Source organism: Sphingomonas panaciterrae (assembly GCF_036890205.1).
In the GTDB taxonomy this organism is placed as follows: domain Bacteria; phylum Pseudomonadota; class Alphaproteobacteria; order Sphingomonadales; family Sphingomonadaceae; genus Sphingomonas; species Sphingomonas panaciterrae.
In genome coordinates, this window is sequence record NZ_JAKNQR010000002.1 from 1 (window position 1) to 57031 (window position 57031).

The following is a 57031-nucleotide window of genomic DNA, read 5'->3' on the forward strand; positions in this document are numbered from 1 at the left end:
CTGTCATAGTCGATGGACCACTCAGAAGGGGGCAGCTCACTACGCATCAGCGGGTATCGGACGTTCCGAAGCCCGCAGATTTGCGTCGCCGTGGCGGAGGTTTGCTCCGCCGCGTCATCAATCTTGAAGCGGACCCGAATTACGCCGCTTACCACGGATGTTTGAAACGCGCCCTGGTCACCGCGGCTAGCGCGACGAGAAATCCAAAACCGGCAGCACCTCCAAGCAGGAACGCAGCCGCACTTTCTAACACGCGAAGCGACTCGAACATCACTTAGATGTAGTGATGCTGGCGCATCCCCGAAAGAGCGTATTGCTCTAGATCACTTGGTCGCTCCCGGCGATCGGTCAGCCGATCTCCAAGCAATCATGCAGGATCGTGAGGGGGCCGGCACCCCAAGCGGTGTCGACGTTCACGGGGATATGCGTCACGCCGCCGACAGTGAAGATCCGGTTCCCGTGTTCGGTGCCCGGTGCAGGCGTCCAGACGTCCTCTCCCGCGCGCGGGAGGTGTTCGTACTCGAACTCGCCGATCTTCGTGTCGGACCCATCGGTCTCCGCAATCACCACGACTCTGATCACTCGCTAACTCCCCATATTTCATGAGGTTCTATGCTGACGAACGCCGCGGTGAAAGCCGCACGGCCGCGCGCGGCCGCCTATAAGCTCGGCGACGGCGCCGGGGTGCACCTCTACGTCGCCCCAACCGGCCTGAAGAGCTTCCGCTGGCGTTTCCGCTATGGCGGAAAGGAGCAGCTGCTGACGCTCGGCAGCTATCCCGAGGTTGACCTGGTCGCCGCCCGGGCCCGGGCGGACGCTGCCCGCGCGCAGCTGGCACGCGGCGAGGATCCTCGCGCGCAATCGTCGCGGGTCGAGACGTTCGAAGCTGCCGCGCGTGCATGGCACGCTGTCCAAGCGGAAGGCTGGACGGCTGTTCACGCTGCCGACGTCCTGGTCAGCCTCGAGCGCGACGTCTTCCCGGCGATCGGCGCCGAGCCGCTAGACGCGATCGCGCCGGCCGACGTGCTCGAGCTGCTGCGCGCGGTCGAGCGCCGCGGCGCGCGGGAAACCGCACGCCGCCTGCGGCAGCGGATCTCCGCCGTGTTCGAACTGGCGATCGGCGAAGGCTGGTGCTCGGCCGACCCGGCCGAGAAGGTGGGCCGCGGGCTGAAGAAGCCTGCCGCCGTGCGCCACCACGCGGCGTTGATGACGATCGCCGATGCGCGCCAGCTGCTCGCCGAGGTTGCCCGGTTGGATGCCTCACGCGGCGCGAAGCTGGCGTCGACGTTCCTGGCGCTCACTGCGATGCGGTGGGCAGCCGTGCGCGGCGCGCAGTGGGTCGAGATCGAAGATCTCGACGGCGCCGCCCCGATCTGGCGCGTGCCGGCCGCGCGGATGAAGTTGGCAGCGGCCAAGAAGGCGGATGCCGCGCATGATCACGTCGTGCCGCTGTCGCCCGCGGGAGTGGCGGTGTTGCGTCAGGCCCGGGCGCTGCAGCGCTTCGATGCAGCGCCGGGTGGACTAGTCTTCCGCGGCACCGGCCAAGCTGGTCCACTCGGGGAGGCGGCGATCGGCGCCCTCTACGCCCGCACGTCGTTCGCCGGCCGCCATGTGCCGCACGGCTGGCGCGCAACCTTCTCCACGATCATGAACGAGACGATGCCGCATGAGCGCGGCGCGATCGACCAGGCGCTCGGCCACACGCTGAAGAGCGAGGACGGATCCGCGGCCAAGGTTGAGGGCGCGTACAACCGGTCGCAGCAGCTCGATCGCCGCCGGCGGATCTTCGACGCTTGGGGCGTGATCCTCAACCCGCGGGGCTAGTGCGGCTTGAGCTTGTTGGGCCCGGTTGGTTCAAGGATCAAGGAAACGACGGAAAACAGCAACAGTCCGCGCTCATCTGTGACTTCCACACGTAAATCATGATCATCGAGCAGTGATGGCTCACTCCGGATCGTATCCGCCAGGTAGGTGATCGCGTGTCTTCGGGCGCTGGGGGGCCCGGAGAGTTCAATGCCCTCTACGTCTTGGTCACGGGATCTATGAACGATGTGGAAGAAGTAGCGCATGCTGGCTGAACCTAGTGGCTTGCGATCGGTGCCGTAAGCTTACCTGTGTTATGACAGTTTTAATCGAGACAGATGGCCGGCCCCTGATCAGCGATTGGGGCAAAAGTGGGCGCAGAGGGCGGTCGGACACCGCGCCGTGGGACCGTGCGCGATGCGACCAGTTCCAGACTAAAAAGTTCGGGGTGGATCCGCCTCCTTATCGGACGCGCTGAAATCGGAAGTTGCTACCGGCGCCGGCGCGCTGCTGGGATAGCCCGACGCGGGAGGCACGCCAATCGGAGCGCGCGAGCGGATGCGTTCAATCAGGCCGTCGATAAACTGGAGCGTCGCGCGGCCGGCAACGAGAGCGTCAGGATCCGATTCCAACGCCTCGGCGGTGGGGTACCTGCTCTCATATTCGCGCAGCAGGTCGTAGCGCTCTCTCCAGATCGTCGATTCGGCGAGATCCCACGCGAGCACCACTGCGAGGTGGCACGCGATCAACAGCTCGGGATCGGTAGGCGGTGTCTGCCAAGGCAAGTCGGAGGCGGCCAGCTCGGGAGGCAGTGACATATGCTCTGCCACGGCTCGAGCAATGCGGTCGGTAAAGTTTCGGCCGCTTCGCGGAGGGTCGTTCCGGACCTGCGAGCGCAACACCTCCAATCGCTGGAGAAAGGTGAGCGCCGGATCCATTGTGTTCTCCCCATGCAGCCCGTCCGCGAACGCGGCATCGCCGCATCATGGCACGGTTCGTGCTCCTCCCCCTCGCATACCCCGGGGCGGCGCAAGCCGCCACGCTCCGACAGCCGGTTCTTGGCTATCGGAAGGAGAGGGCGGTTCATTTCAGCCTGGGGGAGTATCAAATTAGCGCGACGCGAAGCGTCTCCTTTTCATCTTAAACCTTTCCTGCATCAGACTGACCCACCAAGGGACTCACACGTGCGACTGAAGCGCCGAGGCTGGCGACGGCCTCTCGGAGTTCGGCAACGCCCGGCATCAAGGGCGCCTCGTCGTGGCTGATGTGGGTCTGCAGGCGGGCTTTGGTCATCCGCTTAAGCCGCCGCTCCCTGCGCTGCAGGAAGGCATGCTTCAACCGCCCGAAGAGGCTGCCGATCGTCAACTTGAAGGCGTTGGCGATCTGTTTCCGCTGAGCGCTGAAAGCGCCATCACCGTCCGGCTGCACCCGGCTGCGGCGGATCCGCGCAAGGAAGCCGAGAGGTTCCCACTTGTCCAGAGCCCGACCGACCGCTTTGCGTTCGCACCCAGCTTCAGCAGCGATCTCATCCCAGCTGGCGATCCACTCGCCCGTGCGCTTCAGCATGCGCAGCAGCGCTTCGAGCACGTCGACGTCGGTGCGTGTTGGGGCCGCTTCATACTCCGCCAGCGCCGTTTCGACACGCTCCAACTCGATTAGGGCTGTCGCCGGTGCACCGACGGGCACAGTTCCGGGTGGTCGAGACGCGTAATCGGCTAGCTCTGCGCGTAACGCAGCCTGCTTGTCCCGGAGATCGCGCACGACGGGGCGTGGGTACTTGACGCGCGCTTCGCGCTGCAGGTCCCTTCCAACCTCTACGAGCGAGTCTGTCGTGGCGTACCTCAGTGTCGGGGTGCTGAAGCGGTTATGTTCCCAAGGCTGCGCGGCCGCGTCGTTCTCGTCCAAGGAGTTGCGGCGGACGCGGCTGTCGGCTCCACGGCGGTCAGGGTTAGCCCGCTCAGCAAGGCTGGCGGCGAGGCGTCCGATTGGGACGCCGCTCATGCTGCCAGCCTCCCGGCTGTGCCTAGCGCGGTCCGGTGAGCAGCGCCTGTGGGGGCACCAGATCGGCGGTCAGAATGTCCGCCCACTCCTGCGCGAGCTCGCGGCGGCGCGGCATGTAGGCTGCGCGGTTGTACACCGCTTCCACTCCCTTCGGAATGTGAGCCAGCATGAGATCGATGATCTCTCGATCGCCCACTCGGCTTTCGACCGCAGCCAGTTCGTTCATCACGGTCGAGAAAGTCGATCGCCAGCCATGGGGCACGTGAACGCCCGCAAAACCTGCGTCCCGATACGCCTTGCTCAAGGTGCTGTCGCTGATCGGCTGTTTGAAGCTGCGGACCCCGCGGAAGATCAGCGGCCCACCGGAGAAGGCCATCGCCGCCTGCACCACCTCCACTGATTGGCGGGCGAGGGGCACCACAAACTCGTAGGCGGTGTCCTCTTTCCGCTCGAGCACGAGCTTCATCTTGTGGGCGGGGATGCGCCACATGGGGGCATCGCCATCCAGATCCTCGAATTCCTCCGGCTCCGCCAGGCGCAGCACGCCCGCCCGAACAGCCGTCAGCGCCAGCAAACGAGAGGCAAGCTTCGTCAGCGGTTGGCCTGGTTGACCCTCGACCTTGCGCAGCACCTTTCGGGCAGCCTCCACGGTGCGCACGGCCGGGAACTTCCCCTTCTTCACTCGCGCCAAAGCGCGACTGGCTGCTGCTGCCGGGTCGCTGGTTGCTATGCCGCTGCCGATCGCCCGGCCGAACACCTCGGAGACACGCTGTCTCACCCGGTGCGCCGTTTCCACCGCCCCCCGCTTCTCGATGGGTCTGAGCATCTGGATTATCAGCGGTGTCGTGATGGCGTCGATCGGCAAGCCGCCGAGCTTTGGATAGACATCCTGTTCCATGCTGCGCTTGATCAGCGCGAGATACCGCGGCGTCCAGCTGGACGCCTGGCTTTCGATCCAATCCTCCGCGACAGTCTTGAAGGTCGCACCCACCCGCGCGACTTCCGCCGCCGAACGTTTCCGCTTTTCCATCGAGGGGTCGCGGCCAGAGCGCAGCTCCCGGGCGGCATCGTCCCGTAGCTCCCGAGCTTCGGCTAGGGTCACGTCGGGGTAGGGGCCAAAGGTCAGCCGCTTCTCCTTGCCGGCGAAGCGGTACTTCCAACGCCAGCTCCGGAACCCGGTCGACGTAACGTAGAGGTAGAGCCCCCTTGCATCGCTGAGCTTGTAGGGCTTCTCTGCGCCCTTCGCCTGACGGCACGCTTTGTCCGTCAGCATCCGGTGCCCCCACCGGTGAAAACCAAGCCCCCCACGATGCCCCCAAACAAGTTTCGCTGATGAGCGACACTGTGGGACGGTCGGAGACGCCAAACAACTCTGGAAGCAGGGCTTTTTGCCCCGTCCCGAGACGTTCAAAGACAACCTGAATTTGGAGGTTGGTGGAAGGGACTGGATTCGAACCAGTGTACACTTGCGTGGGCAGATTTACAGTCTGCTGCCTTTAACCACTCGGCCACCCTTCCACAGGGCTGCTTCGTCGAAGCGAGGGCGCCCAATGCCGAAGCCCGGCCGTCCTGTCAACGCACTGTCATCATGGTTGCGCGCTTTCTTTTCGACGCATAGCTACGGCACGCCATCCGGGCAGGAGATTTACCACCTATGCGCCATCTGCTTCTGGCCGCGATCGCGGTTGCAGCACCCGCCCACGCGCAGGACCGCAACGACACTGCGCGAATCATGGACGAGGGGCTGGCCCATTCGCAGGTGATGACGACGGCGCAGCACCTCACCGACGTCATCGGCCCGCGGCTCACCAATTCGCCGCAGATGCGCCAGGCGGAGGCATGGACCCAGGCGAAGTTCGCCGAATGGGGGCTGAAGAACGTCCGCAAGGAAGGGGTCGATTTCGGCCGTGGCTGGTCGATCGATCGCTCCAGCGTGCGCATGGTCACGCCGCGCCCGATCCAGCTTACGGCTATCCCGATCGCCTGGACGCCGCCCACGCAGGGCACGCTCAGCGCCCCGATCATCGTCGCGCCGATGAATAGCGCGCGCGATTTCGCGCGTTATCGCGGCCAGCTGGCGGGCAAGATCGTACTCGTGTCGTCGCCGGGCACGGGCTCGGAAAGCACGCGCGCGCCGTTCCGGCGCTACACTGACGAGGAACTGGGCAAGCTTGGCGAGTATAGATTTCCGCGCCACGATCCTGCGGCCGACGCAAAGGAGCTGCGCGAGGCTGATTTCGAGAAGCAGCGCGACGCCTTCCTGAAGGCGGAGGGCGCGCTCGCCTATGCCACCATCTCCTATCGGGACGGAAAGCTGGTGCACGGCGAAGGCTATATGTTCGAGGCGGGCAAATCTCCGTCGCTGCCCGGCGTCGAGATTGCGGCGGAGGATTACCGCCGCCTTGCACGCCTGGCGAAGACCGGCGCGGCGCCGACGCTCGAGATCACCAGCGACGTGCGCTACGACGACAGCGATCCGCAGGCGTACAACATCTTCGCCGAAATCCCCGGCACCGATCCGAAGGCCGGCTATGTGATGGCCGGCGCGCATTTCGACAGCTGGGTCGCGGGCGATGGCGCCAGCGACAATGCGGCCGGCACCGCGGTCATCATGGAGGCGGCGCGCATCCTCTCGCGGCTTGGCGTGCGGCCGAAGCGCACGATCCGCTTTGCGCTGTGGAACGGCGAGGAACAGGCATTGCTCGGCAGCCTCGCCTGGGTGGAAAAGAACCTCGCGACGCGCGGCGGCCCCAATGATCCGCCGCTGGTCGGGGAGCGGCGCTATTATGAATGGAGCAAGCGCTGGCCGATCAACCCGCGCCCCGGCTTCAACGACCTCGCGGCCTATTTCAACGTCGACAATGGCTCGGGCCGGTTCCGCGGCATCTATGCCGAGAACAATCCCGCCGCGGCGGAGATCTTCCGTGGCTGGATGGCGCCGTTCAACGGGCTGGGCATGACCACCGTCGCGATCGGTCGTACCGGCGGCACCGACCATGTCTTCATGCAATCCGTCGGCGCGCCGGGCTTCCAGTTCATCCAGGATCCGCTCGACTATAACAGCCGCGCGCACCATTCCTCCGCCGACACCTTCGATCACCTGAAGGAGGAGGATCTGCGCCAGGGTTCGACGATCCTTGCCGCCTTCCTGCTCAATGCCGCCAATGCCGACAAGGCATTGCCGCGCCCGCCGATGCCGACGCGTCCGGCGGTTACCGATCCCTTCGCTTATCCTGACCCCGAGGAGCATAATTGATGGCACGCCGCGGACATCGTCCCAGCCAGGCACCGGCCGGCCGGCCCCGTTTCTGGGGCCGCCACGCCGTGACGGCTGCGCTCGCCAATCCCAATCGTACCGTGCGCAAATTGTGGGGCACGCGAGAGGCGCTTGCGCCGCTCGATCTGCCGTCCGACCTGCCGGTCGTCTATGCCGATGTCGCCGATCTCGGCCGCATGGTCCCGTCCGATGCGCCGCATCAGGGGCTGGTGGCGGAGGTCGATCCGCTGGACGAGATCTGGCTCGGTGATCTGCTGATGGAGGGACGCGACGATCGCCGCCCGCTGGTCGTGCTCGATCAGGTCACCGACCCGCACAATGTCGGCGCGGTGCTCCGCTCCGCTGCGGCGTTCGACGCGCTCGGCATCGTCACGCAGGATCGTCACGCCCCGCCCGAATCGGGTGCGCTGGCCCGTGCGGCCTCCGGTGCACTGGAAACGGTGCCCTGGGTGCGCGTGGTCAACCTTGCCCGTGCGCTGGACGAGATTGCCGAGGCCGGCTTCTGGCGCATCGGCCTCACCGGCCACGCCGATCAGACGCTGGCCCAGGTGATGGGCGAGGCGAAGGTCGCCATCGTGCTCGGCGCCGAAGGGGAGGGGATGCGCCAGAATACCGAGGCGCATTGCGACCAGCTGGCAAAGCTGCCGATCAGCCCCAAGGTCGAAAGCCTCAACGTCTCCAACGCCGCCGCGATCGCGCTCTACGCCGCCGCCGCGCGCTGAACCGAACGGTAAAAGGGGGCGGGTGCCGATGGCGCCCGCCCCCTTTTCCTGTTCACCGGATCACCGCGCCCCTTATGGGGCAGGCGGTCAGTCTTCCTCGGCGATGCGAACCTTCAGCCCGTCGAGATCGGGGCCGAACGGCAGCTGGCACGACAGCCGCGAATATTCGTCGCGCGTGCTGGAGGAATCGAGCAGGTCGTTCTCGTCCTCGCTGATCGGCGGCAGTTTCGCGGCAAATTCCGGGTCGACATGGATGTGGCAGGTCGCGCAGCTGCAGCACCCGCCGCACAGCGCCAGGATCTCGTCAATGCCGCCGTCACGAATGACTTCCATCACCGACAGGCCGGCGGAACCGTCGATCTCACGTTCTTCCCCGTCACGCAGAGTGACGATAAGCTTGGGCATGCTGCTCTCCCCGAAAGTTTATCGCTCCCTTGCCGATCTTGCGGGCCGCCCGCAATGGGGCTGAGCGAGCGCGCGCTGCGCGACGGCGTCGATGCGCTCGCCGCGATCGAGCCGCGCTTCGCCACCGCGCTCGCCCGCGTCGGCTATCCGCTCACCCGCATCCGTGATCGCGGCCATGTCACGCTGATGCGCACGATCGTCGGCCAGCAGGTCAGCGTGAAGGCCGCCGACGCGATGTGGCGCAAGCTGACCGAGGTGATCGGCGATCCCGTCGATCTCTCCCGCCTCGCGGCCGCTAGCGACGAGGAATTGCGCGCCGCCGGCATGTCGCGGCAGAAATCGGGCTATCTGCGCAGCCTCGCCGAGGAAGTGACCAGCGGGCGGCTCGATTTCGATCGCCTGCCGCCCGATGACGAGGAAGCGATCGCGCAGCTCACTCGCGTGAAGGGGATCGGCCGCTGGTCAGCCGAAATCTACCTGCTGTTCGCCGAGGGCCGCCCCGACATCTGGCCCGCCGGCGATCTCGCGGTACAGATCGAGGTCGGTCGCATTCTGGGACATGAGACGCGGCCCAGCGAGAAATTGACCCGCGAACTGGCGGAGGCATGGCGCCCGTATCGCGGCGCGGCGGCGATCTTCGCCTGGCATCATTATGGCGCCGGCGCCGATGCCGACGCAGCGCCGGTCTGACCGATCGCTCAGTTCCGGATCAGGATGCCGGCTTCCACGTCTGCGTCTGGCAGATGAAGGAAATGCACCCCTTCACCTTCAGCGACCCGTCCTTGGCGCGGGTGACGATCGACTTGTAGCTCTTGCCGTTGCGCGGGTCATAGATCCGGCCGCGCCACTCGTCGCCGGCATCGCTGAATTCGCTCAGGATCGGCATCCCGACGATCGGGCGACTGCGCAGCGCGGCATCGGGATTGTTCACATCGGTGGCAGGCGCGCCGGCCTTCGCCTTGATCACCTTGGCGATTCGCCCACATGTTGATCCGCCGCACTGGCCGATCTGGACGATCGCGCTGCCATCCTGGGTCAGCCATTTGCCCGCAATCGGTTGTGCGGCCTGCGCCGGCCCGGCAAGGGTAAGCGCAGCGAGCGAGAGCGCGCCAGGCGCGGCGAGACGGGCGATCCTCATGATCGCCTTATCAGGGGACGGCGATGAACACGCAATGGACGATCGGCATCATCGGCGGCTCCGGCCTCTACGCGATCGAGGCGCTTGAGGACGCTGAGTGGCGCCCCGTCTCCTCCCCCTGGGGCGCGACCTCGGACGACATATTGTTCGGCCGCATCGGCCCCGTCGGCCTGCGCTTCCTGCCCCGCCACGGCCGCGGCCATCGCATCGCGCCCGGCGACATCCCGGTCCGCGCCAACATCGATGCACTGAAGCGCGCCGGCTGCACCGACCTGATCGGCGTCTCGTCGGTGGGCTCCTTGCGCGAGGAGCTGGCGCCCGGCCGCTTCGTCGTCGTCGACCAGTTCATCGACCGCACTGTCGGCCGTCCCGCGAGCTTCTTCGGCACCGGCATGGTGGCGCACGTTTCGCTCGCCGATCCGGTGTGCGAGCGGCTGTCCGCCTTCGCCGGCGCCGCGGTCCAGGCGGCGGGCGGCAAGGTGACCGAGGGCGCGACCTATCTCGCGATGGAGGGCCCGCAATTCTCCACCCGCGCCGAAAGCGAGATGTATCGCCAATGGGGCTGCGACGTCATCGGCATGACCGCCATGCCCGAGGCGCGGCTCGCACGCGAGGCGGAGCTGCCCTACGCGCTGGTCGGCATGGTCACCGATTACGATTGCTGGCGCGAGAATGAGCAGCCAGTGGAGGTGAGCGAGATCGTCGCGCAGATGGCGGCGAACGGCGTCATCGCCCGGTCGATGATCCGCGCCCTCGTCGCCGCGCTGCCGGCGCAGCGTACCCCGTCGCCAATCGACACGGCGCTGAACGGCGCGATCCTCACCGCGCCGGACCGCTGCGATCCCGCACTCGCCGCACAGAATTCCGCCATACTCGCCCGACTAAACGGTTGAATCGCTCCTCCACGTCCCGCATGGCAGCTTCGATGAAGCCAGCCGCCACTGAACCGTTGCGATCGCTTCCGGAGGTTTATGCCTCCATCCGTGTTCCCGAAGGCGCCGGCTTCTGGCGCCGCCTGTTCGCGTTCGTCGGCCCCGGCTGGCTGGTCGCCGTCGGCTATATGGATCCGGGCAATTGGGCGACCGACATCGCAGGCGGCTCGGCCTTCGGCTACACCTTGCTCAGCGTCATCCTCTTGTCGAACCTCATGGCGATCGTGCTTCAGGCATTGTCGGCCCGGCTCGGCATCGGGGCGGGGATGGATCTCGCCCAGGCATGTCGCCGGCAATATTCGCGGCCCGTCAGCTTCGTCCTGTGGGTGCTGTGCGAAATAGCCATCATCGCCTGCGATCTGGCGGAGGTGCTCGGCACCGCCATCGCGCTGAAGCTGTTGTTCGGGCTACCCCTGGTGGCCGGCGTCTGCGTCACCGCGGTCGACGTGTTCCTGATCCTCGCGCTGCAACGCTACGGCTTCCGCCGGCTGGAGGCGTTCGTCGCCGCCTTGCTGATCGTCATCGCCGGTTGCTTCGCCTTCGAGCTGGCCTGGGCCGGGCCGGACTGGGCGGCCGCTGCCGCCGGCCTCATTCCGACGACCGAGATCATCAGCAACCCGCTGATGCTCTACATCGCGATCGGCATCCTCGGCGCCACGGTGATGCCGCACAACCTCTACCTCCATTCTGCGATCGTGCAGACCCGCGCGGTGGGGAAGGGGGTCGCTGAAAAGCGCGACGCGCTGAAGATGGCGACGATCGATTCCACCGTCAGCCTCGGCCTCGCCTTCTTCATCAACGCCGCAATCCTGGTGCTCGCCGCCGCCACCTTCCACGTCGCCGGCCGTACCGAAGTGGCCGAGATCGAGGAGGCGCATCAATTGCTCGCCCCGATGCTCGGCGTCGGCGCGGCGAGCGCGGTGTTCGCCATCGCCTTGCTCGCCAGCGGGCAGAATTCCACCGTCACCGGCACGCTCGCCGGGCAGATCGTGATGGAGGGGTTCCTCGAACTGCGCCTGCCGATGTGGCTGCGGCGGCTGATCACCCGCGGCCTCGCCATCATCCCGGCGGTGGCGGGCGTGCTGATCGCCGGCGATTCCGGCGCAACGCAATTGCTGGTGCTCAGTCAGGTCGTGCTCAGCCTGCAATTGCCCTTCGCGGTCCTGCCGCTCGTTGCCTTCACCGGCAGCCGGCGCCTGATGGGGTCGATGGCCGCCCCGCGCTGGCTGATCGCGCTTGCCTGGGGGATCGCCGCCGTGATCGTGCTGCTCAACGGCTGGATGCTCTGGGGCATGATGACCGGCCAGGGCTAGGGTGCCTGCCGGGCGCCTGCGCCATCGCGCGGCGCCCGGCAATGTGCAATCAGGCGAACACGGCCACCGACTGCATCTGCTCGGCGACCATCTCGCCCCGGCTGTTCCAGATGCCCATCTGCTGCGACGAACTGCCCGCGCGCGCATAATCCGCGTTGGAGCGGAGCAGCCACCAGCCGTCCTCGGTCGTGGGCTGCGGCCCCAGCACGTTCAGGATCCACGTCAGTGAGCTCATCGGCACGTTGCGCCCGATCAGTCGCAGCGCCGCCGGCGGCAGGCAGTCACCCACCGCCAGCAATTCCACCATCGGGTCCAGCCCCTCGCGCTCGTTGAGCCGCGTCCAGCGCAGCCATTCGGCGGGCAGCAGGTTCGGCCCATCGCGGCGGTCGAGGAACTCGAAATTCTGCGTGAAGGCGACCGCCGGGTGCCCCTTGAAGGTCGTTTCCTCCGGCCCTGGCTTCGCGAAATCGGGCACCGTCGTCACCGCATAATCCAGCTCGCTTTCGATCGCGCGCATGAAGACGAAGGTGCAACGCAGGCCAAGCCCCGCCTCGCTCTCGATATCGGCCTGGATGAACGCCGCATTCTTGCCACGCCGCAGCCGGTGTGCCGTCACCAGGATCGGCCCGGCCAGCGGCCCGATGAAGCTCACCTGCGCCGACCGCAGCGGGGGCAGGTCGGTGTCGGACTGCATCGCGCAGTGAAGCGCGATCGCCGCCGACAGCCCGCCATAGCCGGTCCGCCCCTGCAGCCACCCGTCGGGGATCTCGCCGCGCCAGCCGGGGCCATCGCCCAGCGGGGTCAGGCCGTCCAGGATCTGCTTCAGGCTCGTCATGCATTCACCCCTTCGAATTCACCCTGGGCGAGCCGATCGCGCAGCTCGCGCTTCAATACCTTGCCGATCGCGCTGCGCGGCAGCTCGTCGGTGACATACAGTTTCGACAGTCGCTGGGTCTTGCCCAGCTTCTCGTTGACCGCCGCACGGACCTCCTCCGCGCTCGCCGCAGCGCCGGGGCGGGGGACGTAGAAGCCGACCGGCGTCTCGCCCCATTCCTCGCTCGGCACGCCGACGACGGTGCAATCGGCCACCGCCGGATGCTGCGCCAGCACCGCCTCCAGATCGGACGGATAGATGTTGAACCCGCCCGAAATGATCATGTCCTTCTTGCGGTCCATCAGGATCAGGAAGCCGTCCTCGTCGATCCGCCCGACGTCGCCGTGGCGGATCCAGCGCCTACCCTCGGCGTCATGATATTCCGCGTCGCGCGTCGCGCCCTCGCGCTTGTGATAACCGTTCATCATCGCGGGCGAGCGCCCGACGATCTCGCCCATCTCGCCGGGCGCCACTTCCTTGCCGTCCTCGTCCAGCAGCAACGCCTCGTGCCCGGGCGACAGCTTTCCGACGGTGTGCAGCTTGTCGGGGTTCTCGTCCGCCACCAGGATGAACGACGCGCCGCCCTCGGTCATGCCGTAATACTCAACCAGCTTGCCCGGCCAGCGGTTCAGGATGTCGCGCTTCAGCTCGGCCTTGAACGGCGCGGAGGTGCAGGTCTTGAAGCGGAAGGCGCTGAGGTCGAAGCTGTCGAAATCGGGCAGGGCCATGATGCGCTGATATTGCACCGGCACCAGCATGGTGTGCGTCGCGCGATATTGCTGCGCCAGCTCCAGATAGCGGCGCGCATCGAACTTCTTCATCAGCACCACCGTGCCGCCCCAGGCGAGCGTCGGCAGGAAACTGACCAATGTCGTGTTCGAATATAGCGGCGTCGCCAGCAGCGTGACGGCGGTGTCGAACCCGGCCGTGCTGTTGCGCGACAGATGCTGCCAGCGCATCGTGTGGCTCTGTACGATCCCCTTGGGAATGCCGGTCGTCCCCGACGAATAGATGATGTTGAACCCGTCGAGCGGCGCGATCTCGACCGGCGTCGGCGTGCTTCCCTCCGGCGCCAGCCACTGGTCCAGTTCCTCCAGCATGACGATCCGGGCCGACATCGTCTGCCCGGCCAGCGCATCGGCATTGGCGCGATCGAGGAAGACGAGGTTGGCGCCGCTGTCCTCCACCATGCCGGCGATCTGCTCGGGCGTGGCGGATGGCTGGATCGGCGCTGCGATCGAACCGGCGCGCACCGCGGCCAGGAACACGATCGACTGCGCGACGCTCGGATAGCTGACGATCGCCACCGCCTGTCCCTGCGCCGTGCCGTCGCGCTGAAGCGCCGCCGCGGCGCGGTCCATCGCCCGGTCCAGCTCGGCATAGGTGATGCGCGCGTCGCCATCGGCGATCGCCAGCTTGTCGGGCTGGTTGGCGGCGTGGCGGCGGATCAGGTCCGGCAAGGTGCCGAAATCCCGTGCGAGCAGGTCTTCAACTCTCTCCATGATTTCTGCGCTAGCGGGCGCCGCTGCCGAATGCCATACGCGACATTCGAATTTAAAGGAGAGTCAAATGGACGGCGGAGTGGCAATCGTCACCGGCGGGGGTACCGGGATCGGGGCAGCGGTGGTTCGCCGGCTCGCGGCACGCGGCGTGCGCAGCGTCATCAACTATGCGCACAGCCGTGCCGAGGCGGAGGCGCTTGCGGCAGAGGTCGGCAACGGCTCGATCGCGGTACAGGCCGACATCGCCGACGACGCCGAATGTCGGAAGCTCGTAGCCGCCGCCACTGACACCTTCGGCCGGCTCGATTTCCTCGTCAACAATGCCGGCCGTACCAAACATGTCATGCATGAGGATCTCGACGGCCTCGACGCCGACGATTTCATCGACATTTACCGGCTGAACACCATCGCCGCCTTCCAGATGGTCCGCGCCGCTGCGCCCGCGATGCGCGAAGGGCCGATGAGCGCCGTAGTCAATATCGCCTCGATCGCCGGCATCCACGGCGTCGGCTCCTCGATCGCCTATGCCGCTTCCAAGGGCGCGCTGATCACCATGACGCAAAGCCTCGCCCGAGTCCTGGCGCCGGCGATCCGCGTCAACGCCGTCGCGCCCGGCTATGTCGGCACCGGCTGGTTCGAAAAGTCGCTCGGCGTGGAGGGCAAAGCAAAGCTCGACGCCAATGTCGCGCGCCGTACCCCGATGGCGATGGCTCCGCAGGCGGAGGATATCGCCGGCCCGATCGAGATGCTGCTCGACCCCGCCGGCCGCGCGATTACCGGCGAAACCTGGCGGGTCGATGCCGGCTTCCACCTCGATACCGGCGGCAGCCGCCGTCCCGGCCGGGAGAATTGAAGGTGCTGGCCGCGATGTCTCGGTTCGCGGCCAATAATCTCCGGTAACAGGCCATGATACCCCGCCAGCAGGCCAGCGGGGTATGATGGCGGGCCGGCTCAGCGCCCCGTATTCGCGGTCTGGCCGAACAACACCTTCTTCGCCTCGTCGGACATCGGCGCCGGCGCGGGCTGGATCTCCTTCCCCTTGGCATAGGCCCGCTCGGTCGCCGGCCTCGCCTTGATCGCCGCGTGCCAACGCGCGATGTTGGGAAATTCGCTCAGGTCCTGCCCCTGCGCCTCGGGCAGGATCCAGGGATAGCTCGCCATATCGGCGATCGTGTAATCGTCGCCCGCCACGAACGGTCGATCTGCCAGGCGACGATCAAGAACGCCGTACAAGCGATTGGTTTCATTCAGATATCGGTTGATTGCGTAGGGCACCTTCTCGGGCGCGTAATTGCGGAAATGGTGGTTCTGCCCCAGCATCGGTCCCAGACCGCCCATCTGCCACATCAGCCACTGGTTCACCTCGGCCCGCGCACGCATGGTGTCCCCTCCGAAGCGCCCGGTCTTTTCGGCCAGATACAACAGGATAGCGCCCGATTCGAAGACGGAGATCGGCGCACCGCCATCGGCAGGCTCATGATCGACGATCGCCGGCATCCGGTTATTGGGCGCGATCTTCAGGAAGTCGGGCTTGAACTGCTCGCCAGTGCCGATGTTCACTGGAATGATCCGGTAGGGAAGGCCGGTTTCCTCCAGGAAAAGCGTGATCTTGTGCCCATTTGGTGTCGGCCAATAATGAAGATCGATCATGCAATTCTCCCTTGTGGTTCGTGGGCCAGATGGGGGCTGGGGCCGATCAGGCAAGCACCGCGCGACGCCGCACCACGCCCAACAGGAACACGGCAAAGGTGACGGCACATAGCAAGGAGGCGAGCAGGAACGCACCGCCCGCATGGCCGCGCTCGGCACCAAAGGCCAGTGCTTGGGTCATCGCCAGCGGGCCCACGATGGCCGCGACGCTGGAGAGGCTTGCCAGCCCGCCTTGCAACGCACCCTGGTTCGCGGCGTCGACGCGGGTCGACAGGATCGCATTGATCGACGGTCCGACCAGCCCGGTCACCGCCCCGGCCGCGATCAGCGCGTAGAGCTGCCACCCCTGCTGCGCAAAGGCGTAGAGCGCAAAGACTATCACCCCCGCCGTCAGCCCGATCAGCACCGTACGATCCTCCCCGAACCGCTTGATCGTCGGCCCGATCAGAAACACCTGCGCCAGCATCATCGACAGGCCTGACGCGGCCAGCGACCATCCGATCGCCTTGCTGTCCCACTCCAGCGCGATGCTGACGTAAAAGGTCCAGGTCGAGGGATAGACCATATGCGCGATCTGCCACAGCAACGCGCCGATCAGCAGCGCCGCAGCACCGCCGGTGTGAAAGAGCGGGACAAACGCGCCGACCGGATTGGCACGGCGCCAGTCGAAGGGGCGGCGGTTCTCCGGCACCAGCGTCTCCGGCATCACCGCCAGGATCAGCGCCGCATTGGCGAAGGCCAGCGCCGCCGCGGCGACAAAGGGCGCGCGCGGTCCCAGGTCACCCAACAAGCCGCCGATCGCCGGCCCCAGGATGAACCCGCCACCGAACGCCGCGCCCAGCAGGCCGAACATCCGCCCGCGCTGCTCGGGCGGCGTGACGTCCGCGATGACGGCATTGGCCGGGCCATAGGTCGCACCCGCGATTCCGGCGATGGCGCGGCCTGCAAACAGCCAGCCGAGCGACGGCGCAAAGGCCATGAAGGCATAGTCGATCCCGAAGCAGCACAGGCTGATCAGCAATACGCGCCGTCGGCCGTATCTGTCTGAAAGGCTGCCGATTACCGGACCGGCAAAGAAATGGGTGACGGCGTAGATCGCCAGCAGATAGCCGCCGATCCGCGTCGCATCGGCAAGATCGACGCGTCCGAGCTCTACGATCAGCGCCGGCAGAACGGGAAGCACGATCCCGAAACCGATGGAATCGATCAGCATCGCTGCGATCGCGACGGGCACGGCTGGATGATCGAATCGCATCAGCTCACCTTCCGGCGAAACCGCATAGACGAACAGGTAACAGTTGTCGCTTTGCTTGTCATCGTAAACGTGGCATGAATGCGCCATACCCGATATTCAGAATCGGCTTCGGAGAAATGATTGATGGCAAGCGCCGCCGAACTGGACCGTTCCGCAGACACGATTGATGCTTTCCGCGCTGAGGCGCGCGCCTGGCTCGAAGCGAACTTCCCGCAAAGCCTGCGTGGCAAGGATAACGCCATGTCGGCCGTTGATGGTCCGACGGAGGAAACCGCCGAGCAGAAGGCGTGGCGCGAGGCGATGGGCGCCAAGGGTTGGGGCACGCCCACTTGGCCGAAGGAATATGGCGGCGGCGGGCTGACCCGCGAACAGGCGCGCGTGCTGGGTGAGGAAATGGCGCGCATCGGCGCCTGGAACCCGATCGGCGGCATGGGCGTGATGATGTTCGGGCCGACGCTGCTGGAATATGGCAGCGAGGAGCAGAAGCAGAAGCACATCCCCGGCATCGTCCGCGGTGAAGTGCGCTGGTGCCAGGGCTATTCGGAGCCGGGCGCCGGTTCGGACCTCGCGTCCTTGCAGACCTTCGCCGAGGACAAGGGCGATCATTACATCGTCAACGGCCAGAAGACCTGGACGAGCGGCGGCCAGTGGGCGGACAAGTGCTTCGCGCTGGTGCGCACCGACAAGACGCAGAAGCATGCCGGCATCAGCTTCCTGCTGATCGACATGGATGCCGAGGGCGTCGAAACCCGCCCGATCAAGCTGATCTCTGGCGCCTCGCCCTTCTGCGAGACCTTCTTCACCAACGTGAAGGTGCCCAAGGAGAATTTGGTCGGCCAGGAAGGGCAGGGCTGGACCATCGGCACCCGCCTGCTGCAGCACGAGCGTAATTCGCTTTCCGGCGGCGGCGGCTCGCAGGGCCGCATGAACCAGGGCGAGCAGATCCCGTCGATCGCGAAGAAGTATCGCGGGGTCGATGCCGAAGGGAAGCTCGCTGACAGCGACCTGCGCACCCGCATCATCAAGCATGAGATGGACCAGCGCGCCTTCGCGCTCACGCTGCGCCGTGCGGCACTCGAGGCCAAGGGCAATGCCGGTCCGTCCGCCGCCACCAGCGTGATGAAGAACGTCGGCGCCCGCATCACTCAGGATCGCGCCGAGCTGGCGATCGAGATCATGGGCATGCAGGGCCTTGGCTGGGAAGGCGAGGGCTTCAGCAACGAGGAACTGGCGGCAACCCGCACTTGGCTGTGGGGGAAGGCGGTGTCGATCTACGGCGGTTCGACCGAGATCCAGAACAACGTCATCGCGAAGCGCATCCTGGGGATGCTCGACCACCAGTAATCGCTGGTTTGTTATTCGGTTAGGCGCGGGCGAACGCGTCGGAGAGGGCCGGGTCGAGGAGCGGGCGCACAGACGTCCGCCCTCCCCGGCAGGTCCTTCGTTAAAGGGTTTGAGAAATGGCGTTGCTGAACGACGAACAGGTGATGTTGCGCGACATGGCGCGCGAGTGGGCCGACAATGAGTCGCCGACCACCGCGTTCCGCAAGCTGCGCGACGCAGCACCGGCCAAGGGGTTTGATCCCGAGGCATGGAATACGATTGGCCAGATGGGGTGGGCGGGCATTCTCATCCCCGAGGAATTCGGTGGCTCTGCCTTCGGTTATCTATCGCTCGGACTGGTGGTCGAGCAGCTCGGCCGCAATCTGGCTGTGAGCCCGCTGTCTTCGACCGCAGTCGCGGCAAGCGCGATCGCGACGGGTACGTCCGACGCGGCAAAGTCCGACTGGCTGGGCAAGCTCGCCAGCGGCGAGGCGGTTGCCACGCTCGCGATCGATGAATGCCCGCTGCACACCGGTGTCGATAATCTCGAAACCACCGTGTCGGGCGGTTTGCTGAGCGGCACCAAGAAGTTCGTCGCCGAGGGTGACGGCGCTGACGTGTTCGTCGTCGCCGCTGCTGATGGCCTCTATGCCGTGGCGAAGGGTGAGGGGGTCACCGTCCACACGCGGCGCATGGCCGACAGCCGCAGCCATGCCGACGTCACCTTCACCAATGCGCCGGCTGAGAAGCTCGGCGGGCCGGAGCTCAGCCGCGCCATTGTCGATCGCGCCACTGCCGTCACCACAGCGGAAATGCTCGGCATGGCGGAGAACGCGTTCAGCCAGACGCTCGACTACCTCAAGCAGCGCGTGCAGTTCGGCCAGGTCCTGTCGACCTTCCAGGCGCTGCAGCACCGCATGGCAAAGATGAAGACCGAGATCGAGCTGATGCGGTCCGCCGTTGAGGGCGCGTTGGAAGCAATCGACGCAAACCGTTCGGACGTCGATCAGGCTGTCAGCCTGGCAAAGGCAATGGCGAATGACACGCTGCGTCTCGTCAGCCGTGAGATGGTGCAGCTGCACGGCGGCGTCGGCATGACCGACGAATATGATGCCGGCCTGTATCTGAAGCGCTCCGCCGTGCTGGAGACGATGTGGGGCAATGCCAGCTACCATCGTGACCGTTTTGCGCGGCTCAACGGATATTAAAACACGTTACAGTAATTTCGGTATGGCGGCGGGTGTTCTCTGCAACACCCGCCATTTTTATTCTGCCGAAAGGTCATGAGCCGCATTGCCGCTTGACCTTACGGAAAGCGCGTCGTCTATTCGATGATACGGTACGGCCCGAATAGAGGCTGACCGCATCGGGAGAGAGATGATGGCGAAAGCGCTTTTCGTCCGCGGCACCGCATGTTCGGCGCTCGCGTGGGCCCTTCTCACCGCCGGAACGGCGCACGCACAGATCGGCGGCGACCCCACGGCCATCGAGTCGGCACCGGCCACCAACGACACGGCAGCACCAGACATCGTCGTCACCGGCACGCTGATCCGCGGCACGCCGGAGAATTTGGCCGTGCCGGTGGATGTCATCTCCAGCGAGGAACTGGCGAAGCAGGGCGCACCGACGGCGGTCGATCTGCTCAAGAACCTGACCGTGGCGAACGGCACGGTGGGTGACGCCAATCAGTTCGACACGCGCGCGCAAGGCTCCGAAGGTGTTGCCTCGGTCAACTTGCGTGGTCTGGGGCCGCAGCGTACCCTGGTGCTCCTCAACGGCAAGCGCATGGTGCCATCCGGGCTCGGCATCCCGATCGTCGACGTCAACATGTTCCCGACCTCCGCGATCGGCCGGGTCGAAATCCTGAAAGATGGCGCCGCGGCGACCTATGGGTCGGACGCCATCGCGGGCGTGGTGAACTTCATCACGCGCACCGATCAGCAAGGCTTCCTCGTTTCCGGTGACTATCGCTGGATCAAGGGGTCGAACGGCGATTACGGTGCGGCGGCGTCGTACGGGCACAAACAGGACAATTTCCGTGTCTTTGCCTCGATCGGCTATCAGCGGCGCTCCGAGCTTCGCTTCACCGACCGCGATTTCGCGGTGCAGCCCTATCCCACCAACCCACAGGGCGCGTGGACCGGCGGCGGCAGCCCCGGCAACTTCGATTTCAACGGTACCGTCGGCGGTATCAATCTCACTACTGATCTCGGTTGCCAAGGGCTCGGCGGCTTCCGCAGCGCGCCCGGCTCCAACACCGACCGTTGCTTCACGCAATTCGGCCAGTTCGATAATCTGATCGAGCCGGAGGAGCGCTTCCAGGCCTTCCTCGACACTGAGTTCGACGTGGCTGACAATGCGTCGCTTCGCCTGACGGGACTGTATTCGTTCACCAACACCCGGGTGACGAGCTCGCCCAGCTACCTGCCGACGCTTCCGCCATCGACAAACGCGGCGTTCGGCAATGGCTCGCTGTTCGTCATCCCCGGCTATGCACCGGCGCTGCGTGACTATTGCGCATTGTACGGCGCGCAGGCGGGGTGTTCGCGCTCTGCGTCCGGCGCACTCGACAGCGCGGTCGCGCTGCCGGTGCTGTTCCGGCCCTTCCTGCTGGGCGGCAATCCCTTGTTCGAGAGCCGCAGCAACGATCGCGGCTCCGCCGTCTCGAAGCGCGAGACGGAGGCGATGCGCTTCACCGCCGACCTTCATATAGAAGTCAGCAGCAACATCGATTTCACGACGGGCTTCACCTTCAGCGAATATCATCGCGACTATGACGGCACCGACACCTTCGGCGATCTGCTGCAGAATGCGATGGCGGGCTTCGGCGGCCCCAATTGCGCCTATGCGTCGACCGCCTCGCGCGCGGGGCTGACCCCGGCGCAGCTGGCGGGCCTTGCGGGCACCAACGGCTGTACGTTCTTTAACCCGTTCTCGACCGCGATACCGGCCAACGCAGTCACCGGCATCCGCAACCCTAACTTTGCCGGCACGCGCAATCCTGCCGGCTTCAATCTCTCGCCCGGCGCTGGCCTCATCAATGACCTGGCGACGATCGACCTGTTCTTCCGCACGCCCAACACGCAGGTGCGCACGCAGCAATATGTCGGCGACGTCGCGCTTTCGGGGCGTACCGGCATCCGGCTGTGGGCCGACAGGGATATCGGGTTTGCGGTGGGCGGGCAGTATCGCAAGAACACGTTCCAGACGCTGCTCAACAACGACGCCAATATCGCCGTGACGCCGTGCCCGGGAACGCCGCTCAACCCAAATGCGACCTGTAACCCGCAGACCGGGGCGCTCGGCTTCCTCGGCACCAATCCCGAACGCACGGCGGATGCCGATGTGTACGCCTTGTTCGCCGAGCTGCAGATCCCGATCATCGACGCGATCAACCTGCAATTGTCGGCGCGGTATGAGGATTACCGCGGCAACGTGGGCTCCACCTTTGATCCGCAGGCGCGCCTGAAGATCGAGCTGACCGACTGGCTCGGCATCCGCGGCGGCGTCGGCACCAGTTTCCGGGGGCCGCCGCCTCAGAACCTGTCGGGCTCCGGCGTGTCGCTGCAGGTGATCGGCACCGGTTTCCGCGCGGTGGAGATCTTCGGCAATCCAAACCTGCGCCCGGAAAGCGCAACCACCTATAATGGCGGCATCCTGATCGATCGCGGGCCGTTCAACGCCAGCCTCGACTATTGGCGCTACGACCTGAAGGGGCCGATCGAATCGGAGCCGGTGTCCGGGCTGGCCAATGCGCTGTTCGGCGCGAGTGGCACCGCCAATTGCGGCAATCCTGCCTTTGCCGCACTCCAGTCGCGCTTCACCTTCAACGCAGCGGGTTGCGGCATCAACAATGTCAGCCGCCTGCGTACGCAGGTGTTCAACAGCGCAGACGTGAAGACGTCCGGCCTTGATTTCACCGCCAGCTATCGGGGTGAACTCGGCCCCGTCGAACTCACCGTGGGCGGCGCTGCGACCTATGTCATCGATTATGATATCAAGGATCTGTTCGTCGAAGGCATTCTGGTGCAGCCAGCGTTCGACGCGGTCGGAAAGCTGAATTTTCAGACCACCGCATACCCGATCCCGCAATGGCGCGGGAACTGGTACGTGCAGGGGGACACCGGGCCACATTCGCTGAGGCTCCAGTTCAACTATGTCGACGGCTATACCGATCAGCGCGGTCCCGCCATTTTCGGGCCCAACGCGGGTGCACTGGCTGGAGCGTCGGTAACCCGCGGCAAGGAAATCGGATCTTGGCGGACGTTCGACGCGACGTACCGTCTGGCGCTTGACACCGGCACGACCTTCACGCTTGCGGCGGTCAACATCTTCAACCGCGACCCGCCGTTTGCGCGCCTTGACCCCAATTACGACAGCTTCACTGCGTCGCCGCTCGGGTTCACCCTGAAAGCGGCGGTTTCACAGGCCTTTTGACCTTCGGCGGGCAGCATTGTTGCGAAACATTGCTGCCCGTACCAATGCCACTGGTGTATTCCTTTCGCCTCGTTAAAGATCGAAGGGCGTATACAAGCGTAGGAGAGCGATATGGATGCCAGCACCACATGGGTGCATGATGACCGTGACAGGAAGGCACTCAGCCGTCGCGGATGGACGCTGGCACTGCTGACCACGGCCTATTTCTTCAGCTTCATGGACCGGCAGATCCTCGCGATCCTGCTGGAGGCGATCAAGGCGGACCTGCACCTCTCGGACACCCAGCTCGGGCTGCTGTCCGGCCTCGTGTTCGCCATTTTCTACGCCACCCTCGGCCTGCCGATCGCGCGCCTCGCGGATCGATCAAGCCGCAGCAACATCATCGCAATCAGCATTGCCTTCTGGAGCGCCATGACGGCGCTGTGCGGCTTCGCGCAGAATTTCGTGCATCTGATGTTCGCCCGTATTGGCGTCGGCATCGGGGAGGCCGGGTTTGGCCCGCCCAGCCAGTCGATCATCGCCGATCTCTATCCCCCCGAGAAGCGCGCAAGCGCTATGGCGATCTACTCGCTCGGCGTTCTGCTTGGCGGTGGGCTCGGCATGGTGATCGGCGGGTTTGTGGCGCACTCCTACGGCTGGCGCGTGGCGCTGATGGTTGTTGGCCTTCCCGGGATCGTGCTGGCCATCATCATGAAGCTGTTCGTGGTCGAGCCGCGCCGTGGCCTCGCCGACGGAAAGGTACCCGCCGCCCCCGCCGACGCGCCGGTCATCGGCATGTGGCAGGGCATCGCCTCGATGTGGCATAATCGCGCGGCGTTCCACCTCGTCGCGGCGATCACCATCACTTCGCTGGTCGGCTATGCCGTGACCGGCTGGGGACCCAGCTACATGCAGCGCTCGCTCGGCATGTCGATCCTCGACGTGTCCAAATATGTCGCACTGCCCGCGGCACTGATCGCCGGCTTCTCGGCCATGCTGGGCGGCTGGCTGTGTGACCGCGTGGCAAAGAGCAAGGGCATCTATGCCCAAAGCTATGTCGTCGTTGTCCTGAAGATCATCGCCTTTCCGTTCGCGCTGGGCTTCTACTTCGTCGATCACCTGTGGCTCGCGCTCAGCTCGTACTTCGTCGCGGCGATCTTCGCCGGCGCGTACATCGGCCCGACCTACGCCATGATCCAGCACCTCGCGCCGCTGCGGCTTCGCGCCACTTGGGCGGCGTTGACGCTGCTGGCGACCAGCCTGCTTGGCCTTGGCCTCGGGCCGTTCGCGGTCGGTCAGATCAGCGATCTCCTGCGGCCCACCTATGGTGGCGAATCGCTCCGCTGGGCGATGTTCTCGGTGGCGATGCTGACGCCGTGGGGGATCTTCCACTACTGGCGCGCGGGCGTTCTGATGAAGCGTCAGGAGGAGGCCGCAAAGACCGCCTGACGGCTCCCGCCGGCGCCCTTCGGGGCGTCGGCACCACCCGCCCGCGGCATGGTGTCGTTAAGCTTAGCGCAACCTTTGCGGCAGCGCCGCATTGTAGCGGAAACGTTACTCAAGGTTGCTTCGATGAAACAGATCGTTCCGATCGTGCTTGCCCTGATCCCGCTTGCTGCCGTGGTGGGAGCGTGCGTCACGGTCCCTTGACCCGCCTTTACATCGACATGGAGCGACGCCCGTCCTTGAACCTCAAGGGCGGGCGTTGTTTTTGTGGTCACCCTTGCAATTACATTGCGCGCAACAGAATATTGCCTCTCGGAAGCTTTGGAGGAACGAGATGAGCGCATTGTACACGACGAAGGTAACGGCTGTAGGTGGCCGCAGTGGCACCGTGCGAAGCGAGGACGGCATCCTCGATCTTTCGCTCGCCATGCCAAAGGAGCTGGGCGGAAAGGGTGGAGCGACCAATCCGGAGCAATTGTTCGCTGCCGGCTACGCCGCATGTTTCGAGAACGCCGTGATCCATGTCGCCCGCGGAAAGGCCGTGAAGGTCCGCGACGACGATATCGAGGTGATCGCTGATGTGGGGCTTCAGCCCGCGGCCGGCGGGGGCTTCGCGCTTACCGTGGCGCTTGACGTCACCATCGCTGGTGTGGACCAAGCACAGGCCCAAGAGATTGTTCAGGCCGCGCACGCAGTTTGCCCCTATTCCAACGCGGTGCGGGGCAATGTTGACGTGGCGCTCAACGTATCGACGCGCTGACAAAAGGACGGCTCTGCCCGTCGGCAGAGCCGTCCCTTATCACCGTCCGATCAAGCGCGTCCGTTTTACCCGCTTCCCCAACCGCGCCGCTGACTCGTCGCAACGGACGCACGGCGTGGCGGCAATTCAGCACAAATTGTTGGTCTTTTCGCACGACCTGGGGCAGCGGGCGGCGCGATGCTGCCCTGCATGCGCGAAACCAATGAAATAAAGCGAAGTTGTGTTGCCTTGATGATCAAGCGCAACGTTTCTTTCGCGTCTTGGCATCGGTCGTCTCGCTCGGGCTTTACCGTTGATGAACAGTTACGATCTAGCAATGCCCTTTCTGGTTAATCCCACGCGATTCCTGCTGCATTATGTGGCGGCCCGACCCTGGATATTCCTGCTGCTGGGCCTTCTGGTCGCTGGCGCGTCGGTCAGTTCGATCGGCGTCCAATATGCGATGAAGGTGTTGATCGACACCATGACCGGCGATGATCGCATCCGGTCTGCGGTCTATGCCGCGCTGGCAGCGTTCCTCGGCCTCGTCATCATCGAAAGCCTGCTGCAGCGGCTCGCCGCGCTGACGCTCGGCCAGGCCACCGTCGTGTCCGGCGTCGCCATCCGGCTCGACATGGTGAACTATCTCACCGGCCATCAGATGCCGTTTTTCCAGAACCAGCGCGCTGGCTCGCTGGGGCATCGTATCTCCGGGCTGGCGGGCATCTTCGGCGCCATCATCCACCGCCTGCTGCAGGAGGTGACGCCGCCGCTGATCGTATTTGCCGGCGCGATGCTGATCTTCATCACGATCGACGTGCGCATGGCGATCGTCCTCGGCGGGATCTTCGTGGTGGTGACACTCGGCCTCGTGCTGCTCGGGCTGCGCGGCCATGTCCATCACAAGGCGTTTGCCGAACACGCCGGCACGGTGGGCGGCGAGCTCGTCGACTTCATCGGCAACATCTGGGTGGTGAAGGCCTTTGCTGCCGGCGAGCGTGAGATGTCCCGTTTGCGCGGCTTCCTCGATGACGAGGCGATCGCCCAGCGCCGCGGCTGGTTCTTTGTCGAGCGGATGCGCGGGCTGCACGATCTGTCGCTGGCGATCTTCGTCGGCGGGACATTGATCTGGGCAATCGGGCGCTGGTCTGATGGCAACATCACGACCGGCGACGTCGTCGTCATCAGCACGCTTACCTTCCGTATCCTCCACGGCTCGCGTGATCTTGCCATGGCGCTGATCGATGTGAGCCAGCAGTTCAGCTATCTGCGCGAGACGCTCGATATCATTGGCGTGCCGCAGACGCTGAGCGATGCACCGGGCGCGACGCGGCTTCGCGTGGGTGAGGGCAGGGTAGAATTCAACCACGTCACCTTCGGCTATGATCCGCGCCACCCGATCCTGCACGATCTGTCGCTGGAGATCCCCGCCGGCCAAAAGGTCGGGATCGTCGGTCCGTCCGGGGCCGGCAAGTCATCGATGTTGCAGCTGGTTCAGCGCTTCCACGATCCACAGGCCGGGCACGTGCTGATCGATGGGCAACGCGTCGACAGCGTCACGCAGGAAAGCTTGCGCGATGCGGTCGCCGTGGTCCCGCAGGAGGTATTGCTGTTCCACCGCTCGGTGATGGAGAACATCCGCTTCGCCCGCCCCGACGCGGATGATGAGGAGGTGTTCCGCGCCGCGGAGGCGGCGGGATGCGATGATTTCATCCGCCGCTTGCCGCATGGCTATGACAGCATCGTGGGTGAACGCGGCACCAATCTGTCCGGTGGTCAGCGGCAACGAATCGGCATCGCGCGTGCCTTCCTGAAGAATGCCCGGATCGTCCTTCTCGATGAGGCGACCTCGGCGCTCGATTCCGAATCCGAGCTTGAGGTGCAGAACGGGCTGGAGGCTCTGATCCAGAACCGCACCGTGATCGCCGTCGCGCACCGCCTCTCTACGATCGTCAACTTCGACCGCGTGGTGGTCGTATCGGAGGGACGGGTGATCGAGGATGGCCCACCGCAGCAATTGCTGCGCCGCCCGGATGGCGCCTTCCGCGCCTTGTGGGTGATGCAGGTCGAGGGGCTGGATCGATCGTCGGGCATCTCGGCGGCTGGCGAGCGGCTGCGCGCCCTGTCCGAACGCAGCCGCGCCCGAGTCCAGCGCATGATGCGCAGCGCCTGGCATGGGGTAACCGAACGGCCCTAAGGGCAGGGGCTGTGCGCTCCCGTCGCTGCGGATGGCAAGGCTTGGCTGGGCAAAGCTGACGTGCGGGAATGATTGGTGTCGGCAGCCGCCAGGGCAGGTTTTGATTTCAGAGCCACTGCTCCTTACCGCGGTTCAGCGCCCTCCAAGCCAGCCAGAGATGCAGTTGCTGACCGGCGAGTAGCGCCGCGCCCATCAGTACCAGCACGGGCAGTGCGAAATGCTCCTGTCCTGGGCGCGGTGCGACCGACAGCGACAACCCGGTCGCGAAGCCGAGCAGGAGAACGGTGAGCACGGGCATGAAGGCCAGCGCTACCGGTCGCGGCGCGGACCAGTTTACCTCGTCCGTCAGGCTCCATTGCATCGGAAGGCGGTCCGCACTGTGGAAGCGCTTGTTCGCGCGGAGGGCGACGCAACTGCTTGTCGCGACGAACAGCAGCAGGACGAGCAGCATCAACATGGTCCGGTTCCTCCGCACCTGAGATTAGCCGCCAATCGGGGGGCGTCAGACAAGAAAAAACCCGCCCGGCGTGATGCCGGACGGGTTTTCAAGCATCGCACAGCGAAGGGCCGATCAGCCCTGCGCCGGCTCCTCGGCCTCGTCGCGGGCCTCGGCGGTGGCGCCGGGCTCTGCGTTAGGGTCGAACTTCTCCAGGAAGCCACCCTGGTCACGGCCTTCTTCGAATACCTGTGCCATGACGTCCACGCCAGCCGCCTGCATCTCTGCCTCTTCAGGCGAGCGTGCGACGTTGACCTTGACCGTCACGGACACTTCCGGGTGCAGCGCGACCTTCACGTCGTACACGCCGATCGACTTGATCGGGCGGTCGAGCACGACGGCCGACTTGGCGACCTTGTGGCCAGCCTCGTTCAGCGCCTCGACCAGATCGCGAACCGCGACCGAGCCGTACAGCTGGCCGACGTTCGACGCCTGGCGGATGATGGTGACCTGTGCGTCCTTGAAGCTCTTCGCTTCCTTCTCGGCCTCGCCACGACGGTTGGCGTTTTCCGACTCGATGCGAGCACGGTTGGCTTCGAAGACCTTGCGGTTCGCTTCGTTGGCGCGCAGCGCCTTCTTGTTCGGCAGGAGGTAGTTGCGGGCGAAGCCATCCTTCACCTTCACCACGTCGCCGATGGCGCCGAGCTTCTCGACGCGCTCAAGCAGAATGACGTCCATCTGCTCTTCTCCTTACTTAACGACGTAGGGCAGCAGGCCCAGGTGACGGGCGCGCTTGATCGCCTGGGCGAGCTCGCGCTGCTTCTTGGCGCTCACCGAGGTGATACGCGACGGAACGATCTTGCCACGCTCGGACACGAAGCCCTGCAGCAGACGCACGTCCTTATAGTCGATCCGGGGAGCGTCCTTCGCGGAGAAGGGGCAGCTCTTGCGACGACGGAAGAAGGGGCGTGCCATTATGCGTTCTCCTCTTCACGACGACGGCCGCGCTCGCGGTCGCGTTCCTGCTTGCGCATCATCACCGACGGGCCCTGCTCATGCGCGTCAACCTTGACGGTCATGTAGCGGATCACGTCCTCATTGATGGAATGCTGACGCTCGATCTCGGCGACGGTGTCACCGGGCGCGTCGATCTCGAGCATGACATAGTGAGCCTTGCGGTTCTTCGACATGCGATATGCCATCGAACGCAGGCCCCAGGTCTCGGTCTTGACGACCTTGCCCTGATGATCTTCGACAATCTTGGTGACGGCTTCCGCCATCGCGTCCACCTGCGCCTGTGCCAAATCTTGGCGCGCAAGGAACACGTGCTCGTAAAGAGCCATGTGCTTTCCTTCGTTGGCCGATCGCTGACATGGCCCCGTGCCATGCCCCTCCGGCTGTCGTCCACAACAGCAAAAGGCGAGGAGTCGACGCTCCCCGCCCATGCTCTGCGCTCCTGTACCGGGAGCGGGTCAAATTGCAAGCCTTAGCGGAAGGCGCCCCGGACGATCGTCACGATCTGGCCGTTGCGGCCCAGCAGCAGGGCGTCGTGGCCAGACCGGACCCACTGCTGTCCGCGCTGCGGCGCATAAAGGCGCTTGCCGCGGAACTGGCGATAATCGACCACGCGATAGTTGCGGGCATATCGACGGTCGAACCGCTCGCCTTTGCGCCAGTTGCGATAGGTCGGCTGACGCGTGACGGTGGTGTGCTTCACGACCGTGCCGTTGCCGCGATGCTGAACCGTGCGGGTGGTGGTCTCGCGATGCTGCGCCGATGCGGTGCTGGCGATCACCGGCGTGGCGACCAGCGAGGCTGCAACCGTCGCCTTGATCAGCTTCTTGAACATCTGACTGCTCCTCTTCACTCTCTTGCAGGCGCCGATAGCGCGGCGTCGGAGACCTATCTGGGGCAGGGATGTATCCGACCTGTCACAGTGAGCGGGCGAAATGGTCGCGATTTGTCGCAGGATCGTTGCGAAGCTGAATCGACGTTCAGAATACAAGCATTTCTATACCGGATCGGCCTAGAAGCGGCGCGATGGCGATTCTTCTTGCGTGTGAAGGAAGGGGCAGGGCGGCCCGTGCACCGGCGTCGGCAATGCCGTTGGTCGATGCCCGTGCGCGGCTGCGCTGGGCGCTGCTCCTGCTGGCCGGCATCGCTGCGGCATTGTTCGTCGGCTGGGTCGGCTTCATGGCGTCCGACGATTCGCTCTATTATGCCGGCGCCGTTCGCTGGCTCACCGACCCGCCCTTTGCCGGCAGCGATCACTGGTCCACCCGCTTTCCGCTGACGGTGAGCTTTGCCGCGGTGCTCGCAGCGGTCGGCCGCAACTATGCGGCGTTCGGGGTCACCGCGGTCCTGTTTTACCTTCTGCTGGTGGCAGTCGTCGGTCGCTTCACGGCGCAGCTTGCAGGCGAGCGGAGCGGCTGGATCGCGGCCCTGCTCACCGCCACGCTCGCGGTAGTGGTCACGGACGCCACCACAGTCAGTGTCGATCTTATCGAGGTGGCGGCGCTGATCGGTGGCGCATGGCTGGTCGGCAGCGCCAGTGACGATCGCCGGGGCTTGACCCGTGCGGCGCTCGGCGGCGCGCTGTTCGGCACGGCAGTGCTGTGCCGCGAGACGAGCGTGCTCGCGCTCGCCGCCCTCGGCCCTGCCTTTCTTCTCGGCCGGCCCGTGTCGCGCCGGCTCCTGATCGCCTGCGGCCTCGGTGCAGCAGCGGTGCTGGCGGGTGAGGCGCTGTTTCAATGGTCCCTGACGGGCGATCCGCTGCGCCGCTACACCATCGCCTTTCACCACGACGAGCACATCAACCGCGCCGCAAACCGGGAGGGCAATTTCCTTCTCTGGCCGCCGATCGACCCCGTGCTTGTCCTTCTGGTCAACGATGATTTCGGCTTGCTCTTCTGGCTCGCCGGCGCCGCATTATGGCGCGGCGCATGGTCGCTCACCGCGCCTCAGCGCCGCGCTCCGCTGACGCTGCTTGCGGCGATGGCGGGGGCGAGCTTTCTTCTCGTCGCGGCCTTGTACACCAAACTGGTCCTGAACCCGCGCTACTTCATGCTCGCCGCGATCGTCGCGGTCATCGTACTGGCGATCTGGCTCGATCGACTCGATCGCCGCCTCGGCGCGCTGATCATCGCGCTGCTCGTGTCGACGAACCTGTTGCTGATGAGCGTCGGCAACGCGCATCCTCGCTGGCCGATGGAGGCGCTGGTACGTGCCGCGCAGGCACATCCCCGAGAGGTGATCGCCGCTGATGCCGACATCGTGCGCCGCGCCGACATATCGATGGCCTTCATCGGGCAGAGCAACGTGCGCGCGCTGCCCCTCGATCCTTCTGACAAGGCCCTGCCGCCCCTCGTGGTAGCGCCGGTCGATCAGGCACCGGCCGGTCAGGTGATCGCCCGTTATCCGCCGCCGCCGACACGGCTCGGATCATTGCTCCGCACCCTTGGGTTGGAGCCGCTGGTACCCGCGTCGATCGCCCGCAGGATGTTCGCGCCGGGCACCGAAATGGTACTGGTCCGTACCACCGGCGGTTGACCGCTGCGCCCTGCCACGCCTACCGCGCCCCTCTTCCAATTCAGGAGCGACCGATGCGAGCGTTCATCTTTCCGGGCCAGGGCAGCCAGGCCGTCGGCATGGGCCAGGCACTGGCAGCCGCCAGCCCCGCCGCGCGCGAGGTTTTTGGCGAGGTTGACGATGCGCTGGGCCAGAATCTCTCGCGCCTCATGGCCGAAGGGCCTGCTGACGAATTGACGCTGACCGAGAATGCGCAGCCCGCGATCATGGCCAATGCCATCGCGACGCTGCGTGTGCTGGAGAAGGAAGGCGGCGTGCGCTTGGCCGACAAGGCCGATTTCGTCGCTGGCCACAGCCTGGGCGAATATACCGCGCTGTGCGCTGCCGGCGCTTTCGATCTTGCGACAACCGCGCGCCTGTTGAAGCTGCGCGGCCAGGCGATGCAGGCAGCGGTGCCGGTGGGTGAGGGCGGCATGGCTGCGCTTCTCGGCGCGGATCTGGCCAAGGCACAGGCGATCGCTGCCGCCGCGGCGGAAGGCGATGTGTGCACCGTCGCCAACGACAATGACCCCTCGCAGGTCGTGATCTCGGGAACGAAGGCCGCGATCGATCGCGCCATCGCGATCGCCAAGGATCACGGTGCGAAGCGCGGCATCGCGCTCCCGGTTTCCGCACCGTTCCATTGCTCGCTGATGCAGCCCGCGGCCGACGCGATGGCCGCCGCGCTCGCAGACGCTGCGATCGCCGCGCCGCTCGTCCCGGTGTACGCCAACGTCCTAGCCGCGCCGGTCAGCGACCCCGACACGATCCGCCGGCTGCTCGTGGAACAGGTCACCGGCATGGTCCGCTGGCGCGAATCGGTGCTGGCGATGACCGAGGCAGGGGTGACCGACTTCGTCGAGTTCGGCGGCAAGGTGCTCGGCCCGATGGTGAAGCGCATTTCGCCGGATGCGAATGCGATCAGCATCGTGTCCATGGATGATATCGAAGCGCTGCTGAAGGCGCTGTGAAGGAGGAAATCTGATGTTCGACCTCACGGGCATGACGGCGCTGGTCACCGGCGCGTCGGGCGGGATCGGATCGGCCGTCGCACAGGCGCTCGCCGCGCAGGGCGCACGACTGGCGGTATCGGGATCCAATGTCGAGAAGCTGGAAGCGTTCCGCGCCAGCCTCGGCGCGGATCACGTCGCGGTGCCGGCCAATCTCTCCGATGCGGCCGCCGTCGACGCGCTTGTGCCGGCCGCGGTCGAGGCACTTGGTGGCCGCCTCGACATCCTCGTCAACAATGCCGGCGTCACGCGCGACAACCTCACCATGCGCATGAAGGATGACGAATGGGATCAGGTGATCCGCGTCAACCTCGAGGCCGCTTTTCGCCTCATCCGCGCGGCGGCCAAGCCGATGATGAAGCAGCGTTTCGGCCGCATCGTGTCGATCACCTCGGTGGTCGGCCAGACCGGCAACCCCGGCCAGGCGAACTATGCCGCGTCGAAGGCCGGGCTTGTCGGCATGTCGAAGGCGGTGGCGCAGGAACTCGCCAGCCGCGGCGTCACGGTCAATTGTGTCGCGCCAGGCTTCATCCGCTCTGCCATGACCGATGTGCTGCCGGACGCGCAAAAGACTGCCCTGCTGACGAAGATTCCGGCTGGTGATCTTGGTACTGGCGAGGATATTGGCGCCGCTGTCGTCTACCTTGCATCGCGCGAGGCAGGTTATGTCACCGGGCAGACGTTGCACGTCAACGGCGGCATGGCGATGATTTAAAGCAGACTTGTATCGCAGCGAGGCCCGTTCTACCTGCGTTCAGGATTCTACAACCCCCCGATGAAACAAAGGGAATTATTATGAGCGAGACCGCCGACCGCGTGAAGAAGATCGTCGTCGAGCATCTCGGCGTCGAGGCCGACAAGGTGACCGAGGACGCGAGCTTCATCGACGATCTCGGCGCGGACAGCCTCGACATTGTCGAGCTGGTGATGGCGTTCGAGGAAGAGTTCGGGGTGGAAATTCCCGATGACGCTGCCGAGAAGATCACCACCGTGCGCGATGCGATTACCTATATCGACGAGCACAAGGGCTGATCGCCCGCGGGGTGGGGCGGCATGACGTTCGCTCCTGCTTCGCACCGGATTTGAGCGGCCCCCCGTCCCCGGCTAGAGGGCGGGGGGCCGTTTCGTTGTAATGTTCATGGAGTTGCGCAATGCGCCGCGTCGTTGTCACAGGTCTTGGTCTCGTCACCCCGCTTGGGGCAGACGTGGAAACAGCATGGGCCAATATCATCGCTGGCAAGTCGGGCGCAGGCCCGATCACGCGATTTGATGCCTCGGACCAGAAGTGCCGCATCGCCTGCGAGGTGAAGCCGGCCGATCACCCCTACGGCTTCGATGCCGGCAAGCGGGTCGATCACAAGATCCAGCGTCAGGTCGATCCGTTCATCGTCTACGGCATCGATGCGGCTGGCCAGGCGCTCGAGGACGCCGGCCTCACCGAGATGTCGGAGCAGGAGCGCTATCGCGCCGGCTGTTCGATCGGTGCCGGGATCGGCGGGCTGCCGGGGATCGAAAGCGAATCGATCGTTCGCCATGAAAAGGGCCCCAGCCGCGTCAGCCCGCACTTCGTCCACGGTCGTCTGATCAACCTGATCTCGGGTCAGGTCAGCATCAAATACGGCCTGATGGGCCCGAACCATGCGGTCGTGACCGCCTGCTCGACCGGTGCGCATTCGATCGGCGACGCCGCGCGGATGATCGCGATGGACGATGCGGACGTGATGCTCGCCGGTGGTTCGGAGGGCGCGATCTGCCCGCTCGGCATCGCCGGCTTCGCCCAGGCGCGCGCGCTCAGCACCAACTTCAACGACAATCCTGAAAAGGCCAGCCGCCCCTACGACAAGGACCGCGACGGCTTCGTGATGGGCGAGGGTGCCGGCGTCGTCGTGCTCGAGGAATATGAGCGCGCCAAGGCACGCGGCGCGAAGATCTATGCCGAAGTGATCGGCTATGGCCTTTCGGGTGACGCCTATCACGTCACGGCGCCGCATCCGGAAGGGTCGGGCGCGTTCCGCTCGATGGAGATGGCGATGCGCAAGTCGGGGCTCCGGCTTGAGGACATCGACTATATCAACGCTCACGGCACCTCGACCCCGCTGGGCGACGAGCTGGAGCTTGGCGCGGTTCGCCGGCTGTTCGGCGACCATATTGGCTCGCTGTCCATGTCCTCGACCAAGTCGGCGATCGGCCACCTGCTCGGCGGTGCCGGCGCGGTGGAGAGCATCTTCTGCATCCTCGCCATGCGCGACCAGATCGTGCCGCCGACGCTCAACCTTGATAACCCGAGCGACAATTGCGCGGGCGTGGACCTCGTGCCGCATGTCGCGAAGAAGCGTCAGGTGCGTGCCGTGCTCAACAACAGCTTCGGCTTTGGCGGCACCAACGCATCGCTGGTGATGAAGGCGATCTGAACTGCGACGCGCGATGCGGCGGGCGTCGGCCGGCTGACCGCCGGCTGGCCCCGCCGCGCGCCATCACCTGGGTAGAGGCATGCGCAAGACGGGGTGTTTCGGACTGCTGATCGGGCTGGCGTTGATCGCCGGCCTGTTCTGGATCGCGCGCGACTGGTCCGGCCCCGGCCCGGCGACCAAGCCGCTGGCGGTCGTCGTACCCGAGGGCGCCAGCCTCGCCCGCGCCGCCGCGCAGCTGGAGAAGGAGGGCGCACTCCGTTCCGCCTGGCGCTTCCGCGGCTATGCGCGTGTGTTCGGCACGGGCCGTCCGATCAAGGCCGGCGAATATGCGATCCCCAAGGGCGCCAGCGCAGCCGACATCCTGACCCTGCTTGAGGAAGGCAAGGTCCGCCAGCGCCTTGTGCCAGTACCCGAAGGCTATCCCTCGATCCTCGTTCATGAGGCGCTGATGCGTGCCGAAGGGCTGGAGGGAGAGGTGCCGGTCCCCGCCGAAGGGTCGATTCTGCCCGACAGCTACGCCTATCAGCTGAACGACACCCGTGCCGCGGTCGTCGCCCGCATGCAGAAGGCGATGGCCGATTACCTCGCCGCCGCCTGGAAGGAGCGCAAGCCCGGCATCGCGGTCTCCACCCCGGAGGAGGCGGTGATCCTCGCCTCGATCGTGGAAAAGGAAACCAGCAAGCCGTCCGAGCGGCGGATGGTCGCCGCGGTCTATACGAACCGGCTGAAGCGCGGCATGCCGCTGCAGGCCGACCCCACGGTCATCTACCCGATCACGAAGGGCAAGCCGCTTGGCCGCCGCATCCTGCGGTCGGAGCTTCAGGCGAAGAACGGCTACAACACCTATGCCAGCGCCGGCCTGCCGGTCGGGCCGATCGCCAACCCGGGCCGCGAATCGATCGATGCGGTGCTCGATCCGGAGACGAGCTCGGCGCTTTATTTCGTGGCGGACGGCACCGGCGGGCATGTGTTCGCCGACACGCTGCAGCAGCACAATGCCAATGTCGCCAAATGGTATGCCATCCGCCGCGCACGGGGTGAGATGTAAGCTGTTCACATTGGTCGTTCCGCGCGTAGAAAGAGGAACGACCGAACGGACACGCCGATTTCCTTGACCACTCCCATGCTGATCGTTGCGGGCCTGATCCTGCTGCTGCTGGTGGCCGGCGCTTCCGCAGCGCTCTACCATGGGCTTCGGCTGAGCGGTGCCGCCTCGCGTGAGCGTGAACAGTGGCTGGCCGCGCGGGCGCTGCTGGCCCATGCGCCGATGCAGCCGATCCTGGTGCGGTCGGACCTGCGGCTCGACATGCCGCCCCGCGTCGCCGACCTGTTCGGCCTGGTCCAGCCGGCAACCGACCTCGACGGGCTGAGCTCCGCCGGCGGCGGCCTTGATCCGCTGGATGTCGAACGGATCATGGCCGACCTGCTCGCCCTGCAACGCTCGGGACGCCCCTTCGTGCGTCAGGTTCGCCCGCGCGGCGCCGCCCGCACGCTCACCCTGCATGGCGAACGTTCGCCCACCCATGGCCAGGGCACGGACATGGTCCTCTGGGTCCATGACGCAAGCGAGGCGCAGGCGGAGGTAGAGCGGCTCGCCAATGAGCAGGCGCAGGTGCGTGAGGCGTTCGAGGCGCTGACCGGCCTGATCGAGGCCGCGCCCATGCCCATGTGGTATCGTGGGCCCGACCTGCGGCTGGCGATGGTCAACACCGCTTATGTCCAGGGTGTGGAGGGCAACGCGGCCGCCGACGTGGTCGCGCGCGGCGTGGAATTGATCGAAGGGTCTGGTCATGGCGGCCCGCTCGCCGGCGCGATCGCCGCGCGCGAGACCGGGCGGCCGGAGGTGCGGGTCCTGCCCGCCACGATCGGCGGCGCGCGCCGGTCGATGCTCCTCCACGACGTTCCCTTGCCCAATGGCGGCGTCGCAGGCTTTGCGATCGACATCGAGGATCTTGAGCAGGCCCGCGCACGCGAGCGGCGCTTCGCCGATGCGCAGCGCGCGATGCTCGATCGCCTGTCCGCCGGCGTGGCGCAGTTCGGCCGCGATCGTTCGCTCGTCTTCTGCAACCAGCCGTTCCGCCGCATGTTCGCGATGCGCAGCGAATGGCTGTCCGACCGGCCGGAGTTCGATCGCGTGATCGAGCGGATGCGCGAGGCGAACAGGCTGCCCGAGGTCCGTGACTTTCCGGGCTGGAAGGCTGAGCGTCGCGAATGGTTCACCCGCACCGACGCCGCCGTCGAGGAGACGTGGCACCTGCCCAACGGCGTCTACATCCGCGTCGTGGCGCAGCTGCTGCCCGACGGCGGGCTGTTGCTGATCTTCGAGGATCGGACCGAGGAGGTGCAGCTCGCCTCCGCGCGTGACACTTTGCTGCGCGTCCGCACCGCCACCTTCGACAATCTCTTCGAGGCGCTGGGTGTCTTCGCCGCGGATGGCCGGCTGCAATTGTGGAACAATCGTTTTCGCGCCCTGTGGGAGCTGGAAGAGGAATTCCTCAACGGCCATCCCCGCGTGGACGCGGTGGCGGAAAAGATCGCGCCGAAGCTGCGTACGCCCAACCGCGCCAAGCTCGTCACCGATCTGGTGCGGTCCGCGACCACCGATCGCCAGCAGCGTGGTGGCCGCGTTGCCCTTGCGGATGGCCGCCATTACGAATTTGCGGCGGTGCCGCTGCCGGATGGCAATGCACTGTTCACCATGCTCGACATCACCGACAGTCGCCGTGCGGAGCAGGCGCTGCGCGACCGCGCCGCCGCGCTGGAGGCGGCCGACAAGGTTAAAACAGCCTTTGTCGCGAACATGAGTTACGAGCTGCGCACCCCGCTTACGTCGATCAGCGGCTTCGCCGAGATGCTGCATGCGGGCTATGCGGGCGACCTGTCGGAACAGGGCACCCAATATGTCGGCGCAATCCTGGAGTCGGTCGAGCGGCTCGGCCTGCTGATCGATGATGTGCTGAACCTGACGCAGGCGGAGGGAGAGGCACCGCTGGTGCGCGAGGCGGTTGACCTTCCAGCGTTGCTGGCCGGCGCGGCGGAGGCGCGGCGCAGCGATGCGGATCTGCGCGCCATCGAACTCGTCACCGCGCTCGATGCCAGCGTCGGACAGGTGACCGGCGATCCCGGCCGCCTGCGCGAGGCGATGGATCACCTCCTGCGCCACGCGCTGAACGCCACCACCAGCGGCGGGCGCGTGCTGCTGCATGCGGAGGGCGACCCGAATACCGCCCGGATCATCGTATCCGACGATGGTGCCGGGCTCGATGCCGATGCGGTCAGCCGCGCCTTTGACCGTTTCGCGCAGGCCGCCAACACGGAAAACGGCCGCACCCCCGACCTCGGCCTTCCCTTGGCCAAGCAGTTCGTCGAGGCGCATGGCGGAACGATCACCCTGGTGAGCGAACCGGGCATGGGCTCGCTGGTAACGGTGGCGCTTCCACGATGACAAAGGGCGAACGCCGGCTGGCGACTGCCGCCGACAGCGAGGCGGTCGGCGCAGAGATCGCCAGCGCGCTTCGCCCCGGCGACGTGGTGCTGCTCGACGGGCCGCTCGGTGCGGGCAAGACCAGCATCGCGCGCGGGCTGCTTGCGGCGCTCGGCCTCGCTGGTGAGGCCCCCAGTCCCAGCTTCGCGATCGTTCAGCCCTATGACGTGCCCGAGGTGCGGCTGCCGGTGCTCCATGTCGACCTCTATCGGCTCGACGATGCGTCGGAACTGCCAGAATTGGGACTGGACGACGCCCTGTACGACAGTGCGCTGGTCGTCGAATGGCCCGATCGCGCTGGCCCGTCGGCATGGCCCGACGCGCTTCGCCTCGCGCTTTCCATCGAACCGGATGGCGCGCGGCGCTTGACTTGGGAAGCGCCGGCGGCATGGGAGCGGCGATGGCCCTCGATATGATTCCGCCCCCGCATGCCCGCCCGTTTCTGGCGGCCAATGGATGGGGAGACGCGGAAATTCTCCCGCTTGCCGGCGATGCATCCTTTCGCCGCTATTTCCGCGTGGTGGACGGCACGCGCCGCGCCGTGCTGATGGACGCGCCGCCGCCGCAGGAGGATCCGCGTCCGTTCCTGGCGGTGGCTAACTGGTTGACCGATCACGGCTTTGGCGCGCCTGCCATCTATGCCTCCGATGATGATCGCGGCCTCGTCCTGCTCGAGGATTTCGGTGATAATCGCATGCGCGAGGCGATTGATCGCGATCCCGCCGCGACCGAGGGCCTCTACCAGAATGCCGTTGACGTGCTCATCGCGCTGCGTGGTTGTCCGGCGGGTGACTGGCGGCCTTATGACCGTGCGGAACTGCATCGTGAGGCCGCGCTGCTGGTCGAATGGTATTGCCCGGCGCTCGGCCTCGACGTCGATCTGGCGGGCTATACCGCCGCCTGGGACGCGGTGTTCGATCATGCGATCTTCGACCGGCCGGTCACGGTGCTGCGCGACTATCATGTCGAAAACCTGATGCTGGTGGGCGATCCGCACCGGCTCGGCCTGCTCGACTTCCAGGACGCGCTGGCCGGTCACCCTGCCTATGATCTTGTATCGCTGTTGCAGGATGCCCGCCGCGACGTGGCGCCCGAACTCGAAAACGCGATGATCGAGCGCTATTGCAACGTGACCGGTGAGGGGGAGGCGTTCATGCGCGCCTATCACGTGCTCGGCGCGCAGCGGAATGCGAAGATCATCGGCATCTTTACCCGCCTGTGGAAGCGCGATGGGAAGCCCCGCTATCCGGGGCTCTGCCCGCGCGTCTGGACCTATCTGGAGCGTGATCTGGCGCAGCCTGCGCTTGCTCCGGTCGCTGCCTGGTTCGATGCCAACATCCCCGCGTCGCTCCGCGGCGATCCGCTGCAGCTGAGCGCACGATGACCAAGCCGCGCGCCATCCGTCCCCGTCTTCCCGGCAAGGTGCCGACCACCGCGATGGTCATGGCGGCCGGCCTCGGCAAGCGGATGCGCCCGCTCACGGCCACCCGGCCCAAGCCGCTGATCCACGTCGCGGGCAAGCCGCTGCTCGACCATGCGCTCGACCATCTACGCGCCGCCGGGGTCAAGCGCGCTGTCGTCAACGTCCATTATCTGGCCGACACGCTGGAGGCGCATCTCGAGACGATCGAGGGGCTGGACATCGAAGTGTCGGATGAGCGTGGCCAGCTGCTCGAAACTGGCGGCGGGCTGATGAAGGCACGCCCGCTGCTTGGCGACGATCCGATCTTCGTCGTCAACAGCGACAATTTCTGGCTCGATGGCCCGATCGACGCCTTGTCGCTGATGGCCGATCGCTGGGACCCGGCGATCATGGATGTCCTCCTGCTGCTGGTGCCACTCGCCCGTGCGCATTGCCATGGCGGGCAGGGCGATTTCCATATCGATGCCGCGGGCAAGATCATCTCGCGGCGCAAGCCCGGGCGGGTCGCGCCTTATGTCTTCATCGGCGTCCAGATCCTGAACCCGGCGATCCTCGTCGTCGCGCCTGAGGCGCCGTTCTCCACCATGGTGTTCTGGGAACGCGCGATGGCGGCGGGCCGCGCCTATGGCGTGGTGCACCAGGGGTTGTGGGTCGACGTGGGGACGCCAAGGGCCGTCGCCCGGGCGGAGGAATTGCTCGAGAATGGCTGAGCGGCGCCGGCCGCGGCTCTACACCATCCCCGCGCACCGGGCCTTCGCCGATGCGCTGGTCGCCGGGCTGGTCCGGCGCTTTGGCGATGATCCGCTTGGCCTTGCCCGCGGCCTGATCCTCCTGCCCAACAACCGCGCGAAGCTCGCGGTCAACAATGCCTTCGTGCGCGCCCGCGGGGGCGCGTTGATCCTGCCGCGGCTGGTCGCGATCGGGGCGGACGACATTGGCGAATCGATCGGCGCTGCGCTCGATCCCGCCGATGCCGATCCGCCGCCCCCGGCGATCACTCCGCTGGCGCGCCAGATGATCCTGGCGCGGCTGGTGCAAGAGGAGCGCCCGTCGCTGGAGGCCTCCGAAGCGGTCCGCCTCGCCGGAGAACTTGCCCGAACGCTCGACCAGTTGATCGTCGAGGAAGTCGATCCGGCCCGGCTCGCCATGCTCGATCTCGGCGAGCTCACCGACCATTGGCGCGCGGCACTCGACCTCTTCCGCATCGTGATCGAACGCTGGCCGCGCGAGTTGGAACGTCTCGGCCGCATCGACGCGAGTGCGCGCCGCGTGATCCTGTTGCGGCGCCTGGCCGATCGCTGGCGCACCACACCGCCCGACGGGTTCGTCTGCGCCGCCGGCATTACCGATGCGGCCCCCTCCGTTGCGGCGATGATGGGGCGCGTCGCGGTGATGGATCGCGGCCTCGTCGTGCTCGCTGGACTGGATCGGGCCATGCCCGACGACGAATGGGCCGCCTTGGGCCCGCATGAGGCCGATCCGATCACGAAACGGTCCGAACGCGCCATAGAGGTGCACCCCCAATTCCATCTGAAGCAGCTGCTCGCCCGCATGGGCATGGCGCGCGACGATGTTGCCCTGTGGGCCGATGGCAGCGATCACGACGCCTCGGCGGCACGCGGCCGGACCATCGCGACCGCTCTCGCGCCCGCCGAATATACCGCCCGCTGGACGGAGCTCAGGCCCCAGCAACGCCAACTCGCCGGCGTCCGTATCGCCGAACTCGCCACGCCGGCAGAGGAAGCGCAGGCGATCGCGCTCGCCCTGCGTCAGGCGCTTGAGGTTCCGGAACGCACCGCCGCGCTCGTCACCCCCGACCGCGCCCTCGCGCGCCGGGTGTCGGCGCATTGCGCCCGCTGGAATATCGCGGTCGACGACAGCGCCGGTCGCCCCCTGTCGATCCTCCCGCCCGGCACCTTGCTGATCGCCATCGTGGAGGCTGCCGCCGAAGGATTTGCGCCACTCGCCCTGCTGACCCTGCTGAAGCACCCGCTGGTCCGTGCGGGTGAGCAGCGTGGCCGTTGGCTGGAGAGCGTGCGCCGGCTCGACCGCCGCTTGCGCGGACCACGGCCAGCACCGGGGCTCGCCGGCATGGAGGGGCATCTCGGCGGCACTGCCGATGCATGGTGGCACGAGCTACGCGGCCTGCTCGGGCCACTCGCCGAGGCGTTCGATAACGAGCGGCATTCGCTTGGCACGCTGATCGCGGCGCTACGCGATGCGGCAACGGCACTCGCTGGTGACGAAGCATGGCGCGGCCCCGCGGGGCGCGCCGCCGCCGATCTTCTGGCGGAACTTGAGGCGGAAGCGGATCGCGGCCCATCCAACGTGGCGGCAACCGGTCTCGGCCCCTTGCTGCGCCTCCTCATGGACCAGGTCGCCGTGCGTCCGCAGGGGGGGCATGCCCGCGTTGCGATCTACGGCCTCATCGAGGCGCGACTGCAATCGGCCGACCTCATGATCCTGGGCGGCCTTAACGAGGGCGTTTGGCCGGGGGCAGCGGCACCCGATCCCTGGCTGGCGCCCCGCATTCGCGCGATGCTTGGGCTTCCCGGTCTGGAACGGGCGATCGGCGTCGCGGCGCACGATTTCGGCCAGGCGCTGGGCGCCCGCGAGGTGCTGATCACCCGCGCTCGTCGTGACGCGCGTTCTCCTGCGATCCCCTCGCGCTTGTGGCTTCGCCTCGCCGCAATGGCGGGCGACGAATTTGATCGAGCGCGCGATGTCGCGCTGGAACAATGGACACGGGCGATCGATGACGGCGGCACGCCGCAGCCGGCGGAGCGGCCTGCGCCTTGCCCGCCGCGGCGGCTCCGGCCCACCGCCATGTCCGTCACGCAAGTGGACCGTCTGAAGGCCGATCCTTTCGCCTTCTACGCGCAGCAGATCCTCCGCCTGCGTATGCTGGACCCGGTCGATGCCGATCCCACCGCCGCCTGGCGCGGGACTGCGGTTCACGCCATTCTGGAGGCGTGGGCGCGTGACGACGCCTGCCGCGTCGACCTTCTGGCGCCGCGCGCGATCGAGATGCTGGCCGATCCGACGACGCACCCGTTGCTACGCGCCTTGTGGCAGCCGCGCCTCCTCGCCGCGGTCGAATGGATCGCGCAGCGCATGGCGGCCGAGCAGGCCGGCGGTCGGACGGTGCTGGCCGCGGAGGGGAAGGGCGGGACCACCATCGCCGGGATCGAGCTTTCCGGCCGCTTCGATCGCATCGACCGCCTCGGTGACGGCACGCTCGCGATCGTCGACTACAAGACAGGCAAGGCGCCGTCGGCCTCCGCCGTTCGCGCGGGGTTTTCGATGCAACTCGGATTGCTCGGCGCGATCGCCGAGGACGGCGGCTTCGCGGGGATCAGCGGCACGGCGGGCGCCTTCGAATATTGGTCGCTGGCCCGCTACCGCGACAGCTTCGGCAGCGTGACGAGCCCGGTCGATCCCGTCGGAAAGGGCGATCGTGTCGTCACATCGGAATTCGTCGGCCGGGCACGGCACGAATTCATCGAGGCGGCGAAACTCTGGCTGTTGGGCGACGAGCCGTTCAAGGCAAAGCTCCACCCCGAATATGCGCCCTATACGGAATATGATCAGCTGATGCGTCGCGACGAATGGTACGGCCGTGACCAGTAGCGCCTCGGGCATCCGTCCGCTCCCGCCGTTGCGCGGTGAGCAGCGCCGGGCAAGCGCACCCGATGCGCACGTGTGGCTGTCGGCCTCCGCGGGCACGGGCAAGACGCAGGTGTTGTCCGCCCGCGTCTTCCGGCTGCTGCTCCGGGGCGTCGATCCTGCCGCCATCCTGTGCCTGACCTTTACCAAGGCCGGCGCGGCCGAGATGGCAGCGCGCGTCAGCCAGCGATTGGCCGCTTGGGTCCGGATGAAAGACCGTGACCTGTTCGCCGATCTCCAGGCGCTTGGCGAGGCAGCCGATCCGGCTCAGCGCGACCGCGCCCGCACGTTGTTCGCCAAGGTGCTCGATGCGCCGGGCGGTGGACTGCGTATCCAGACGATCCACGGTTTCTGCCAGAGCCTGCTTGCCGCCTTCCCGACCGAGGCGGGACTGGTGCCCGGCTTTCGCCCGATGGAGGCGCGCGAAGAAGGCGTGCTTGCCCGCGCCACCCTTGCCGAACTGCTGGTGCAGGCGGAGCGGGAAGGGCGCGCTGGCCCGGTAGAGGCGATCGGAAAGCTCAGCCTTCGGCTGGGCGAGGCGGGTGCCGAACAATTCCTGAATGATTGCGCGCGGGCGGCAAGCGCGCTGGAGCAGCTCCCCAGCGGCATTCAACCGTGGCTCCGCCGCGAGCTGGACCTGCCGGCTGGCGATATAGAAGAGCACATCCGCTCTGCCTGCGGGGATGATGCGATCGATCGCGCGGCGATCGAGGCGGTCGGTCGGCTGAACGCGGCCTGGGGAACGAAGAGTGGGCTGGCCCGCGCAGAGGCAATCGCTCTTTGGCTCGCCGCGGGCAGTGAACAACGGGCGCAAACGCTCGATCAGCTTCACCTCACATGGGCCAAGGCCGACGGGGACCCTCGATCGTTCGGCAAGGGGCAGGCGCCGCCTGATCCCGCCTATGCCGATCTCGCATCCCGCCTGCACGGGCAATGTTCGGAGCTGCTCAGCCTCAGGGTTCGCGCCGCTTATGCCGATCTGCTCGCCGAGGGGCTGACGGTCGGGCGGGACTATGCGCGCGCGTATACGGCGGCAAAGCGTCGCGGCGGGATCGTCGATTTTGATGATCTGATCGCTGCCACGATCGGCCTTCTTGATCAGCCCGGCATCGGCGAATGGGTCCGCTTCAAGCTCGATCAGACAACGGAGCATGTGCTGATCGACGAGGCTCAGGATACCAACGTCGCGCAATGGCGCATCGTGCGCGCGCTGGTCGACGAATATTTCGTCGGCCGCGGCGTCTATGCGCCCTCGGTCCGCACGCTGTTCACGGTGGGCGACCACAAGCAGGCGATCTTCGGCTTCCAGGGCACCGACCCGATCAACTTCCGCGCGGCCGAAATGCATTTTTCGCGCAAGGCTGCCGAGGTGCGCGGCGACGATCGCATGCCGGATGATGAGCGCGGCCTCCCGTTCGAGCGCCTGTCGCTCGTTTCCTCCTTCCGCTCGACCCGTCCCATCCTGCAGTTCGTCGACGCTGCCATCGCCGCGCTTGAACCTGATGCGCTCGGGCCAGGCGTCGAACTTCGCGAACATGCCAGTGAGGTGCCGGGGCCAGGCATCGTGGAGCTTTGGCCGCCGATCGTGTCGGGCGAGGTGGAAGATGATGGGCCGGAGGACTGGATCGACGATGCGGTCCGCCGCAACGCCGCCCGGATCGCGCGGCAGATCCGCGACTGGATCGACCGGGGCGTGATGCTGGAAAGCAAGGGGCGTCCGATCCGGCCAGAGGACATCATGGTGCTGGTCAAACGGCGCGGAGAGATCGCCCAGCTGATCGTGGCGCGCCTATATGCCGAAGGGGTGCCCGTCGCCGGTGTCGATCGGCTGCGATTGAACGCGCCGCTCGCGGTGCAGGACCTGCTTGCCGCCGTCCGTTTCGTTCTGCAGCCGGACGATGACCTCAGCCTCGCCAGCCTGCTCGTGTCACCGCTGATCGGATGGACGCAGGAGGAGCTGCTCGCGCGCGCGGTGCCGCGATCGGGCAGTCTGTGGCGCCACCTGTCGGAACATCATCGCGAATTGCTTGCGCCACTCGACGCGATGCTGGCCCGAGCCGACTTCACGACACCTTATCGTTTCTTGGAGGAACTGCTCTCCGGCCCGCTCGGCGGACGACAGCGGCTGCTTGCCCGCCTCGGCGAAGAAGCGCGCGACCCGATCGAGGAATTGCTGAGCGCGGCGCTGGAATTCGAAACAACCGCCACCCCATCGCTCCAGCGCTTTCTCGACTGGTTCGATCGCGGCGAGGTGGAAGTGAAGCGCGAGGCGGAAGGGGTCCTCAACGCAGTGCGGGTGATGACCGCGCATGGCGCCAAGGGGCTACAGGCGCCTGTCGTGATCCTGGCCGACGCCACTGCTGATCCCGATTCCACGCGCGGCGGCAACCTGATGTGGACCCCGGATGGCGCTGACGGCGCGATCCCCGTGCTCCCGCCACGCATGGCGGAGCGGGCGGGGCCGATCGCGGATCTCGCGGCGGCGGCGGCGCTGCGCGAACGGCAGGAGCATTGGCGCCTGTTCTATGTCGCCGCGACCCGCGCCGAGGAACGGCTGGTCATCACCGGCTCGCTCGGCCCCAAGTACCGCAACAGCGGCGCACCTGAGCAGAGCTGGCATCGCGCCGCCGCCCGCGCGCTCGACGCGCTGGGCGTGGCAGCCGACGACGCAGGCGAACGCGCGGCACGCATATTCCGTGGCGATCCGCCCGCGGCGCCCGTTGCGTCCAAGGCCAGCACCATAGGAAAAATGGCCGAACCGACTCCGCTACCAGGCTGGGCACGGGAGGTAGCACCGCCAGAGGCGAGGCCGCCGCGGCCGCTCGCCCCCTCCTCAATCGGTGAAGACGAGGTCGCGGATCCACCGCCCACGCCGGCAATGCGTGCCGCCGCCGAACGCGGCCGGCTGATCCATGGCCTGTTCGAACGCCTGCCCGGCGTAGCGGGGGCGGAGCGAGAAGACGCCGCCAATCGCTGGCTGCGGCAGGTGGGCGGGATAGAGGATCCCGCAGAGCGCCAGCACCTCACCCAGCTGGTCTGCGGTATCCTGTCAGATGATCGCTTCGCCGCGCTGTTTGGCCCGGGTTCACTCGGTGAGGCGCCGATCAGTGCGGTGATTCATGGCGGCCTGGTGATCGCGGGAACCGTCGACCGGCTGCTGATCACCCCTGATCGCGTGCAGGTCGTCGACTTCAAGACGGGGCGAGTGGCGCCCGAACGTATTGAAGATGTGCCGATCTATCACATCCGACAACAGGCGGCCTATGCCGCGGCACTCGCCGTCATCTTTCCCGGGCGCGCGATCGAGGCCGGGCTGCTCTATACCGCAGGGCCACGCATCATCACCTTGCCGCCAGAGCTGCTGGCCCGACACAAGCCGGGCTATTCGGGAGCGGAGCAAAGCTTCATCACGGGTCGTTGAGTGTCCGGCTGCGCACCCCTAAATGGAGCGCAAAGGAGATTTGAAGCATGGCCACGAAGAAGATCACGGACGACAGCTTCCACGCCGATGTCATCCAGTCGGACAAGCCGGTGCTGGTCGATTTCTGGGCGGAGTGGTGCGGCCCGTGCAAGATGATCGGCCCGAGCCTGGAGGAGATTTCCGAGGAGCTTGGTGAGCAGGTCACGATCGCGAAGATCAACATCGACGAAAACCCAGACGCACCGGGCCGCTACGGCGTGCGCGGTATTCCCACGATGATCCTGTTCAAGGGCGGCAACCCTGCGGCCACCAAGGTCGGTGCGGAGCCGAAGGGCCGGATCAAGGCCTGGCTCGAGGGTGAGCTCGCCTGATACTCAACTGGCGGCGACGATCCTTAGATGGGGCCGTCGCCGCCTTGATCTCCTAGCTGCGATAGTCAGCGTTGATGGAGATGTATCCGTGGGTCAGATCACACGTCCAGACGGTCGCGCGGCCCTCGCCCAGACCTAGTTCGACGCCGACAGTGACTTCACGGCCCTTCAGGTGAGCCGCCACTGGGGTTTCGTCGTAACCCTCGACCGCCAGACCGTCCTTTGCGACCTGCGTCGCGCCGAAGCGGATCGACAGACGGTCGCGTTCCGCTGGCTCGCCAGCCTTGCCAACGGCCATCACCACACGCCCCCAATTGGCGTCCTCCCCAGCGATGGCGGTCTTAACCAGCGGAGAGTTGGCGATCGACATGGCGATGCGGTAGGCTGAGCGGTCACTCTCCGCTCCCTCTACGGTTATCTCGATCAGCTTGGTTGCGCCCTCGCCATCGCGCACGACCAGATGCGCCAGTTGGTGGCACAGGTCCGCCAGCGCCGCGCGGAATGCGTCGGCGCCGGCACTCTCATCACCCGTCAAAGGCGCGTTCTTCGCGCGACCGGTCGCAAAAGCCAGCACGGTGTCGCTGGTGGACGTGTCGCCATCGACGGTGATGCAGGAAAAGGTGCGGGCATTTGCGTCGGAAAGCGCGGCCTGCAGGAACGCGGCATCGACCGCTGCGTCGGTAAAGATGAACCCCAGCATGGTCGCCATGTCGGGCGCGATCATCCCCGATCCCTTGATCACGCCGACCAGTGTTACCGTCTTGCCGTCGACGATCGCCGTCGTCGTCGCTCCCTTCGTGAAGGTGTCTGTCGTCCCGATCGCTTCCGCGACGTCACGCCAACTGCACGGCTGGCTTGCAAAGGCAGCGTCGAGCCCAGCCTCAGCCTTGTCGATTGGCAGGGGAACGCCGATGACGCCCGTCGAGGCGACGAAAACGTCGGACGGTTTGCAATTCAGATGCGCGGCCGTGCGCGCGGCAATTGCCTCGACAGCCGCGCGCCCGCGCCCGCCGGTGAAGGCGTTGGAATTGCCGGCGTTCACCACCAGCGCCCGCGCTTCACCGAGGACAAGGGCGCTGCGACACCATTCCACCTCCGGCGACGGACATCTCGACTGGGTCACTACCCCGGCGACCGCCGTTCCTGGCTCCAGCGCGACAAAGGTGAGGTCGCAGCGATCCCATGTCTTGTATTGGGCGCGCGCAACATGCGGGATGGCACCTGCGATCACGGGCAACTCAGGGAAGGGCAGGGCGAGCGGAGAGACGGCGTAAGACATTCCTGCGCCATGCCGCGATCGGGGAAAAGAGTCATCACGGATGTTCCCGATCTCGCGCGATCGGCGCTGCAGCGGCGGCAGTCGCGACCGCTAACGAACGCCGTGCACCGCCCGTGTTCGCCTGCCCTCTACGAAATCGCCGCCGGTCTCGGACGGCGCAGCGCGAATTTTGGGTTGGCCACATCGTTATGCCACCCTATGTCCCGGCGCGTGAACATCCTGCTGCTTCTCTCTGCGTTGCTGTCTGCGCTCACCGGCGTAAGCAACAGTGCGCGTGCGCAGGAGCAAGCACGTGCGGTGGCTGAGGGCTCGATTGCGGTTGCACGCACCGCCACCGCAACGCGCGTCGCCACTTGGCGTCCGCTCGCGGCATCGATCACGCTTGCCGAGGCGGCGAGGCTGACGGGCGGAGAGCCCCTTGTTCTTGCCCCGGGCGAGCCGGTCTTTGCGGGCCGCCGGCGCGAATAAGCCAGCGCGTCGTCCGGTCAGCCGGACCGCAATCGCTTTTCTCTGCGCGCGCCTTCGTGGCCGTCGCGCCGCTATGATATCAGGAACAGACCCATGTTCGGCAGCATCGCCAAATCGCTCTTCGGTTCGTCCAACGATCGCTACGTGCGCTCACTCAATCCCATTCTCGCCAAGATTGCGTCGTTCGAACCGACGCTGCAGGCGATGGATGATGCGACGCTCGCCAACCAGACGGCGCTCTTTCGCGAGCGCCTGGCGAACGGCGAAACGCTCGACAGTCTGCTGCCCGAGGCCTTTGCGACCGTCCGAGAAGCTGCGAAGCGCGTTCTTGGTCAGCGCCACTATGATGTGCAGATGATCGGCGGCATCGTGCTTCATCGCGGCGAGATCGCCGAAATGCGCACGGGTGAGGGCAAGACGCTGGTGGCGACGCTCGCGACCTATCTGAATGCGCTGCCAGGAAAGGGCGTTCACGTCATCACCGTCAACGACTATCTCGCCGCGCGTGACGCGGACTGGATGGGACGTGTCTATCGCTTCCTTGGCCTCACGGTGGGCGTGATCGTTCCGAACCTTTCGGATGATGAACGCCGTGCCGCCTATGCTGCCGATATCACCTACGGCACGAACAATGAGTTCGGCTTCGATTACCTGCGCGACAACATGAAATATGATCGCGCGTCGATGGTGCAGCGGCCGTTCGCCATGGCCATCGTCGACGAGGTCGACTCCGTGCTGATCGACGAAGCCCGCACGCCGCTGATCATCTCGGGCCCGACGGACGACAAAAGCGAACTGTACATCGCGGTTGATGCCGTGGTGAAGCAGATCACGCCGGACGATTACGAAAAGGACGAGAAGCAAAAGACGATCGTTCTGACGGAAGAAGGCACCGAGCGGGTCGAGCGATTGCTGGAGGCGGCCGGTCTTCTAGAGGGCGCGAACCTCTACGACTTCGAAAATACGCAGGTGGTGCACCACCTGAACCAGTCGCTTCGTGCGAACGTCATGTTCAAGCGGGACATCGACTATATCGTCAAGGACGGGAAGGTGATCATCATCGATGAATTCACCGGCCGCATGATGGACGGGCGCCGCTGGTCCGATGGCCTGCACCAAGCGGTCGAGGCGAAGGAGGGGGTCCAGATCGAGCCTGAGAACCAGACCATGGCCTCGATCACCTTCCAGAACTATTTCCGCATGTACCCGAAGCTTGCCGGCATGACCGGCACGGCGGCCACCGAAGCTGCCGAGTTCTTCGACATCTACAAGATGAACGTCGTCACCATCCCGACGAACAATCCCATTCGCCGCGTCGACGAAGAAGATGAGTTCTACAAGGACACGCACGACAAGTTCCGCGCCATCGCCAAGCGGATCCGCCAGCATGCAGAGAAGGGGCAGCCGGTTCTCGTCGGCACCGTGTCGATCGAGAAGTCGGAGATGCTCAGCGAGTTCCTGAAGCAGGAAGGCGTTGACCATTCCGTCCTGAATGCCCGGTACCACGAACAGGAAGCGCACATCGTCGCGCAGGCGGGCCGACTGGGCGCGGTGACGATCGCGACCAACATGGCCGGCCGCGGTACCGACATTCAGCTCGGCGGTAACCTCGAATTCCGCGTGGAGGACGAACTCGCTGGCATGCCGGAGGGGCCGGACCGTGACGCCGCAATAGAACAGATCCGGGCGGAAATCGCGGCTGAAAAGGCGAAGGTGCTGGAAGCGGGCGGCCTCTTCGTGCTAGGTACAGAGCGTCACGAAAGTCGGCGTATCGACAATCAGCTGCGCGGTCGTTCCGGCCGTCAGGGCGATCCGGGCCTCAGCCGCTTCTACCTCAGCCTTGACGACGATCTGCTGCGTATCTTCGGACCTGACACGCTATTCGCGCGCATGATGCGCAGCAATATCGAAGACGGCGAGGCGATCGGCAGCAAGTGGCTGACCAAGGCGATCGAGACGGCGCAGAAGAAGGTTGAAGCGCGCAACTACGACATCCGCAAGCAGGTCGTCGAATATGACGACGTGATGAACGACCAGCGCAAGGTCATCTACGAGCAGCGCGCTGACATCATGGATGCCGAGACCGTCGGTGACGTCGTAACCGACATGCGCGCGGAAACGGTCAATGCGATAGTGGGCGATGCGTGCCCGGTGGGCTCCTATCCTGAGCAGTGGGATGTCGAGGGGATGAAGGACCGGCTTGCCGAGATCCTGAACCTCACGCCGCGCATCGACGATTGGCTCGGCGAGGATGCGGTCGATCCGGAAATGATCACGGAGCGTGTGCAGGCTGAGGCGGACGCGATGGTGGCGGCCAAGGCGGCAGAGCTTGAGCCGGAAACCTGGACTCAGGTCGAGAAGTCGATCCTGCTCCAGAACCTCGATCATCATTGGAAGGAGCATCTCGCGACGCTGGACGCGTTGCGTCAGGTGGTTCACCTGCGTGCCTATGCGCAGAAGACGCCGATCAACGAGTACAAGCAGGAAGCCTTCGCGCTGTTCCAGCGGATGCTGGATGCCATTCGCGAGGACGTGACGAAGACGATCGCGCATGCCCAGTTCCAGCTGCAGGCGCCGCCGCCGCTGCCGGATCTTCCGGACTTCATTACGACCCACTTCGACCCGTTCTCCGGTGAGGACAATTCGGCGGACGTGGATGCGGGCACGCTGGGCCTAATTCAGACGCAGGTGCCGCCGATGCAGATCCCGCAGCCTACCGGCGTCGAGGTTGGCGAGGACCCGGAGAGCTGGAAGGGCGTGGTCAGCCGCAATTCGCCGTGCCCGTGCGGCTCCGGGCGCAAGTACAAGCACTGCCACGGCGCGGTTTGAGCCTGGCTCGCGGGCGGACCGTTCCAGATCTCGCCCGCACCTCGCTATTTCTGCCGGCAGGTACGAAAGGGGCTTCGTCACCTTAGTGACGAAGCCCCTTCTGTTTTGTGTGGATCTCAGGTCAGCGGCGGCGCTGCTCGGGCAAACGGATCGTTGGCCCCAGCCGTTCGACGACATCCCGTGCGTTGAAAGCTCGCACCTCGCCACTTGGCGGTGCGCCCTTGCCCATCACGATCTCGGCCGATGCCTCGTAGCGGTCAACTGTCCGTACATCGAAGTCATTGAAGCCGCCGCCCCACGGGCCCCAGCCGCCCCAGCCGCCCCAGGGACGACCGTAGAAGCGCCATGAGGGGCCCCAATAGCCACCCCAGCCGCCATAGCCCCAACCCGGGCCGAAGCCAGCGCCCGGCGTCGCATAGGTACGTGCCTGGCGATCGGTCTGGCGATCAACCGTGATGAAATAGTCATAGCCGTTCTGCAGCGTCAGCTCGGCAGCACGATAAAGGAGATAGCGCTCCACCGTGTCACGATCGGTGACCGTGTTCCCGGCAAAGGTAACGAGAAAGCGATTGGCCTCGATCCGCTGATCGCTGAAGCCGGTACGATTGAAACCCTGACCGGTGGCAGGGCGATACGGCGTCTCGGTCGCGCAACCTGCCACCAGCAACGCGCCGGAAGCGGCCGCCGCCAGGAAAAGGCTACGACCGGTACGGTTCATGCTCATTGTGTCATCTCCGATACCCGCCAGATCGGCGGAAGCTGACCTCAGCCTAAATGATAAACCCGGAACGAGCGATGAACGGATTGGCTCCGATAAGCCTCGTTTCGTCGCACGGCAGTCACATCTGTCCGTCTCAGGGGCGGCTTCGTTCTTCCAGCACCTGAAGGTAGGCCGACAGCACCGCTTCGTTGATCATTTCCCAACGATATCCGGCGGCCTTGGTGGTTCCGTTGCGTCCCATCCGCAACCGGGCATCGCGGGACGCGACAAGCTCGGCAATGGCGTCCGCATAGCCGGGTACGTCGCGCGGCTCGACTAACCGACCGGTCTCGCCTTCGTCCACCAGCCCAACCGCGCCTGATGCACGCGCCGCAACAACAGGAACCCCGGCAGCCATCGCCTCCAGCGTGACGTTGCCAAAGGTCTCGGTAACGCTTGGGTTGAAGAAGACGTCCATCGACGCAACTGCGCGGCCCAGATCATCGCCGGACTGAAAGCCGGCAAATGCCGCGTCCGGAACCTGCTCCGCAAACCAATCACGCGCCGGGCCTTCTCCGATCACCAGCACGCGATGGCGCACATTGCGTTGCCGTAACTCGCCGACGACATTGGCGAAGATGTCGAGACCCTTTTCCTTGACCAGTCGCCCGAGGAACCCGACCGCCACCTCGTCATCGCCGATGCCAAGGTGCCGGCGCCAGGCGAGATCACGGCGGGCAGGGGAGAAGCGATCGTGATTAACACCGCGCGACCAAACGGCAGTCGGCGTACGCACCCCCCAGGTTTGCAGGATTTCGCCCAGCAGAAGCCCCGGCACCAGCACGCGTTCCGCCCGATTGTAGAAGCGCGTGAGGAGCCGCTCGACCATCGGCTCAAGGAAGCCAAGACCATAGTAGCGCGGGTACGTTTCGAAACGAGTGTGGAGCGATGCCACGCGTGCTATTCCGTTCCGCCGCGCGTAGCTGATCGCGCGATGCCCCAGGATATCAGGCGCAGATACGTGGATCAGATTGGGCGCGAACGCCTTCAGGTCACGTCGCACCTGGGCCGGAAGGCCCCGTGCAAGCCGATACTCACCGCGTTCACCCGGCAGTGGCAATGCCGGCACATCGACGAGATCGCCGGTGGGAGGGAAGGCAGGTTGGTCCACGGTTGGCGAATAGACGCGCACCTGAGCGCCCCGCGAGAGCAGGTGGCCAACCAGAAGATTGAGCGCCTGGTTGGCGCCATCACGGGTGTAGTTGTAATTGCCGCTGAAGAGCGCGACACGAAGGTCCGACGGCTGCATGATGGCGCGCCGCTACCGCTCGATTGCGGCGATCACGGGGCAAAGGTTTATTATCCGCTGAGGCTCCGTAGATCCGACAAGCGGGGAAGGCGGCGAATGCGCGGCTCCCGGCTGAGCTCCGCCTGTTCTCGGATCGATTGCCGCAGCTCATCCCGCTTCTCATGGATCGATGCGATCACGGGTCCCATGGCGACACCAAGGTCGACGAGGACAGCCTCCGACAATTGGAGCGAGCTTTCGAGCGTCTCCGGCACCGCATCGGTTACGCCAGCACGATAGAGCTCGGCGGCATGCGCTGCGTCACGGGCCCGGGCGATGATGGGAAGGTCGGGTGCCAGCGCACGAATCCTGCGCGCCAGTCGAACAGATAAGGGCGGATCATCCATGGTTAGGATGAGCGCGCGTGCATTGGGCAGGTCCAGCCGGTCGACGAACTGCGAGCGAACAACGTCGCCGAATATTATGGGATGGCCGGCCGCGCGCCCGGCCTTCACCGCATCGATGTTGGCCTCTACGGCCAAGTACGGTTGATCGTGGACCGCCAGGAGCTCTGCGACGAGCTGCCCGACGCGACCAAAGCCGATGATTACCGCCCGTTTGCCATCCTGGGGCGGCTCGTCGAGCGTCTCTCCCCGGCCTTCGATACGACGTGAAATGACGCGTCCGGCAAAGGCGAGAAGGGGTGTGATGGTCAAGCCAATCGCCGTCACCGTTTGCCAGAACGCCGCCGTGGAAAGCTGGATAAGCTGGGCCTGCGCTGCCGTCGCAAGTACGATCAGCGTCGTTTCGGAAGGACTGCCCATCAGGAGCCCAGTCTCTGCAGCGACACCACGACCCACGTTGGCCACGCGAAGGAGCAAATAGGTGACGATCGCCTTGATCGTGACCACCGCTGCCACCGCAAGCAGAAGCTCATCCCAATTCTGGGTGATCAATCGCAGGTCTAGGCTCATGCCTACCGTGATCAGAAAAACGCCCAGAGCCAGCCCCTTGAACGGCGCCGTTATGACTTCGACTTCAGTATGATATTCGGTCTCGGCGATCAGCAAGCCGGCGAGAAGCGCCCCAACGATGGGCGAGAGGCCGGCCGCAGTGGTCGCGACACTGGCGACGATCACCACCAACAGGGATGCCGCGAGGAAGAGCTCAGGGCTTTTTGTTCGGGCGGCCTGACCGAACAATCGCGGCAGGATCAGGCGCCCGGCAACGTACATCGCCACCACGGTCAGCCCGCCCCTCAGGGCAACCATCCCGATGTTCACCCACCCGCCTTCACCCGCCGAGGGCGCCAGTGCACCGAGCGCGAAGATGATGGGAACGAGCGCCAGATCCTCGAACAAAAGCATGGCGAAGGCGCCCCGTCCGACCGCGCTGACAGATCCGACTAGTGGCAAGACGAGCGCGGTGGAGGAAAGCGCTAGTGCGAGACCCAGCCCGATTGCACCAGGCCAGCTTTGCCCGACATAATGAAGCGTAATGCCGACGATGAGCGCAGAGCCCAGCAATTCGGCCGGCCCGATTCCAAAGACAAGCCGCCGCATAGCCCATAAGCGCCGGAACGACAGCTCCAACCCGATCGAGAACAGCAGCAGAATAATTCCGAATTCAGCAAAGGGCCTGACGAACTCGGGGTCGGAAATCGTCACATAATAAAGCCAGGGTGCGCGATCAATCTGGGTCCCAAGACCGGCTGGTCCGACCAACAGCCCGACCAGGATGAAGCCGATAACCGGGCTGATCTTGAATCTGGCGAAGGCCGGGATCACCAATCCCGCCGCCCCTAGAACTACCAGCGCGTCAGAGAAGCCGGGATTGTCGAGACCTATTGCCATGACGCATTGTGCAGACTGCGTCCCGGCTTGTCAGCAGCCGTGTTTCACCGCCTTCTTTCGCGACTCACGCATGTTCGCCACGGCAAGCGTTATCGCCAATCCCCCCAGGACGGCGGCATAGTACAGGATAAGACCCCCGCCTAAGCGCTCCCACAACAGTCCCAGCACATAGGTGGCGAGCAGGCCTGCGGCAAAACAATCCAGGCTGTGGCGGCCGATCAGCGCCATTGATCGCAAAGGAGCCGACTGGAGAAAGCGGCGGGCAACCGAAAGCAGGCTGGCATATAGCAGCAGCATGAGGATCGTGTGGCTCAGGCGCAGGAGGTTGAGACCATAGCGGCCGGTGAACCACTCTGGCCGGGCCACATCGTCGGCCCTCGCGACCGCGCCGACCGCGAACACCCCCAACAGCAGCGCCAAGATCCGCCAGTTGCCATCGAGCCATCTGAACAAGGGCATGTGAACGCGCCACGCACCGAGCACCATCGCCCCGAAGAACAGGAGCTGCCAACTCATCAGCTTCAGGATGCCGTCATCATTATGGCTCGGATCGGCAGACACGTGCCGGATCGTCAGCACCTGCGCCACCAGGTAAATGGCGATCGAAGCCATCAGGAGCAGCCGCGGCGAGCGACGATGAAGCGCGATTGCGAACGGCGCGATGAGCATCAGCGTGACATATAGCAGCAGAATGTCGAGTAGCCGCGGCGCCTTCTGCAAGGTCATGAATTGCAGCGTCGCCTGCAGCGGATCAGCGAGGAACGGCCCCAGCCGCCAGAAGCGCAGTTCCGCTGGAGACATGAATAGGGCCAGCGGGAGAACGAGCCCGAGGAGTGCGAGGTTGTACAGCCACAGCGTTCCTGCGCGCCGGATGACTGCCCGCGCGGCACTGGCACGCGCGAGATAGACCAGGCCAACCATATAGCCGGACATCACCACGAACAGCTCGGCTGCGGTGGAATAGCCGTATCGGGTCGGTGTAGGGATCAACCACGCGGTGAGGCCGTCGGCTTCGACAACCTGGCTCAGGTGATTAATCAGTATGGTGATGAGCGCCCATCCACGAAGGATATCGATCCGCTCTTCACGGAGGATAGGCTGCAACGATGAAGGCCCCGGCAACGTGCCGGGGCCTTTCACTGTCGATGACTTATGCAGGCTTATGCCCAGGTCGCCATCTTGTTCTCGAGGTTGACGCGAACAGCTTCAAAGAACTGCTCGGTGGTCATCCACTTCTGATCCGGGCCGATCAGGATCGCGAGATCCTTGGTCATGTCGCCGTTCTCGACCGTCTCGATGCAGACCTGCTCGAGCGTCTCGGCAAAGCGGGTGACATCAGGCGTTCCGTCGAACTTGCCGCGGAACTTGAGACCGCCCGTCCAGGCGAAGATCGACGCGATGGGATTGGTCGACGTCGCCTTGCCCTGCTGGTGTTGGCGGTAGTGGCGCGTGACGGTGCCGTGCGCGGCCTCCGCCTCGATCGTCTTGCCATCGGGCGTCATCAGCACAGAGGTCATCAGGCCCAGCGAGCCAAAGCCCTGCGCGACTTGGTCGGACTGCACGTCGCCGTCGTAGTTCTTGCAGGCCCAGACGAACTCGCCGTTCCACTTCAGTGCCGACGCGACCATGTCGTCAATCAGGCGGTGCTCGTAGGTGATGCCCAGTTCCTTGAACTTCTCAACAAACTCGGCCTCATAGATCTCGGCAAAGATGTCCTTGAAGCGGCCGTCATAAGCCTTGAGGATGGTGTTCTTGGTCGACAGGTACACCGGCCAGTTGCGGTTGATGCCGTAGTTCAGCGACGCGCGAGCGAAATCACGGATCGACTCGTC

The 57031-nt window shown here is 65.6% G+C and carries 50 protein-coding genes and 1 tRNA gene (1 of these 51 cut by a window edge); 28 read left to right on the plus strand and 23 right to left on the minus strand.

Annotation, left to right across the window (positions count from 1 at the left end; translation table 11 throughout):
* Window positions 1–348 precede the first annotated feature (348 nt).
* Complete coding sequence (locus L8F96_RS06875; RefSeq protein WP_136451146.1) at window positions 349–582, minus strand: hypothetical protein; 234 nt, start codon at window positions 580–582, stop codon at window positions 349–351.
* A 30-nt stretch (window positions 583–612) separates the two neighbouring features.
* Between L8F96_RS06875 and L8F96_RS06880 the strand changes: the two genes are divergently transcribed.
* Window positions 613–1824 (plus strand): tyrosine-type recombinase/integrase, encoded by a 1212-nt coding sequence (locus L8F96_RS06880; protein WP_334655645.1) that lies wholly within the window; start codon window positions 613–615, stop codon window positions 1822–1824.
* On the opposite strand, the gene L8F96_RS18590 is transcribed toward L8F96_RS06880, so the two are convergent.
* The 5 genes from L8F96_RS18590 to L8F96_RS06900 all read right to left on the minus strand — a co-directional run bounded on the left by L8F96_RS18590 (window position 1821) and on the right by L8F96_RS06900 (window position 5322).
* Entirely contained in the window at window positions 1821–2069 is a 249-nt protein-coding gene (locus tag L8F96_RS18590) for a DUF6894 family protein (RefSeq protein ID WP_417158950.1), read from the minus strand. The two genes, L8F96_RS06880 and L8F96_RS18590, sit on opposite strands and share 4 nt — an antisense overlap.
* 168 nt (window positions 2070–2237) lie before the next feature.
* A complete protein-coding gene (locus tag L8F96_RS06885) occupies window positions 2238–2741 on the minus strand; it encodes a hypothetical protein (RefSeq protein WP_301090184.1) in 504 nt (167 codons plus the stop codon).
* 202 nt (window positions 2742–2943) lie between these two features.
* A complete protein-coding gene (locus tag L8F96_RS06890) occupies window positions 2944–3708 on the minus strand; it encodes a hypothetical protein (RefSeq protein WP_136451149.1) in 765 nt (254 codons plus the stop codon).
* 118 nt (window positions 3709–3826) lie between these two features.
* Window positions 3827–5077 (minus strand): tyrosine-type recombinase/integrase, encoded by a 1251-nt coding sequence (locus L8F96_RS06895; RefSeq protein WP_334655646.1) that lies wholly within the window; start codon window positions 5075–5077, stop codon window positions 3827–3829.
* Between the two features lie 159 nt (window positions 5078–5236).
* A tRNA-Tyr gene (locus L8F96_RS06900) sits at window positions 5237–5322 on the minus strand.
* Between the two features lie 136 nt (window positions 5323–5458).
* Between L8F96_RS06900 and L8F96_RS06905 the strand changes: the two genes are divergently transcribed.
* Together L8F96_RS06905 and rlmB are read left to right on the plus strand one after the other, a co-directional pair.
* Complete coding sequence (locus L8F96_RS06905) at window positions 5459–7060, plus strand: M20/M25/M40 family metallo-hydrolase (RefSeq protein WP_334655647.1); 1602 nt, start codon at window positions 5459–5461, stop codon at window positions 7058–7060.
* Entirely contained in the window at window positions 7060–7803 is a 744-nt protein-coding gene (rlmB, locus tag L8F96_RS06910; protein WP_334655648.1) for a 23S rRNA (guanosine(2251)-2'-O)-methyltransferase RlmB, read from the plus strand. Before L8F96_RS06905 ends, rlmB begins: the two co-directional genes overlap by 1 nt.
* Window positions 7804–7890: 87 nt before the next feature.
* Here rlmB and L8F96_RS06915 read toward each other — a convergent pair whose 3' ends face one another.
* Complete coding sequence (locus L8F96_RS06915; RefSeq protein WP_046410477.1) at window positions 7891–8208, minus strand: 2Fe-2S iron-sulfur cluster-binding family protein; 318 nt, start codon at window positions 8206–8208, stop codon at window positions 7891–7893.
* A gap of 54 nt (window positions 8209–8262) precedes the next feature.
* Here L8F96_RS06915 and L8F96_RS06920 point away from each other — a divergent pair, with 54 nt between their 5' ends.
* Entirely contained in the window at window positions 8263–8898 is a 636-nt protein-coding gene (locus L8F96_RS06920) for a DNA-3-methyladenine glycosylase family protein (protein ID WP_334655649.1), read from the plus strand.
* A gap of 19 nt (window positions 8899–8917) precedes the next feature.
* On the opposite strand, the gene L8F96_RS06925 is transcribed toward L8F96_RS06920, so the two are convergent.
* On the minus strand, window positions 8918–9346 hold the full coding sequence (locus tag L8F96_RS06925; protein ID WP_046410481.1) for a DUF2147 domain-containing protein: 429 nt from the start codon (window positions 9344–9346) through the stop codon (window positions 8918–8920).
* Window positions 9347–9369: 23 nt separating this feature from the next.
* Here L8F96_RS06925 and mtnP point away from each other — a divergent pair, with 23 nt between their 5' ends.
* Together mtnP and L8F96_RS06935 are read left to right on the plus strand one after the other, a co-directional pair.
* Complete coding sequence (mtnP, locus tag L8F96_RS06930) at window positions 9370–10239, plus strand: S-methyl-5'-thioadenosine phosphorylase (RefSeq protein ID WP_334655650.1); 870 nt, start codon at window positions 9370–9372, stop codon at window positions 10237–10239.
* 32 nt (window positions 10240–10271) lie between these two features.
* Complete coding sequence (locus L8F96_RS06935; protein WP_046410484.1) at window positions 10272–11591, plus strand: Nramp family divalent metal transporter; 1320 nt, start codon at window positions 10272–10274, stop codon at window positions 11589–11591.
* Between the two features lie 49 nt (window positions 11592–11640).
* On the opposite strand, the gene L8F96_RS06940 is transcribed toward L8F96_RS06935, so the two are convergent.
* Together L8F96_RS06940 and L8F96_RS06945 are read right to left on the minus strand one after the other, a co-directional pair.
* Window positions 11641–12426: a thioesterase family protein gene (locus L8F96_RS06940; RefSeq protein WP_136451156.1), complete on the minus strand. Its 786-nt coding sequence runs from the start codon at window positions 12424–12426 to the stop codon at window positions 11641–11643.
* On the minus strand, window positions 12423–13967 hold the full coding sequence (locus L8F96_RS06945; protein WP_334655651.1) for a class I adenylate-forming enzyme family protein: 1545 nt from the start codon (window positions 13965–13967) through the stop codon (window positions 12423–12425). The genes L8F96_RS06940 and L8F96_RS06945 overlap by 4 nt, the downstream gene beginning before the upstream one ends.
* 67 nt (window positions 13968–14034) lie before the next feature.
* Here L8F96_RS06945 and L8F96_RS06950 point away from each other — a divergent pair, with 67 nt between their 5' ends.
* A complete protein-coding gene (locus L8F96_RS06950) occupies window positions 14035–14820 on the plus strand; it encodes an SDR family NAD(P)-dependent oxidoreductase (RefSeq protein WP_136451158.1) in 786 nt (261 codons plus the stop codon).
* Between the two features lie 98 nt (window positions 14821–14918).
* On the opposite strand, the gene L8F96_RS06955 is transcribed toward L8F96_RS06950, so the two are convergent.
* Both L8F96_RS06955 and L8F96_RS06960 read right to left on the minus strand, forming a co-directional pair.
* The gene (locus L8F96_RS06955; RefSeq protein ID WP_334655652.1) at window positions 14919–15617 is read right to left on the minus strand and encodes a glutathione S-transferase N-terminal domain-containing protein; all 699 of its coding nucleotides are present in this window, start codon (window positions 15615–15617) and stop codon (window positions 14919–14921) included.
* 46 nt (window positions 15618–15663) lie between these two features.
* Window positions 15664–16872 carry an MFS transporter gene (locus tag L8F96_RS06960; RefSeq protein WP_334655653.1) on the minus strand — a complete coding sequence of 403 codons (1209 nt, stop codon included), beginning with the start codon at window positions 16870–16872 and terminating at the stop codon, window positions 15664–15666.
* Between the two features lie 123 nt (window positions 16873–16995).
* Here L8F96_RS06960 and L8F96_RS06965 point away from each other — a divergent pair, with 123 nt between their 5' ends.
* From L8F96_RS06965 to L8F96_RS06990, 6 genes are all read left to right on the plus strand, one after another.
* Window positions 16996–18216, plus strand: coding sequence for an acyl-CoA dehydrogenase family protein (locus L8F96_RS06965; protein ID WP_046410494.1), 1221 nt, complete (start codon window positions 16996–16998; stop codon window positions 18214–18216).
* 116 nt (window positions 18217–18332) lie between these two features.
* On the plus strand, window positions 18333–19403 hold the full coding sequence (locus tag L8F96_RS06970; protein ID WP_334655654.1) for an acyl-CoA dehydrogenase family protein: 1071 nt from the start codon (window positions 18333–18335) through the stop codon (window positions 19401–19403).
* A gap of 172 nt (window positions 19404–19575) precedes the next feature.
* Window positions 19576–22632: a TonB-dependent receptor domain-containing protein gene (locus L8F96_RS06975; RefSeq protein WP_334655655.1), complete on the plus strand. Its 3057-nt coding sequence runs from the start codon at window positions 19576–19578 to the stop codon at window positions 22630–22632.
* A 111-nt stretch (window positions 22633–22743) separates the two neighbouring features.
* Window positions 22744–24060 carry a spinster family MFS transporter gene (locus L8F96_RS06980; protein ID WP_136451163.1) on the plus strand — a complete coding sequence of 439 codons (1317 nt, stop codon included), beginning with the start codon at window positions 22744–22746 and terminating at the stop codon, window positions 24058–24060.
* A gap of 331 nt (window positions 24061–24391) precedes the next feature.
* Entirely contained in the window at window positions 24392–24817 is a 426-nt protein-coding gene (locus L8F96_RS06985) for an organic hydroperoxide resistance protein (RefSeq protein WP_334655656.1), read from the plus strand.
* Window positions 24818–25133: 316 nt separating this feature from the next.
* A complete protein-coding gene (locus tag L8F96_RS06990) occupies window positions 25134–26993 on the plus strand; it encodes an ABC transporter ATP-binding protein (RefSeq protein ID WP_125944912.1) in 1860 nt (619 codons plus the stop codon).
* 106 nt (window positions 26994–27099) lie between these two features.
* Here L8F96_RS06990 and L8F96_RS06995 read toward each other — a convergent pair whose 3' ends face one another.
* The 5 genes from L8F96_RS06995 to L8F96_RS07015 all read right to left on the minus strand — a co-directional run bounded on the left by L8F96_RS06995 (window position 27100) and on the right by L8F96_RS07015 (window position 29278).
* Entirely contained in the window at window positions 27100–27450 is a 351-nt protein-coding gene (locus L8F96_RS06995) for a hypothetical protein (RefSeq protein ID WP_145119071.1), read from the minus strand.
* Between the two features lie 114 nt (window positions 27451–27564).
* On the minus strand, window positions 27565–28167 hold the full coding sequence (gene rplI, locus L8F96_RS07000; protein ID WP_136451167.1) for a 50S ribosomal protein L9: 603 nt from the start codon (window positions 28165–28167) through the stop codon (window positions 27565–27567).
* Between the two features lie 12 nt (window positions 28168–28179).
* Window positions 28180–28404, minus strand: a complete 225-nt coding sequence (rpsR, locus tag L8F96_RS07005; RefSeq protein ID WP_007403456.1) for a 30S ribosomal protein S18 — start codon at window positions 28402–28404, stop codon at window positions 28180–28182.
* Complete coding sequence (gene rpsF / locus L8F96_RS07010; protein WP_046410507.1) at window positions 28404–28772, minus strand: 30S ribosomal protein S6; 369 nt, start codon at window positions 28770–28772, stop codon at window positions 28404–28406. Before rpsF ends, rpsR begins: the two co-directional genes overlap by 1 nt.
* A 143-nt stretch (window positions 28773–28915) precedes the next feature.
* Window positions 28916–29278, minus strand: coding sequence for an RcnB family protein (locus L8F96_RS07015; protein ID WP_046410509.1), 363 nt, complete (start codon window positions 29276–29278; stop codon window positions 28916–28918).
* 191 nt (window positions 29279–29469) lie between these two features.
* Between L8F96_RS07015 and L8F96_RS07020 the strand changes: the two genes are divergently transcribed.
* The 13 genes from L8F96_RS07020 (at window position 29470) to trxA (ending at window position 46782) form a co-directional block, all read left to right on the plus strand.
* On the plus strand, window positions 29470–30978 hold the full coding sequence (locus tag L8F96_RS07020) for a glycosyltransferase family 39 protein (protein ID WP_334655657.1): 1509 nt from the start codon (window positions 29470–29472) through the stop codon (window positions 30976–30978).
* A gap of 53 nt (window positions 30979–31031) precedes the next feature.
* Window positions 31032–31967 carry an ACP S-malonyltransferase gene (gene fabD, locus L8F96_RS07025; RefSeq protein ID WP_125944916.1) on the plus strand — a complete coding sequence of 312 codons (936 nt, stop codon included), beginning with the start codon at window positions 31032–31034 and terminating at the stop codon, window positions 31965–31967.
* Window positions 31968–31980: 13 nt separating this feature from the next.
* Window positions 31981–32721 (plus strand): 3-oxoacyl-[acyl-carrier-protein] reductase, encoded by a 741-nt coding sequence (fabG, locus tag L8F96_RS07030; protein ID WP_145119080.1) that lies wholly within the window; start codon window positions 31981–31983, stop codon window positions 32719–32721.
* Window positions 32722–32801: 80 nt separating this feature from the next.
* The gene (locus L8F96_RS07035) at window positions 32802–33038 is read left to right on the plus strand and encodes an acyl carrier protein (RefSeq protein ID WP_046410516.1); all 237 of its coding nucleotides are present in this window, start codon (window positions 32802–32804) and stop codon (window positions 33036–33038) included.
* 119 nt (window positions 33039–33157) lie between these two features.
* Window positions 33158–34417, plus strand: coding sequence for a beta-ketoacyl-ACP synthase II (gene fabF, locus L8F96_RS07040; protein ID WP_125944918.1), 1260 nt, complete (start codon window positions 33158–33160; stop codon window positions 34415–34417).
* Between the two features lie 79 nt (window positions 34418–34496).
* On the plus strand, window positions 34497–35465 hold the full coding sequence (mltG, locus tag L8F96_RS07045) for an endolytic transglycosylase MltG (protein WP_046410519.1): 969 nt from the start codon (window positions 34497–34499) through the stop codon (window positions 35463–35465).
* 75 nt (window positions 35466–35540) lie between these two features.
* Window positions 35541–37862: a sensor histidine kinase gene (locus tag L8F96_RS07050; RefSeq protein WP_136451170.1), complete on the plus strand. Its 2322-nt coding sequence runs from the start codon at window positions 35541–35543 to the stop codon at window positions 37860–37862.
* Window positions 37859–38317: a tRNA (adenosine(37)-N6)-threonylcarbamoyltransferase complex ATPase subunit type 1 TsaE gene (tsaE, locus tag L8F96_RS07055; protein ID WP_136451171.1), complete on the plus strand. Its 459-nt coding sequence runs from the start codon at window positions 37859–37861 to the stop codon at window positions 38315–38317. Before L8F96_RS07050 ends, tsaE begins: the two co-directional genes overlap by 4 nt.
* Entirely contained in the window at window positions 38314–39285 is a 972-nt protein-coding gene (locus L8F96_RS07060; RefSeq protein ID WP_211095203.1) for an aminoglycoside phosphotransferase family protein, read from the plus strand. Before tsaE ends, L8F96_RS07060 begins: the two co-directional genes overlap by 4 nt.
* Window positions 39282–40034 (plus strand): nucleotidyltransferase family protein, encoded by a 753-nt coding sequence (locus L8F96_RS07065; protein ID WP_125944923.1) that lies wholly within the window; start codon window positions 39282–39284, stop codon window positions 40032–40034. The genes L8F96_RS07060 and L8F96_RS07065 overlap by 4 nt, the downstream gene beginning before the upstream one ends.
* On the plus strand, window positions 40027–42954 hold the full coding sequence (locus tag L8F96_RS07070; protein WP_334655658.1) for a PD-(D/E)XK nuclease family protein: 2928 nt from the start codon (window positions 40027–40029) through the stop codon (window positions 42952–42954). Before L8F96_RS07065 ends, L8F96_RS07070 begins: the two co-directional genes overlap by 8 nt.
* Window positions 42944–46411 (plus strand): double-strand break repair helicase AddA, encoded by a 3468-nt coding sequence (gene addA / locus L8F96_RS07075; protein ID WP_334655659.1) that lies wholly within the window; start codon window positions 42944–42946, stop codon window positions 46409–46411. The genes L8F96_RS07070 and addA overlap by 11 nt, the downstream gene beginning before the upstream one ends.
* Before the next feature lie 47 nt (window positions 46412–46458).
* On the plus strand, window positions 46459–46782 hold the full coding sequence (trxA, locus tag L8F96_RS07080) for a thioredoxin TrxA (protein WP_046410535.1): 324 nt from the start codon (window positions 46459–46461) through the stop codon (window positions 46780–46782).
* Between the two features lie 52 nt (window positions 46783–46834).
* On the opposite strand, the gene argJ is transcribed toward trxA, so the two are convergent.
* Window positions 46835–48061, minus strand: coding sequence for a bifunctional glutamate N-acetyltransferase/amino-acid acetyltransferase ArgJ (gene argJ, locus L8F96_RS07085; protein ID WP_046410537.1), 1227 nt, complete (start codon window positions 48059–48061; stop codon window positions 46835–46837).
* Window positions 48062–48271: 210 nt separating this feature from the next.
* Here argJ and L8F96_RS07090 point away from each other — a divergent pair, with 210 nt between their 5' ends.
* Window positions 48272–48529 carry a hypothetical protein gene (locus tag L8F96_RS07090; protein ID WP_314469864.1) on the plus strand — a complete coding sequence of 86 codons (258 nt, stop codon included), beginning with the start codon at window positions 48272–48274 and terminating at the stop codon, window positions 48527–48529.
* Window positions 48530–48622: 93 nt separating this feature from the next.
* The gene (secA, locus tag L8F96_RS07095; protein ID WP_125944927.1) at window positions 48623–51358 is read left to right on the plus strand and encodes a preprotein translocase subunit SecA; all 2736 of its coding nucleotides are present in this window, start codon (window positions 48623–48625) and stop codon (window positions 51356–51358) included.
* A 121-nt stretch (window positions 51359–51479) separates the two neighbouring features.
* On the opposite strand, the gene L8F96_RS07100 is transcribed toward secA, so the two are convergent.
* From L8F96_RS07100 to L8F96_RS07120, 5 genes are all read right to left on the minus strand, one after another.
* Window positions 51480–52082 carry a CC0125/CC1285 family lipoprotein gene (locus L8F96_RS07100; protein ID WP_186313943.1) on the minus strand — a complete coding sequence of 201 codons (603 nt, stop codon included), beginning with the start codon at window positions 52080–52082 and terminating at the stop codon, window positions 51480–51482.
* Between the two features lie 130 nt (window positions 52083–52212).
* Window positions 52213–53367, minus strand: coding sequence for a glycosyltransferase family 4 protein (locus L8F96_RS07105; RefSeq protein ID WP_046410540.1), 1155 nt, complete (start codon window positions 53365–53367; stop codon window positions 52213–52215).
* Window positions 53368–53417: 50 nt separating this feature from the next.
* A complete protein-coding gene (locus L8F96_RS07110; protein WP_125944928.1) occupies window positions 53418–55199 on the minus strand; it encodes a cation:proton antiporter domain-containing protein in 1782 nt (593 codons plus the stop codon).
* A gap of 30 nt (window positions 55200–55229) precedes the next feature.
* Window positions 55230–56303, minus strand: coding sequence for an OpgC domain-containing protein (opgC, locus tag L8F96_RS07115; RefSeq protein ID WP_046410543.1), 1074 nt, complete (start codon window positions 56301–56303; stop codon window positions 55230–55232).
* A gap of 56 nt (window positions 56304–56359) precedes the next feature.
* Window positions 56360–57031: the 3' portion of an NADP-dependent isocitrate dehydrogenase gene (locus tag L8F96_RS07120; RefSeq protein ID WP_046410545.1), read on the minus strand. It continues 549 nt past the right edge of the window; only the last 672 of its 1221 coding nucleotides appear in the window; its start codon lies beyond the right edge, outside the window — the gene reads right to left on this strand; it ends in the stop codon at window positions 56360–56362.

What these genes read in the sequence shown, in the direction of transcription:
- L8F96_RS06995 (WP_145119071.1), bottom strand. Translation starts at nt 27,450, where the DNA reads ATGTTGATGCTGCTCGTCCTGCTGCTGTTCGTCGCGACAAGCAGTTGC.
- L8F96_RS06960 (WP_334655653.1), bottom strand. Translation starts at nt 16,872, where the DNA reads ATGCGATTCGATCATCCAGCCGTGCCCGTCGCGATCGCAGCGATGCTG.
- L8F96_RS06935 (WP_046410484.1), top strand. Translation starts at nt 10,272, where the DNA reads ATGAAGCCAGCCGCCACTGAACCGTTGCGATCGCTTCCGGAGGTTTAT.
- L8F96_RS06895 (WP_334655646.1), bottom strand. Translation starts at nt 5,077, where the DNA reads ATGCTGACGGACAAAGCGTGCCGTCAGGCGAAGGGCGCAGAGAAGCCC.
- rplI (WP_136451167.1), bottom strand. Translation starts at nt 28,167, where the DNA reads ATGGACGTCATTCTGCTTGAGCGCGTCGAGAAGCTCGGCGCCATCGGC.
- L8F96_RS06885 (WP_301090184.1), bottom strand. Translation starts at nt 2,741, where the DNA reads ATGGATCCGGCGCTCACCTTTCTCCAGCGATTGGAGGTGTTGCGCTCG.
- L8F96_RS06940 (WP_136451156.1), bottom strand. Translation starts at nt 12,426, where the DNA reads ATGACGAGCCTGAAGCAGATCCTGGACGGCCTGACCCCGCTGGGCGAT.
- L8F96_RS07105 (WP_046410540.1), bottom strand. Translation starts at nt 53,367, where the DNA reads ATGCAGCCGTCGGACCTTCGTGTCGCGCTCTTCAGCGGCAATTACAAC.
- L8F96_RS06950 (WP_136451158.1), top strand. Translation starts at nt 14,035, where the DNA reads ATGGACGGCGGAGTGGCAATCGTCACCGGCGGGGGTACCGGGATCGGG.
- L8F96_RS07060 (WP_211095203.1), top strand. Translation starts at nt 38,314, where the DNA reads ATGATTCCGCCCCCGCATGCCCGCCCGTTTCTGGCGGCCAATGGATGG.
- trxA (WP_046410535.1), top strand. Translation starts at nt 46,459, where the DNA reads ATGGCCACGAAGAAGATCACGGACGACAGCTTCCACGCCGATGTCATC.
- mtnP (WP_334655650.1), top strand. Translation starts at nt 9,370, where the DNA reads ATGAACACGCAATGGACGATCGGCATCATCGGCGGCTCCGGCCTCTAC.
- fabG (WP_145119080.1), top strand. Translation starts at nt 31,981, where the DNA reads ATGTTCGACCTCACGGGCATGACGGCGCTGGTCACCGGCGCGTCGGGC.
- L8F96_RS06915 (WP_046410477.1), bottom strand. Translation starts at nt 8,208, where the DNA reads ATGCCCAAGCTTATCGTCACTCTGCGTGACGGGGAAGAACGTGAGATC.
- L8F96_RS07070 (WP_334655658.1), top strand. Translation starts at nt 40,027, where the DNA reads ATGGCTGAGCGGCGCCGGCCGCGGCTCTACACCATCCCCGCGCACCGG.
- L8F96_RS06990 (WP_125944912.1), top strand. Translation starts at nt 25,134, where the DNA reads ATGCCCTTTCTGGTTAATCCCACGCGATTCCTGCTGCATTATGTGGCG.
- rpsF (WP_046410507.1), bottom strand. Translation starts at nt 28,772, where the DNA reads ATGGCTCTTTACGAGCACGTGTTCCTTGCGCGCCAAGATTTGGCACAG.
- L8F96_RS07065 (WP_125944923.1), top strand. Translation starts at nt 39,282, where the DNA reads ATGACCAAGCCGCGCGCCATCCGTCCCCGTCTTCCCGGCAAGGTGCCG.
- L8F96_RS07050 (WP_136451170.1), top strand. Translation starts at nt 35,541, where the DNA reads ATGCTGATCGTTGCGGGCCTGATCCTGCTGCTGCTGGTGGCCGGCGCT.
- secA (WP_125944927.1), top strand. Translation starts at nt 48,623, where the DNA reads ATGTTCGGCAGCATCGCCAAATCGCTCTTCGGTTCGTCCAACGATCGC.
- L8F96_RS06920 (WP_334655649.1), top strand. Translation starts at nt 8,263, where the DNA reads ATGGGGCTGAGCGAGCGCGCGCTGCGCGACGGCGTCGATGCGCTCGCC.
- L8F96_RS07020 (WP_334655657.1), top strand. Translation starts at nt 29,470, where the DNA reads ATGGCGATTCTTCTTGCGTGTGAAGGAAGGGGCAGGGCGGCCCGTGCA.
- L8F96_RS06880 (WP_334655645.1), top strand. Translation starts at nt 613, where the DNA reads ATGCTGACGAACGCCGCGGTGAAAGCCGCACGGCCGCGCGCGGCCGCC.
- mltG (WP_046410519.1), top strand. Translation starts at nt 34,497, where the DNA reads ATGCGCAAGACGGGGTGTTTCGGACTGCTGATCGGGCTGGCGTTGATC.
- L8F96_RS06945 (WP_334655651.1), bottom strand. Translation starts at nt 13,967, where the DNA reads ATGGAGAGAGTTGAAGACCTGCTCGCACGGGATTTCGGCACCTTGCCG.
- L8F96_RS06905 (WP_334655647.1), top strand. Translation starts at nt 5,459, where the DNA reads ATGCGCCATCTGCTTCTGGCCGCGATCGCGGTTGCAGCACCCGCCCAC.
- rlmB (WP_334655648.1), top strand. Translation starts at nt 7,060, where the DNA reads ATGGCACGCCGCGGACATCGTCCCAGCCAGGCACCGGCCGGCCGGCCC.
- L8F96_RS07100 (WP_186313943.1), bottom strand. Translation starts at nt 52,082, where the DNA reads ATGAGCATGAACCGTACCGGTCGTAGCCTTTTCCTGGCGGCGGCCGCT.
- L8F96_RS06970 (WP_334655654.1), top strand. Translation starts at nt 18,333, where the DNA reads ATGGCGTTGCTGAACGACGAACAGGTGATGTTGCGCGACATGGCGCGC.
- tsaE (WP_136451171.1), top strand. Translation starts at nt 37,859, where the DNA reads ATGACAAAGGGCGAACGCCGGCTGGCGACTGCCGCCGACAGCGAGGCG.
- L8F96_RS06980 (WP_136451163.1), top strand. Translation starts at nt 22,744, where the DNA reads ATGGATGCCAGCACCACATGGGTGCATGATGACCGTGACAGGAAGGCA.
- fabD (WP_125944916.1), top strand. Translation starts at nt 31,032, where the DNA reads ATGCGAGCGTTCATCTTTCCGGGCCAGGGCAGCCAGGCCGTCGGCATG.
- L8F96_RS06975 (WP_334655655.1), top strand. Translation starts at nt 19,576, where the DNA reads ATGGCGAAAGCGCTTTTCGTCCGCGGCACCGCATGTTCGGCGCTCGCG.
- L8F96_RS06955 (WP_334655652.1), bottom strand. Translation starts at nt 15,617, where the DNA reads ATGATCGATCTTCATTATTGGCCGACACCAAATGGGCACAAGATCACG.
- L8F96_RS06985 (WP_334655656.1), top strand. Translation starts at nt 24,392, where the DNA reads ATGAGCGCATTGTACACGACGAAGGTAACGGCTGTAGGTGGCCGCAGT.
- L8F96_RS07015 (WP_046410509.1), bottom strand. Translation starts at nt 29,278, where the DNA reads ATGTTCAAGAAGCTGATCAAGGCGACGGTTGCAGCCTCGCTGGTCGCC.
- L8F96_RS07035 (WP_046410516.1), top strand. Translation starts at nt 32,802, where the DNA reads ATGAGCGAGACCGCCGACCGCGTGAAGAAGATCGTCGTCGAGCATCTC.
- L8F96_RS07110 (WP_125944928.1), bottom strand. Translation starts at nt 55,199, where the DNA reads ATGGCAATAGGTCTCGACAATCCCGGCTTCTCTGACGCGCTGGTAGTT.
- rpsR (WP_007403456.1), bottom strand. Translation starts at nt 28,404, where the DNA reads ATGGCACGCCCCTTCTTCCGTCGTCGCAAGAGCTGCCCCTTCTCCGCG.
- fabF (WP_125944918.1), top strand. Translation starts at nt 33,158, where the DNA reads ATGCGCCGCGTCGTTGTCACAGGTCTTGGTCTCGTCACCCCGCTTGGG.
- L8F96_RS18590 (WP_417158950.1), bottom strand. Translation starts at nt 2,069, where the DNA reads ATGCGCTACTTCTTCCACATCGTTCATAGATCCCGTGACCAAGACGTA.
- L8F96_RS06925 (WP_046410481.1), bottom strand. Translation starts at nt 9,346, where the DNA reads ATGAGGATCGCCCGTCTCGCCGCGCCTGGCGCGCTCTCGCTCGCTGCG.
- argJ (WP_046410537.1), bottom strand. Translation starts at nt 48,061, where the DNA reads ATGTCTTACGCCGTCTCTCCGCTCGCCCTGCCCTTCCCTGAGTTGCCC.
- L8F96_RS06965 (WP_046410494.1), top strand. Translation starts at nt 16,996, where the DNA reads ATGGCAAGCGCCGCCGAACTGGACCGTTCCGCAGACACGATTGATGCT.